Raw genomic sequence first — 57671 nt, forward strand, 5'->3', positions numbered from 1 at the left:
ATCCGGGCATCAGGAATCGCTACACCATCTACAAAGTTTTTATTATCTGAATGAAACAAGCCTCCATCCATCAAGATTCGTCCTGTAGGACGTATTTTCAAAACTGATTGTTCCTGTGCATTTACCTGTACGGAGAGCAATATCAGGAGAAAAACTCCTAATGATATAAGATTTTTCATAATATACAGTTTTAATGGTAACCATCCAAGTATCCTGTCAGTCTGTCTCTGATTTTTATCATACTGAGGGCAGTGAAGAATCTGTAAGACCACACAATGAAAGCAATCAGTCAGACTCCTCCTCCCATCAGCATCCGATCAATAGTCATGCTTTTAGGCTCAGCAAATACTCTTGTCCGGTTCATCTAAGAAAAACATTACATTAAATAGTTACGGTTTATGGTTAAGTTATAGGGAATTATTTTTTGGAAACAGACTGAATGAGTCCTGCTTTTTGCAGCTTGGAGAACTCATCTTTCGCCTTATTAAGCTGTTTCACAAAAGCATCGTTGGCATGGAGACGGGCAACAACAGCACTAGCCACAATTCGGGCAGCATCTACATCACTTTGGAAATGATACCCACAAATAACACGACTCTGTCCCATTTCAAATCCTCTTTTCAGAATCTCATTCTGCCTGTCAGGATTGATTTCTGCCAAAACAAGGGCAGTAGCCCATCCTATGGCTGTATGTCCCGAAGGATAGGAACCGTTCGTTGAAAGTTCTTCCTGCTGTTCGGGATTACAAGTCATTTCATTGAAAAAACTAAAAGGACGTACACGCATATAATACTCTTTAGCATGACGGGTAGCCAAATCTCCGGCATCCTCTCTCATATTAATAATGAGCCTATACAGTTCCGGCGTTTTATCCCTCGTTATTTCAATACCAAAAGCCTCCGAAAAGGCAAAGGGAACGCCATCACCATTTACACGGGCATCACTGACAGCTTGTTCACCCCTAGGAGTATCCCTTTGCAATTTCCCCCAGTCGTAACGGGCTTTGTCATACAAGAACAAAATACTTCCTGCTTCAGGAGGAGGAGGCAGTAACTCCAGACTATTGGCAACCTCCGATTCTTCCAAATAATAAAGTTCGGGATTGGTTCTTCTATCCTTTATTTTTTTCTCTTGTGCAAAGATGTTTAATGAAATGGCACAAAACACTAGAAGTAAGGCAAACTTTGTTTTCATGATAAAAGTTTAGTTTAAACGGTTAATTAATAAAATTCAATTGGTTTTTCGAAAAACATTTTAATCATCTACGGAACGTACGACAAACAATCAGAGTGTCCGCATCTGACGGAAACAAAAGTAGTGTTTGAAATTATCCCGAAAATACCTTTTTAATCCCGTTTCCTCCTTTTATATGACCAAAACATCCTAGAAGAGAAAAGGAGGAAAAAAGGAGAGCCGGAAGTGTTTCAGCACTTCCGGCAAAAAAGCCATTCCTCATAATAAAACAGATACACGAAGCCGGCTCTACGAAATACAGTAAATTGAGATAACTCTAAAGATGGACCTATTTTCTTCTTGAATTGATACGGTCATAAAGCAGATTGATGACTTTACAATCAAACTCCCCATCAGGATAAAGTTGTTCTATTTCTTTCCTTACATTATACTTATGTCTTGTTACCGTTGCCTGATCCACATCCAGCACTCTTGAAATAATAGCAGCATCAATATCTTCTATCATCAGAAGTATCGTTATAAAATACCTTTCTTTTCCCCTTCGTTTCATAAAGGATAATTTACCCAATTCAGGATATTTGTCAGCAAAATCCAAACACACCTGTTTCAGTTCCTGACGCATATCATCCTCTCCCTCTGTTTTTCTGTATCCCAAGGCATCAAACAGGGTCTTGACTTTTTTGTCAACCTTATGAACGTCCATTTCCAGTTCCTCCCAATTCATCCCGACATTATCCGGATTTATCCCTTTTTTATCCATCAGCGCTTTCCGAGTTCCTTTTTTCCGTCTTTTCAAAAGGAAAAGAGCAAGAAAAGCCGATAGCAGCACCGCTATTGACAGGATGATATACAGCGCATAGGACATCTCTTCTTTTTCTATCGAGATAGGAAGCAAGCCTGATTTACCATCAAAAAGGAATAATCCTGACTTACATCCCAAAACCGCTTTCCGTCCATTGACGGCAATACAAGGCTTGCTAAAAGCCAAATCGCAGAATAATGGTTCTGGAACACCGGCATCATCCAATCCCTTAAAACTCATACCATAATAATAGAGTATGAAAAAGCCCTCATTAGGATTCTTTTCAAGAGCTCCCGATATTGATTTCACATGTTTCACTGGCAACAAGGTCGCATTTTCTTCATTAACGATTCCCAACGAGGTATTCAAGTATTTATTTCTACCATTCATTATCACACCATAAACACTCTCATACCCTGATAAATCACATATCTGCCAGAAAGATTCCTGCGGTCTGTTTAAAGGTCTTCCATACAATCCTTTGTTCAAGGTCGTTACATAAATACTATCCTCATTCTCACAAATTCCGGTAATATAAGCGTCGATAGTATCTTTCACCCCTTTATCTGACACAACCGGAATAGGAGTTACAATATGGTCCTGCTGTTCATCTATAATACCTAAATATTCCCTAGTACCCACATAAAGACAATGTTCCACGGTGGAATAATAAAGAGAAGTGATATTATTCTGCCCTTTCGTGTTACTGAACTGCAAAAGACACTCCGCTCTATTGCCTTTAATCTTATAAAGTTTCTTACGCGTAGCAAGAAAGAAAGTATTAGGACTGGTTTCCAAAAATTTTATAATATCATTACCCACAATATCCAAGCCTTCAATCTTTCCTAAAGACTTTGATTTGAATTCCGGATGATTATAGACAAACTTATACAGATGTAAACGAAGATCATCGGTAATAAAGAAAATGGAGTCTCCCATCCTTTTATCACTAACCGCCAATACATTATTGTCTAAATCTGCCGAGTTCTGTCGCAAGGCAAAAGAAAGCATAGCCTCTCTGCATGCCAGATGCAGAAAATCTTTCCCCATAAAGCCTATCTGCCTGGCGATAGTACTGATACCATTCGGCAAATCATATTCTAAAGTGCAACCGTCTTTGACATAAAGTATAGAATTAGCACTGATAAACCATTCATCCTTGTCGGGTCCTTGAGCATACAAGTAGCACCGTCCTTTGCGTACAAGCGTCTTTTTTCCATCGGGAGATATCTTAAAAACCGAATTTTCCAACAAAGCATATACTGTATCATTATAAACACTGACATTGGTAACCAGAGAATCTATAACAGGTCGTTTAAAGTCCTTTTCAAGATTACGGACAACAAACAACCCCTGTTCACTAGCCACATATAGTTTTTTTTCCTTTATCACAACCTTATTCACCCCACAGTTTTTACTACATTTCCCTAGTTGAATGGGAGTGAGTTCATGAGATGTGGAACCATCTTTCAAATTCAATCTAAACAGTCCATTACTAGTCCCCACATACAAATACTGTTTGTCATCATCCAAAGCCATACTATATACCGAATAATTCATCCTCTTATTTTTTATGTAGTAAGTCTGGGTCTGCCGAGAGGATTTAGCCAATAGTTTCAAACCGGCATCTCTTGTTCCCACAAACAGAGAATCTTCACTATATTCCAATATATCATATATACGCCGGTTGCTATTAATGGAATAGGTCTGGCAATTATTGTTCACTTTTTCTATGATACAACCGTCTTCCTGACCAATATAAAGTTTATCCGCATCTGCTGTCGAACGGCTGATACATGATATAGGAGCGTCAAATGTATTGATATTGCAAGTGAGCTTTATAGGTTTCGGAACAAGTGCATCCTTGCAGCCTGTCAAACAGAACAAGGCTAATATAAAAAGAAAGTACAAGCTTTTTTTCATATTTTACTCATTTAAGTGATATCGATTAAACAAAGGCTTTCTACAATTAATCAAAAAGTTGAATATCTGTTATGCTTATGCAAATATAATACGTTTTCTCAAAATCCGGAAAGCTCTTAACAGATTATTAGCTAATTCCTTAATATGCCTTCCATATACAAAAGAAGTTACGTCAAAACCCAGATGATTCTCTCACCCGACTTTTGACATAACTTCTCCTAAAATAAAAAAATATATTAACCTGATTTATTTCAACAATACTCCTATCTCACCGACAGCAGTTACTGCTTTGTTATTTATTTCGGTAACAGGCTCCAGTTTAAAATAACGGGCCGGATAAGTCTTTCCGAAACGTACAAAATAAGGAACAGGATTATGCATGATATTACTGAATTCACCTGTAGCGTCACACTTCATCCAATCCTTACCATCCCGACTGACATAAAAGTTGTATTTATAGATAGTGCCAGTCAGATCCTCCTCCTGTGCAGGAGCATAACTGAAACCGGCTATTTCCACTTCTTTACCCATATCAACCACCAAGGGAGTTAAAGTTTCGGTTTTCCAAACAGTTTCCTGTTTTCCATCGATGGCTGCGGCTGCATCCATGCCCACTGTTTTCCAACCATCCACCGGGACATCACTCAAAGTTACTTTCATCGTTTTATCAACCAATGGTTCAGCATAATACAAGCCTATGTTACTGATATTGACGGTTCCACGAGCACCCGTAATTGTCACTCTAACCTTTTCGGCATGACTATCCGAGAAAGGCAACAACCGTTTATATCCCACCGTAGTTCCCTCACCCACATGATGCCATGCGCCATTGGCGAACACTTCTACTGTAAAACCTTCCACACGCTGGCCTTTTGTAATATCCTCCTGAATTAAGAAAGTATTAACAAGTGTATTCTTCCTCACCTTATATTCTTTCGTATCTCCTACTTTGGCTGTCCATATCCTATTTCCCTTCTCAACTTTATTATCGGCAAAGGTCTTTTTTATATATTCCGTCAACTCCTTGATACGTTTCACATCATTCTCGTGCATCAAACCACGTTTATCGGGTGGAATATTCAGCAACAAAACAGAGTTACAACCCACAGAACGATAATAAATATTCACCAAGTTGGCAAGTGAACGAACTTGATTATCCTGTTCGGCATGATAGAACCATCCCGGACGGATAGAAACATCAACTTCAGAAGGATACCAGAACAAATCCGATGCTTTAGATACCAATTCACGGCTTCCCAAATCCTTGGACATAGCATTTATGCCCAATCTCTTATAGACTTCATCAGAACCCGGATAAGAATTAGGCATCAAAGCCGTTGCACTCCATTCCGTGGTACGTCCCAATCCACCTTCATTACCTACCCAACGCACATCATCGCCCATGATAGCGGTAACTGCCTTAGGTTGAAGACGACGGATAGTCTTCAAAATAGCGTCCCAATCATATTCCTGCTTCTTTCCGTTAGGTCCTTCGCCGTTAGCTCCATCAAACCATACCTCATGCACTTCTCCGTAATTGGTAAGCAGTTCAGTCAGCTGTTCGATGAAAAACTTATTATAAGCTTCTCCTTGTCCGTAACATTCCGCATTACGATCCCAAGGAGAAAGATAGACTCCGAATTTCAATCCATACTTGTCACAAGCTTTGCGGAGTTCCTGTACCACATCCCCTTTTCCGTTTTTCCATGGAGAAGAAGCAACAGAATGCTTGGTTGTCCGGGTAGGCCACAAACAGAAACCATCATGATGCTTGGCAGTAATGATAGCCATTTTGAAGCCACCTTCCTTCAGAGCTCTTACCCATTGTTCACAATCCAATTCGGTAGGATTGAAAATGGCCGGATCTTCTTTACCATCTCCCCATTCACGGCCTGTAAAGGTATTAATACCAAAATGAAGGAAACAAGTGAATTCCATTTGTTGCCATGCCAACTGTTGCGGTGTAGGCACCAAACGGGAAGCCATATCTATCTTCTGTTCCGTAGTCGCTCCTGCCGGAAAAGCTACGTGTTTCTCATAATACTCCTGTGCCTGAGTTCCCAGAAAAGCACAAAGTAAGGCTGCGGTTAGAATCGTTTTTCTCATTTTTCTTTATTACTAGGTTATTTTAATGGACGAATCATAAACTCAAACGTATGCTTCTCCACCGGAACACGATATGGCGGCAATACCCCCGGACCACAAGTCGCAGTACCTACCCCCGACTGTTCCGCATCTAAGTGAACATTTATAATCCCTGTTCTCTCAAGTTTATTAATATGAGTAGCTTGATCTACATTAGAATCCGTAAATGGAATAACACTGAACTGAAACACTTTATCCGAACGGAAAGACAAACCTTCTCTTGCCTCATCCGCCAATTCCATCCAACGCACATCCGTACGGTTTCCTGTAGCCTGGGGCTTCACATAATAATGGAACATACGTTCTGCATCTGTATGGTAAATTCCAATACATCCAGACTGATTACGGTCTATATAAGTTTCATGTTCACCACGTCCCAAATAAGAAACCTTGTTATAGGCATACGGCATTTCAAATGCCAGGCCCACTCTAGCCAATGAAGTAACAGCAGAAGTATCCGGCAGGAAAGTTGTCTTTACTTTTAATGCACCATTGCTCTGCAAAGTATATACAAAGGTAGCCATTCCCAACTTTACGCCTTTAGCATTCCATAATTCTACTTCCGATTTACCACCTGTTTCAGATGCTTTGACAAAAGTAGCTTTTTGAATCATATTATCCAAACCTTCTTTCCTCCAAACTTTGGCTCCTCCTGTTTTTTCCCTGCTGTCATTGTCCGTAACAGGACGATAAAGGCTGAGAACTACAGGAGATGAAAGCATCTCTTTACCTTTATATATATAAGAGCGTAAAGCGCCGGTTGCAGGATCAATATCTATCTTCACCTTATCAGCCAATTTGATTTCCGGCGCACGATACCCTTTGTTGGCAGACAGCACAAACTGGTCATAGGCCACTTCGTCATGAGTTCCAATAAAGGGAGTTGCCTTATCAGGCGTCCAAGACAGATTCAAATAAGCCTCACGAATCGTAGAAGGCAACTTTACAGCACCCAAAGAGAATGTTACAGTCTCATGAGGGGCACAGTCTGCTTTTCGAGTTCCTTCTGCTATCACTTTCCCATCATCCCCCATGACCTGCCAGTGCAACGTATAGGCATTCAAATTGGTAAAGTCATACCAGTTCTTGACTTCCACTGTCAGCTTCTTAGGATCGGTCAGTGCCGATTTGATATATTGATACTCCTTCTTCACTTCAATGAGATGCGGATGCGGTTCGCGGGCTGCATTGACCAACCCGTTACAACAGAAATTGCCAAAGCTGGGCACATCCTTCGGACCATAATCCCCACCATAACTCCAATACCATTTACCATCCTTATCTATCTCGCGGAAAGATTGATCCACCCAATCCCAGATACAACCTCCCTGAACAATCGGTTCGGTTTCGAATACATGCATATATTCCTTTAATCCTCCGCCACTATTACCCATAGTATGCAGATACTCTGTCATGATGAAAGGACGATAGACTTTAGGTTCTGTCTGGCGGGCATAGGCCATGAGTTCTTCTACGCTGCGATACATACGGCAATAGATATCGGTATTATAATTCTGTTCGGCCCGTTCATATTGTACAGGACGACTTTTCTCCACTGACTTCATCCAGTCATATGTACGTTCGAAGTTAATACCGTTTCCGGCTTCATTCCCCAATGACCAGATGACGATAGCCGGATGATTCTTGGAACGCTCATACATACGTTGGGTACGATCCATGTGGGCAGGCAACCAAGTGGAATCTTTGGCCAATGAAGCAGGTCCATACCCCATGCCATGTGATTCAATATTAGCTTCATCTATCATATAAAGTCCATAACGATCACAAAGCTGATACCAATAAGGATGGGTAGGATAGTGCGAATTGCGGACCGTATTGATATTATGCTGTTTCATCAATTTGATATCTTTTTCCATCAGTTCCTTGCTTACAGTCCGTCCTAATTGAGAATGTTCATGACGGTTCGTTCCCTTTACCAAGACCGGCACACCATTGATGCAAAAACGTCCGTCCTTAATTTCCGAAGTGCGGAAACCTACTTCACATCCGGTAAGTTCCGTTACTTTACCTGTTACATCTTTCAATTCCAGGATCAGCGTATAAAGATTCGGATGCTCAGCACTCCAGACTTCCACATCCGGCAAACTTTGTTCATCCAACTTCAAGAAATGGCTCAATCCCTTCGATTTGATAGGATATTCACCTTGCAGAACCGCCTTACCGGTTTTATCTTCCAGTCGGTAAGCAAAGGTAGTCATGGAAGTAGAAGGTCCTTCAATGGTAGCTTCCAAACCGAAAATACCTTCTTTATATTGTTGTTTGTCTAAAGAAGAGGTTACTTTGTAATCGGCTATATACTGTTTAGGAGTGCTGTAAAGATACACATCACGTTCAATACCACTCAACCGCCACATATCCTGGCACTCCAAATACGAACCGGCACTCCAACGGTAAACCTCCAATGCCACCGTATTCTCACCTTTCTTCAATTTATCAGTGATATCCCATTCGGCCGGTGTCTTTGAACCTTGATTATAGCCCAACAGATGTCCGTTCACCCAAATATAGTAAAAAGAAATCACTCCTTCACAACAGATAACCACACGGCGGTCTTCCCAATCGGCAGGAATTGTAAAGGTACGTCTGTAGGAACCGACTTCATTCTCTTTATATGGAACTAAAGGCGGATTCTTTTTAAAATGGAACAGTTTGTCATCGAACTCATAGGTTTCGTTTACATAAATAGCTGTTCCATATCCTTGACGTTCCCAATTGCCAGGAACCTGAATATCCGCCCATCCTCCTGTATAAAACTCCGGTTTATAAAAATCCTTCGGACGGTTATCGGGATTCTTTACCCAATGGAATTTCCAACTACCGTTCAGACTCATGTAATAAGGAGAAGATTCATAATCTCCGTTACGGATATCAGATACGGTTTGATAAGGCCACACATAAGTATGAGGGGCCAGTTTGTTCAGTCCGACAGCATATTGGCTCTGCCATTCGGGTTGTTGTTGCGCCATTACTGGAAATATAACCAGAGCAGCCAAAAAATATAATAATGTATTTCTCATATATCTATTTATTCTATCATTACCTCATCAAAATAAATCCTTGCCTCTTGTCCGGGGCGTACATGGGTTGCAGGACACTCTCCGGCTCCTTTAGCAATAATCCGCACATAACGGCCAATTTTCTTATTCAAATCAAGTACCACATCCTCTTTGAAAGTCCCTTCACGGAAAATCTCTCCATCCGTGAACTGTTTACCGGATACTTTACGATAATCCCGATTATCATTTGAAACCCACACTTCAATATCTGCCGGTTTATGGGCTGCCATGCCATAATTCGTTATGCATCCCACTGATACAGAACGAAGCGACTCCTTCTTTTGCAAATCTATAGTAAAAGCGACAGAATCACTGCTTTCCCATGAATGCCATTCGAAATCCGACTGGCGCAAGCTGCCACGTATACCATTTACTAAAATCTTCCCAGCCTGTGTATTTCCTAAAACAGGTTTGGCGGTAGCCTTATTCCAAACCAAAGGCAATGTCAATGTTTTTCCCATCTGCCGACCTGCTCTATAAGTCGTACACTTTATAGTTTGTGTACCGGTCACCATCAACGGGCTCTTATATAGCAGAGACCGGTCTGTCGGCTCCTTACCATCCATTGTGTAACGGATTTCCACATCAGGACGTTCACATTCCAGTTTCACCTGTAGCTTTCCATTTACAGGGGTTACCGTATGTTGTATATTATACATGGAACAGGCAAACACAATCCCTTTAGCAGACAGATGCTCGTTGAATTTATCCATTGCCACCAAAAAACTTCTCCAATTTTTATGCCAAGGCTGTGTCCAAGCCACTTCGGCTAAAGCAGCCAGACGAGGGAACAGCTGATATTCCACATCTTCCGGTTTATTGCAAAACTCAGTCCACATAGAAGCCTGTACTCCCATCAGCAAGGAACGTACCTCCGGACTCCATTCTTTCTGTATCGGTTCATACCTATATACATCCTTCAATGTATTATTCCCAAAATAGGTCAAAGGTTCAAACCATTGCGGTCCCTGATAACGAATCAAATACATGATACGTGCAGGAGTCATGACAAACCTATGCCCTTGCTCCGCTGCCTTGACGGCAGCCTGACCGTAGCCTCTCCAACCATAAATAATTGCTCCGTCGGGAATCCGGGTATTGGTCAGTTCATCCCAGCCCATGGCTTCTTTCCCTTTGCTTTGTACATATTTACTCATTCTCGCCATAAAATAACCTTGCAACGCTTCTTCGTCCTCCAAGCCTTCCTGTCGCATACGCTCCTGACAAAGCGGACACTCCTTCCAATGCGTTTTCCGAGCCTCATCCCCACCCAAATGAATATACCTGGAGGGAAACAGCTCCACCACCTCGTCAATCACCCCTTGCAAGAAAGTGAATACACTATCGTTTCCTGCACAGAAGATCACATCCGCATGATTTCCTCCCAATCCTGGAAGGACACCGATAAATTTATCGACCACAGGACAAGCCAACAACGGATAAGAAGCCAACGCAGCATTACTATGAGCCGGCATTTCAATTTCAGGAATCACTTCAACCTGATGTCGGGCGGCATACGCCACTATCTCACAGATATCCTCCTGTGTGTAAAATCCTTTTTCTACAGTCGGTTCACCCTGCCGGGGATTACGACGCTCCGGAAAAGATTTTCCAGGACGATCTACACGCCGTGAACCGATTTCCGTAAGTAAAGGATATCTCTTTATTTCAATACGCCAACCATTATCATCCACCAAATGCAGATGCAGGGTATTGATTTTCAACATTCCCATACAATCGATAATACGAAGCAGATTCTCTTTCGGAATAAAAAAGCGGGCCACATCCACCATCAATCCACGATATCCGAAACGAGGTTCATCCTTGATTGTCATAGCCGGCACGCTCCAATCCGCAGTTTCCACCACCGCTGTGCCCTCAATGGAAGCAGGCAATAACTGACGAATAGTCTGCAAGGCATAAAAAAAACCTTTTGTATCTGAAGCTTTAACTATTATCTGCCTGGGAGTTATTTCCAGATGATACGCCTCACTCTTTAATGCGTCATCGGTGAGGAAACTGATTTTCCCCTTCTTTTCTCCAACCTTCACACAAGGAGTAAAACCGGCCGCCTGGGTAAAAAGAGCAGAGAAACAGCGTGCAACCTCTGCCTGCTCCTCATTTTCTACCGTAAAGTCTGTTTTTCCGGAGAAAGTAAAATAACCTGTACCCGGAGTAATACTCTCCGGGCAGGGAACAATAGATATAGATTGGATTAGGTTGTCAGCAGGTAAGGCCATAGTCGCAAATAACGACCATAGCAAAATCAAACAGGTGTATTTCATGATATATGCTATTTTTCTTATTCTTTGTCTCTATCGGGTGAAAAGCGTACCGGATCATTATACTGCTCCTGCAATCTTGCCAATTCAGTCTTCAGCTCCGTCACAACCGGTTCATATTCTTTCTGACCATAAAGATTATGCATTTCCGTAGGGTCTGCCTGTAAATCATACAATTCCCACACATCAATATCATTATAAAAATGAATTAATTTATAACGCTCTGTACGTACACCATAATGACGTTTCACCATATGTTCTGCCGGATATTCATAAAAATGATAATACAATGATTTGCGCCAATCAGCAGGTTTTTCTCCTTTCAACAGTGGAAGCAACGAAACACCTTGGATATCTTCGGGAACAGGAGCACCTGCCAATTCCAGAAAGGTAGGTGCATAATCTATGTTTTGCACCAGTTCTGTAATATCACCTTTCCTGTCAAAACCTTTGGGCAACCGCATTATAAGCGGAGTATGCATGGATTCTTCGTACATAAAGCGTTTGTCAAACCAACCATGTTCTCCCATATAGAAGCCTTGGTCTGAAGTATAAACCACCAAGGTATTGTCCAGCATATTCTTTTCTTTCAGATAATCCAGTACACGACCTACATTATCATCCAACGATTTCACTGTTTTCATATAGTCACGCATATAGCGCTGGAACTTCCAATCGGCCAATTCTTTACCTTGAGGATTCTTTTTATAGAAGTCATCGATAATGGGACCATAAAACTTATCCCATGCCGCACGCTGCCCCTCATCCATACGTCCGATATAATTTTCATAAAGAGCCTTCAAACGGGTTTGTTTATCGGGGCGAAGCATCTTAAGGTCATAAATCATATCCATATCCTTCACGATGCTCATTTCCTGAGCCGCTGCCGCAGGACGTCCTTCATAATCATCAAAGAAATTATCGGGCAACGGAAAAGTTTTATCTTCATACAAAGACAAGTTACAAGTATCTGCCAGCCAGTTGCGATGAATAGCCTTGTGATGAATCAAAATACAAAAAGGTTTGTCTTTATCCCGTTTGTTCTCCATCCAGTCTATGGCATCATCAGTAATGATATTGGTTATATACCCATGTTTTTGAATGGTGTCATTGTCTTGCGTAATAAAATCCGGATTATAGTAATCACCTTGTCCGGGTACAATCTCCCAATAATTGAAACCTGTGGGCAGACTCTCTAAGTGCCATTTTCCGATAAGGGCGGTCTGGTATCCGGCCTGTTGCAGCAGCTTCGGAAAAGTCTGTTGCGAACCATCAAATATACAAGTGGTATTATCATAGAATTTATTAGTACAACTATGCTTGCCGGTAATCATGCAGGCACGGCTGGGACCACTTAATGAATTGGCCACAAAACTGTTAGTAAAACGCACTCCGTCATTAGCAATGCGGTCAAGGTTAGGCGTTTCCATATAACGCTTGTCATAGCAGCTCATCATCTGGGCAGTATGGTCATCGGTCATTATATACACGATGTTGTAAGGTTTCTGCTCCTCAGTTTTCTTTTGTGAAGCGCATGATGACAAAGATGCCACAGCAGTGATGCCGGTCAAAGAAAAAAGTAATCCTGATTGTAGGTTGTTCATATTCATAAATTTAAATAAGCAAAGAATTAACATCCGCAAAGATACAAGTTATGTTATTGTTTCTTGTCTGGAAATGACTATTTTATATCTGAGAATGTCCAGAAACAGGTTACAGACAAGAAAAAAACGGATGCAAAGCGCAGGTGCGCCCTGCATCCGGAAAAATCCAATAAAGACCTATTGAATAAAGCGTTCTATCATGTTTTCTTAATTAGTATAACCATAATTATTATCACTATAATCAAGAGCAGAATTGGTATCTATCTCATCTTTCGGAACCGGGAGCAATAAATTTTTCTTCAGGAAGTTTTCATCATTCAAATTTCCATCATTAAAAATACGTTCTCCCCAGTTCCCGTTCCCTTTAGGATTATTGGCCACTGATTCTTGAATAATTCCATGCCCATTGTTGACCTCGAAAGCTTTTTTCAAAAGCTCTGTGCCACGTAAACGCATTTTCTGATACATTTCCGGTTCACCGGCACCTTCGAAAATACGTTCAAAATAAATTTTCTCACGCACTTGTTCCTTAGACAAGCCACTCTTCCAGTCAGCCGGCTGAGACGCGTTTCCTGATTGACGCGCTCTCTTCAGCACCTCATTGGCCAATGTTATCGCCTTGTCAGTCTGCCCCAATTCATTATATACATCCGCTGCCATCAGCAACATATCTGCATAACGATACAAAATTAAATTCTTATGACTGTTATTACCACTCTGCTCAGGATCCCACGGTTTCTTGAAATAGGGCCATGACTTTGTATTGGTAGATGGCTTTTTTGTCGCATTTTCCAACAAAGACAACAAGCCTTTCAAATACCCTTTTTCAGCGGGAGTCGCAGTAGCCGTATCGGCAATCATAGCATAAAGTTCTTCAGCTTTCGGACTAGCCGGATCAGCTAATTTCTCGTAAGGAATCCGTCCTACATACAACTTGGGTTTCTTCCATCCGGCAGGTTTTTCTTCTCCTTTAATGGTATATGTAAAATAAGGATATGCATATACAGTATCGCGCGCCGAAGCTATAGGCTCCTCTTTAGGTTTCTCACCTTTTCCTACTCCGGCATAAGACTTCCAATAAGTCAGGAATGTGCTTTCAATACGTGGATCACCGGGATAAGTAGCCCAAAAATAATCATACAAAGCTTTTGAAGCACGTATGCGGTCCCAAGCCTGCCCATTACAAGAGCCATTAGGAGCGACCAGCCAGCTACCCCGATTACGGGTGGTAGAACCTGCAAGTGCAAAATTCAATTGAAAAATAGATTCCGGAGAACCTTGTACGTAATCAACAAACAAATCACTGAATTTATCCGCCAGCCGGTATTTAGGCATTACCTCATCAAAACACGCTTTCGCCTTCTCCCAAGCCGTATTATCACCCTGACAGCCCAAAGTATGATAGAGTTTTCCTAGATACGCTTTCGCCGCCCACTTCGTTGCAAAACCGTCATCATCTTTTTCCGGTAAATTCTCATAAGCGAACTCCCAGTCAGTACGTACCAATTCAAAGACCTCATTTTTAGGAGAACGAGGAACAGCTACTCCGTCATGAGCAGAGGGAGTGGTCTTTAAAGGTACATCTCCATAGGTAACTGCCAAATTATAATAAGCCAATGCACGCAAAAAACGAGCAGCCGCTTCCATTGGCAATTTATCAGCCGATTCTAACGGACTATCGGCAATATTGGCAATGAATGCATTTGTTTCACCAATCACTTTATACATCCCTCTCCACGCCATTGTGTTTATGGTTTCATCAATTCCTCCGTCCATAGAAACCAATAAATCTGTAGAACTGCCATTCGTTTGTGACCATCCAAAACCACAATATCCAAATGTAACTTCCTGCCATGCCTGGCCATAAGCATTATCAGCCGACATATATCCGTAACATCCCATCAAAGCCTGTTTGGCATTTTCCACAGTACTAAACTGAGTTTTTGTATTTATCGTATATTGCGGGTCTTCATCCAGCCACGATTCGCAGGATGCCAATGACAAAGCACCTGCTAATAAAAATATATATTTTAGTTTTTTCATTTTACAAAAAAAATTATCGGTTAAACTATTTAAAAGGCCACATTTAATCCAAAGACATAAGAACGTTGGCTTGGAAATGCATTCATATCAATGCCCGGGCGTAATCCATCAAAAGCAAACGAATTGATTTCCGGATCGTATCCACTGTAATTAGTGATGACAAATGCATTTTTAACCGAAGCAAATACACCTATATTCTGAAAGCCGATTTTCTTCATCCAAGATTTTGGCAATGTATAATTCAAAGTGATATCCGAACAACGCAAGTAACTTCCATCCTCAATATAACGGTCATAAACCACGTTCTTTACATTCGCCGTAGCCGACGGATAAAGATTTGAATGATTCTCTTCCGTCCAGATATTCCGGAATGCTTCTTGTGTCAAATTACCAGCTTGCCGAGAGGGCGTATAATAACGGATATTCGTATTCAATATCTGATTGCCATGCACACCATTAAAAGAAGCCGAAACAGACAGGTCTTTCCAGGCAATACGAGTTTGGAAACCATAAGTAAAGTCCGGATTCGGATTGCCTAAAATGGTTTTATCCTTTTCATCCACAACACCATCCTCATTCATATCCACCGCTTTTATATTACCGGCTCCCAAGTCATTGGCCACAGAACTGGAATAATATTTGGTTGATCCGTCGGCAGCCGTATAAGCAACTTTTCCATCTACAATATCTTCCGGCTGAATAATACCTTGAGTCTTATATCCGAAGAACAATCCCGGTGCCTCACCTGCAATGAAAAGATTAGCAATACCAAAATGATCTCCTATAGAAGTTCCCTGATATCCACGCACATTCTTCAAGGTTCCAAAATCTGTCGGTGCAAAACCCAGGTCACCAATTTTTGATTTATTGAAACCAATGTTTCCGCCCAAACTCCAACTCCAACCGTTAAAGTTACGGAGAATATCTCCATTCAAACTAATTTCAACACCTTTGTTTTTCAACGAACCTTGATTCAACATCACACTTGCAAAACCACTGGAAGCAGGCAATGAACGCGAAATAAGCAAATCATTGGTTTTTTTCTGATATACATCTACTGATCCTGACAGACGGCTGTTGAAAAAAGCAAAATCAAAACCCACATTCCAAGAAGATGTACGTTCCCACTTCAATCCGTCATTCTGCAAATTGCTTACCGCCATTGCCAAAATCTGATCCCCTGTGGCTTTTGCATAATCTATTATTTGTGAATAATCAGAGAAAGTAGCATAAGGATTAATGCCCTGATTGCCTGTAACACCAAAACCTAAACGTATTTTCATTTGATTCAACCAGTTAACATTCTTCATAAACTCTTCCTGCTCCATACGCCAGGCCAAAGAGAAGGAAGGGAAGTAAGACCATCGATTACCCTTTTTGAATTTACTTGATCCGTCCGCACGTACAGATGCAGTAAGCAAATATTTATCATAAGCAGAAAGATTGATACGACCTAGATAAGACAGTAACTGATAATCCTTTTGGGTAGGTTGTTCATGAGTCTTCACAGAAGCAAGGTGTAACCCTTTTGTACGTAAGTCAAAATTAGAGAAACGAGTACCCTTCACATTCTTATTCAAGAATGTATGTCCGTCATAAGTTACACCAGCAGTCGCTCCCAGATGAATACCTTTCGCCAAGTCAATATTTAAATTCAATAAGTTCTCTATATTATAATTGGTCTTGTTCAAATTAGCCATGGCTAGCACACCTTGATCATTAGCACCGATAGTGAGCTGCATGCCATACCAACGAGCACGTTCGTTTATATTCACATTTCCTCCGGCACGAAGATTATACGAAAGGTATTTGCAAATATTCCATTTCAAATCCAGACTACCGCCAAAGCTTTTATCATCCGTTATATCATCATAGTCATCCCGCCAGCTATAAACAGTAGTTTTTGCGTCCATGTCCGTTTGTAATGTCGGGTCGTCTGCCGGAATTTCATAAGGAGCTGTATCCAATACTGTACGTGCCAATGAACCGGCAATACCACCTGTCGTATTACCCCCGGTCATCATATCATTTTGTTTGATAGATCCATTCAAAGCAAGCGCCATAGTAACGGACTTTGAAAGGTTAGCCGTAAGGTTTGCACGCAAATCACCTTGTTTAATACCTGTATTGCTCACAATACCTTTTATATCCTTAAAACCACCCGAAACATAATAAGTCATTGCATCCGATCCTCCGCTGACCGATGCAGAATAGACTTGAGAGAAAGCAGATGAATAGGCTTCTTTCTGCCAGTTCTTATAACTCAAGACACGATAGTATTCAGGGTTGGTAGGATCTTTTTTATATTTATCCAAGTTTTCACCATACACATAATGCATCTCGCCATTTGCTTGCGGATAGTACTTTTCCTCGCCGGCATTAGCCTTCATATTGGCATAAGCAGCATACTGTTCCAGATTCAACATATTATGCAGGTTACGGGCATCCGCAATGGTAAAGTTTGCAGTCACGTTTACTTTAGCCTTACCTGCTTTCCCTTTTTTAGTCGTAATGATAATAACACCATTCGCACCGCGGGAACCATAAATTGCCGTAGCCGAGGCATCTTTTAATACAGTGATATCTTCAATATCCGCAGGATTCAAAGCACTTAAAGGATCCTGCGCAATCTGGAAATCACCGCCACCCATAGCCGACTCTGCAAATTCCCCGGTGGAAGATTGCGGGACATTATCAATAACATACAGAGGCTGGTTATCTCCACGCAATGAGTTAGCGCCACGAATTGTCACAGAACTGGCAGCTCCCGGAGCAGCCATAGATGAAGTTACATTCAGCCCCGCCACCTTACCTTGCAACAGATTATTAAAAGAAGCTGTTTTAGAAGCATCGTTAGCATCCGGACGCAAGCTGGCGGTAGCACCGGTCAAATCACTCTTTCTTGCCGTACCATAAGCCACTACCACCACTTCATCCAATGTCTGGGTATCATCTTTCAACTGAACATTCAATACTTTTTTTCCACCGACCGGCACTTGCTGGGTCACATAGCCAATAAAAGAAAACACTAATGTAGATTTGGAGTCAGGAACATCAATAGAATAATTGCCATCAAAATCTGTAATGGTTCCCGTGGCTGTACCTTTCACTTGTACATTCACACCGGGCATCCCCTCGTTCGTACTGTCAGTAACTTTACCTGTTACTTTTATCTGCTGGGCAAACATATCTGGAATTGCTGCCACACAGAAGACACACACTAGAAAAACGTTAAAGAGGTTCTTCTTCATAGAATTAAATTTAAATTAGTAATTTATGATAGTTAACATTATTTTAATCTGTGGCAAATGTAGAGGAAAACAGAAGTATAAGGGGTACAATAATCACTATTTTTAAGTCCAAAATTAGCTAAAAAGGTCCATTTCACCGAGAAATAGTCAATTTTAGAGGAGTAATAAACAAAGTCGGAAACCCGGCCATTGTTTTTTTAAGGACAATGACAACCAACCCAAATATAAAAACAAGTATCTTTGTATCTCCAAATATGTTTTTATCCATTAATCAATATATTATGAAACTAAAACTTTCTATTTTAACGATCCTGCTGTTCTTCTTATCAGCATCTTTTCCCTTGGCCGCCCAAAAGGCTCCCCAACCGTTTGATATTGACACCCCTTCGCTCCGCGTCTTCCTTCCGGCTCCCGAACTGGCGACAGGCCGTGCCATAGTAGCCTGTCCGGGTGGCGGATATGGCGGACTGGCTGTCAACCACGAAGGCTATGACTGGGCACCTTACTTCAACAAACAAGGCATCGCACTGATTGTACTGAAATATCGGATGCCTCATGGTGACCGCACTCTCCCCATCTCGGACGCCGAAGCTGCCATGAAAATGGCGCGCGACAGTGCCGATGTATGGAATCTGAATCCATATGATATAGGTATAATGGGCTCCTCTGCCGGAGGGCATCTAGCTTCAACCATCGCCACACATACCCGCCCCGAACTCCGCCCTAACTTTCAAATCCTGTTCTATCCTGTCATCACCATGGATAAATCCTATACTCACATAGGATCTCACGATAATCTTTTAGGTAAGGACGCTTTCGCCGAACTGGAAACCGAATTTTCCAATGAGAAACAAGTAACCAAAGAAACTCCCCGCGCCTTTATCGCCTACAGTGACGATGACAAGACAGTCCCTCCTGCCAATGGGGTAAATTATTACCTGGGGCTGCACAAGAATCATGTACCAGCCGTACTCCATATTTATGCCAGTGGCGGACATGGCTGGGGTATCCGCGAAAACTTCATTTACAAGAATGAGATGTTAAACGATTTATCCGCCTGGTTGCGCAGTTTCAAAGCTCCCCGTAAAGATGCTGTCCGGGTAGCCTGTGTAGGCAACAGCATTACTTACGGAGCAGGAATCAAAAACCGGAGCCACGACAGCTATCCCTCCGTTCTAGGCCGTTTGCTAGGAGATAAATACTGGGTGAAAAACTTTGGAGTCAGCGCACGTACCATGCTGAATAAAGGTGATCGCCCTTATATGAAAGAACAAGCTTATCAACAAGCATTGGCGTTCAACCCCAATATCGTTGTTATCAAACTGGGAACCAATGACAGCAAGTCATTCAACTGGGTACATAAAGCAGATTTCATAAAAGATACACAAACCATGATTGACGCCTTTAAAGCCCTTCCCTCACAACCTGAAATCTATCTATGCTATCCTTCAAAGGCATATCTTACCGGAGAAAGCATTAATGATGATATCATCTCAAAAGAGATTATACCTATGATTAAGAAGGTTGCCAAGAAAAACAAACTGCCTGTCATTGACCTTCACAGCGCAATGGATGGAATGCCGGAATTATTCCCCGACCATATCCATCCCAATGAAGAAGGAGCGAAAGTGATGGCAAAAGCTGTTTACGATGCTATAGCAAAATAAAAGGAAACGAAGGAGCAGACAGGAATTAATCAGCCAAAAAGAGACTTTTTATCGGTTGTCCGCATTATTCATACGTCATTTTGTTGTGTTATTCAAGACAATCAACTATTTTTGTTCCCAAACCTTGAGTAAGCAATGAAAACATCTGCCCACAACATACGAATCCTGTCCTTGCTCCTTCTATTCACTCTACTGCATTCTATATCAGAAGCCAAACAGTACTTTTTCCAACAAATCCCCTCTCAAAACGGACTTTCCTCCATGGTACGCTGTATGGAAGTCAGTCAGGAAAAAGGATATGTCTGGATAGGGACACGCTCAGGAATCGGACGATTCGACGGTTACGAACAGCGAAGATATCTGCGCGGTAATGTCACACATATTTTGGAAGATGAAGAACATACCATTTGGGCCATCACAGAAAAGGGAGTATTCCGCTACAATGAAAAAGAAGACAAGTTTACCCTTGTGCGGGATAAAGACAACAATCCGGTAATAGCCAGTTCTCTTTGCCTATGGGAGGACGGAGTAATCTTCGGGGGAAGAGGCAGTCTATACAAATACAACTATGAAGACCATATTATCAACCTGTTCCATACGTTGAAGCCGAACGGCAAGTATCATATTTCCAATCTTTACCAATGGGATTCCCGCACTCTCCTGGCCACCAACCGATGGGCAAAAGCTCTGTTTATTGATATCGCTACGGGCAACACCCGTCCTGTTCCCTTCAACAGTGAACAGATTATCTCACTGTTGATTGATAAAAAAGGGAATGTATGGGTAGCTCATTACAATCAGGGAGTAAGCTGTTATGACCGCAATGGAAAACAATTACAGACCTATCATACACAAAACTCTCCCCTCAAAACCAATGTAGTGCTATCATTAGAAGAGCATAACGGACAAATATGGATGGGTACAGACGGAGGAGGAATCCATATTCTCAATCCGCAGACCGGCAAGATATCGACATTGAGGTACATTCCGGGAGATCGTTACTCCTTGCCTGCCAACTCTATTCTTTGTCTATATAACGACAAAAGCGACAATATGTGGGCGGGAAGTGTACGTAACGGATTAATCAATATTAAAGAGGTAGGAATGAAAACCTATCAAGACGTACTGCCGGGACAGAATTACGGACTGAGTGAGAAAACAATCCTATCCATTTATCAGGACCATGACAATCAAATATGGATCGGAACAGACGGAGGGGGCATCAACCTCTTCGACCCGGCCACCGGAAAGTTTCATCACATACTTTCTACCTGGGAAGAAAAGGTGGCTTCCATCACCGGCATGGACAAAGACCATCTGCTGGTTTCGCTATTCAGCCAAGGCCTGTTTATCTTTCATAAAGAAACCCACCGATATCAGCCGCTTGTCATTATCAACGACAGCATTAATGATATTTTATGCCATCGGGGAAAAACAGTCAATGTATATCAAAATACTCCTGAAACCATTTTGATGTTATCCGAAACGCCTTATAAATACCATATTGGTAAAAAGCAATTCATTCCCATCACCAAGGGAAAAGGCATCACTGATATTGTCGGTACATTGTTACCCATAAACAGCACAGGAGAGGATTGCTATCTGCACGATTTGGAACATATCTATCAAATCAACTCCAGCCTCAACGAACTGGAACTTATATTTACCTGTCAAACAGACACCGTGTTCAATTCTGTTTCACAAGACGAGAACGGATTGCTATGGATAGGCAGTAACCATGGTTTAAGTTATTATAATCCGGGTACAAAGCAATATACCCTTGTCCCCAATACCCTGATTAATGAAATAAGCTCGCTCATTTGTGACCGGCAAGGACGTGTATGGATAGGAACGGAAGAAAAATTATTCGCATATCTGATTAAAGAAAAGAAGTTCATCTTATTCGGTGAACCGGACGGAGTGGTACAAAACGAATATCTGGAGAAACCCCGATTGCTATCTTCATCCGGAGATGTCTATATGGGAGGTGTAAACGGCTTACTACATATCAACCGGCACTTACCTGACGACCCCGCACTTCTCCCCACTCTCCAACTGGCCGACATCCTAGTGGGCGGAGAACGTGTCTACGACCGGATATCAAACGACCACCAACTTAGTGTCAATGAAAAAAGCAAACCGATCATCATCAAAATCATCACCCGTGATAAGGATATTTTCCGCAAACCCATGTATAGATACACCATTACAGGACTGAACGGACAAAACATCTATTCTTATTTACCGGAAATAAACTTAAGCAGTCTGCCAACAGGCAGTTATCACATAAAAGCCGCCTGTAGTACCCGCAACGGTGACTGGACAGCAGACTATGATATTCTTACCCTGACAGTACTGCCTCCCTGGTATAAATCCGGCTGGTTCATCCTAAGTTGCACCCTTTTTATCTTCATCAGTGTCATTCTCACTTTCATCCTGATATTGCGCAACAAAGAAACCAAGCTAAAGTGGGCAATGAAAGAACATGAACAGCAGGTATACGAAGAAAAAGTACGCTTTCTCATCAACATCAGCCATGAGCTTCGGACTCCACTGACCTTGATACATGCACCCTTGAAACAACTAATGGACAAACTTACCGCCGACAACGAAAATTATCCGTTGATCCAAAGCATCTGTAAACAATCTGAACGGATGAAGAACATTCTGAATACTGTTCTGAATGTTCGCAAAATGGAAGTAGGACAAAGCACACTCCATATCCAGAGCATACAATTGGATGAATGGGCGGAGCAACTGATTTCCGATTTTAAACCGGAAGCCTCCGTCAGAGGCATCACACTCGTCTATCAACCTGAGCCGGAGATTCAAACCTTGTGCTTCGACAAAGAAAAATGTACCACTATCCTGACCAACCTATTAATTAACGCATTGAAATATACTCCCGATGAGAGTACAATCAGCATTTCAACCCGTTTGTCGGAAGACAGGACAAGAGTACGCATATCCATTTCCGACCAAGGTCCGGGACTGAAAGATGTGGATACCAACAATCTCTTTGTCCGCTTTTACCAAGGCAACAACAGTCGTCCCGGCACAGGAATCGGATTGTCCTATTCTAAAATACTGGTCGAACAACACGGAGGCAACATTGGAGCCTACGACAACAAGAATTTCGGAAGTCCGGGAGCCACTTTCTGGTTCGAACTTCCATTAAATACCGAACCGGGAAATATCACACTGCACCCACAAGAATATCTGAATACACTTTTGGCACCCACGCAAGAAACAGAAAGCATTCCCGAACAACAGGAAGAAAATAAAACAGCCCCAAGCCATACCTTATTAATAGTAGATGACAACAAAGACCTGACCGATTATCTGGCAACAGCCCTGAAAGACCGGTTTAAGACAATATGGGTAGCAGCCGATGGAGAGGAAGCATTGCGTCTTTGCCGGGAAAAACGTCCTCATATAGTTGTAAGCGATATCCAAATGCCCCATATGAACGGCTATGAGCTATGTAAACAAATAAAAGAAGATTTGGAAATAAGCCATATCCCGGTTATCCTGCTCACTGCACGTAATGACGAAGAAAGCCAACTATATGGTTATAAAAACGGAGCAGACGCCTACATCACAAAACCTTTTGAAGTAAGTATGCTGTATGCAATTGTCTGTAGCCAACTGCATAACCGGGAACGGATGCGTACCCGCTATACAGACATCGGTCCTCTGCCGCCACCCGAAGAAGGAACCTTCAGTTCGGCCGATGAAGAATTTTTAAATCGCCTGAATCAGATAATCACAGAACATCTGGATAACGAACAGTTGGGTATTCCATTCATTTGCAACAAAATAGGAATCAGCAGAGCTTCTTTATACAATAAGCTGAAAGCATTGACAGATATGGGAGCCAACGACTATATAACCAAAATACGTATGGAGAGAGCTATCTGGCTTATTCTCCATACAGAACTCAGTGTCAATGACATAGCAGATAAGACAGGATTCTCGACCGCCAGATATTTCAGCACTGTATTCAAACAGCATACAGGTTGCTCCCCTACCCAATACAGAGAGAAACCGCCTGTCAACACTCAATAACCCTATAAAACCCTGTTTTCATTCCATGTTATGTTAATTTCCGACCATTTATAATAATAAATGATATATAATATGGAATAAAAGCAGAGATATAGTGCATTATCCAAATGAAAGAGTTTACTTTGTCCAACAAACAATTAGAGATTTATTCTAGTTTTATTCTCATCATGTATCTTCTCAGTTATCCACATTGAGTATATTCATTCCTGATTTAGAGCTTCTTGAAATTTCGTTGTTAGATTATTAATTTTTTATATTGACAGTTATGAATATGTATGTTGGAAACCTTAGCTACAACGTTAAGGAAGTAGATTTGAGAGAAGTTATGGAAGAGTATGGAACAGTAGGCTCAGTCAAGTTAATCATTGACCGTGATACAAGAAGATCAAAAGGTTTCGCCTTTGTCGAAATGCCGGAAACTTCAGAAGCTTCAAACGCTATCAAACAGTTGAACGGCGTAGAATATGCCGGCCGTCCAATGGTAGTAAAAGAAGCCTTACCCAGAAATTAATAGAGTAAACTTGATAGACAAAGAAAAAGGATTTTCCTGCATGGAAAATCCTTTTTCTTTGTCTATCAAGTTTTAATGAATACTGCTTACATACACCAGCTACCACTCTATAAATTTACCACGAGCTCTGCGTTCCGCCAACATCTGTGTAAGAAAACGCTGGCGGTCCTTGGCTATGTAACGCCGGGCAAAAATATTAGGAACAGCTACCCCCAAGGCTATACAGAAAATGATAAGCGCCGAGTTAATACCATTGGAAAAAGCAAGCGTCACTTCTCCTACCACTCCACGCATATTGATAAGCGCCAGCAACGAACGATACATCAAGACACCGGGAACCATCGGAATGACAGAAGGAATAGTCAGCACATGATTAGGAACATGAAACCAATGAACGGCTTTGACAGCTATCAAACTCACAACAAAGCTTCCCATAAACGAACCGATCACCGGACCATATCCTAATTCAAAGTTTACAAAGTTACGGGTACATACTGCAATTATTCCACCTACAGCCACCACCCACAACAAACGTCTCTGCACATTAAATATAGTGGCGAATCCCATAGCCGCAATAGCAGCCGCAACAGCATATACCCAATAAGCATCGTGCGGCACCATGCTCAGTTCACTGAACTTCTGGTCGATAGTCACATCACTCATCACCAACAGCCTCAAGGCAAAAGCGATACCAAACGCCATGCCTCCTACCATCATTACCGTGTTGGCTGCACGCGTAATACCTACCAACAAGTGATTGTCAATCATATCGTCCACAAAATTTATCAGCGGCACACCGGGAACGATATATAAGGTACAGGCCAGCAACGGATGATACGGAGTGGAAGATAAACCTGAAAAAGAAAACGCATAAGCCAGACAAGTACATAAAAATGCAGAGATCGCAATACTCATATATACATTGATACCGAACTCAATGCAACGGGCACGGGTACGGAACCCCACAAAAGTACAAATAGCCGTAATCAGAAAAGCAATCCAGTCACCACCAAACAGCTTACAGAACCCTCCACAGGCAAACCCGGTACAGATTGCCACGACATAGGGGGTATAATTACGCTCCTGACGAGCAATCTTCTCCAGTTCTTCCTCGTATTTATCCAATGAATAATCCTGCTCAATGGCACGCCACGAAAGTTTACTGATTTTTGAAATGGCTTCCATATTGATGCCATGTTTCTCGCATTTCTGAAACTTGGAAAAAGAGTGCTTCTCGTCACTCACATTGACCATCAGCATCGTCCACCGGATATCAATATGCAGTTTCTCTTCCGGAATGCCCAGATAAGCGGCCACGCGCTTCATGTTTCTTTCAATCCGGTTAGTGTCTGCCGCACTCTCCATCAGCAGCTTGCCGGTACGTAATAAAAGGTCTAGTTTACGGCGCAATAGCAGCACCTCTTGTTCATTTGTTGTCTCGTTCATCTTCTTTTTACCTCAATTTTGTTTACTCTGACAGGAAACAGGTTGTTTTTTCGGGGTGCAAAGGTACAAAAAGTATATGATATTCATAACTAAATGTAGGAACAGAAATGAAATTGTCGTATCTTTGACCCGAAATAATTAAGTTAGATATGGTAACATTCAAAGAATTCTTTTCATTCAAGAATAACCGCTTCTTCTGGCTCAATCTGATAGCGATGGTAGTGGTCATTGTGGCAGCAGCCTGGGGAACCCTTCAATGGCTGGACAGCTATACACGCCACGGCGAAGCAGTGGTAGTGCCCGATGTAAAAGGAATGAATCTGCGGATCGCAGAAAATGAACTCGACAAGCAGTCACTAAAATCAATCGTCATAGACTCCAGCTATGTAAAAGGAATAGCCCCCGGTGCTATTCTGGAACAGAATCCCGCCGGTGGCTCCAAGGTGAAGTCGGGCAGAACCGTCTATCTGACCGTCAATGCAGACAGCGCCCCCAAGGTAGCCATTCCCGATGTCATGGATAATAGTTCTCTCCGCCAGGCCGAAGCCAAATTACGTGCATTAGGTTTTAAAATAACCGAACCCGAATATATCAGCGGCGAAAAAGACTGGGTATACAGCATAAAATACCGAGGACGCGACTTGAAAGCCGGAGAAAAGGTTCCTCACGAAGCCGTACTGACACTCACGGTAGGCAACGGCAATGAAACCATGCCCGAAGATTCTGCATTGGTAAATGAATCCGGAACTGCGAACGATGACAAACCGGTGGTAGACGAATCCTGGTTTTAAACTTAACACACAGTGATGATGAAAGAAGAATATGTGGATGAACTGGACGACACACTGGATGATGTGGAACCGGTAGTGGACAACCCTGCCGAACTGTATGAACATTTCCGTGTAGTAGTAGACAAAGGACAGTCACAGGTGCGCGTGGACAAATATTTGTTCGAACGGCTTGTCAACTCTTCGCGCAACCGTATTCAGAAGGCTGCCGACGCCGGTCTTATCATGGCGAACGGCAAACCGGTGAAAAGCAGTTATAAAGTAAAGCCTTGCGACGTGCTGACGGTGATGATGGACCGTCCACGTTATGATAATGATATCATTCCCGAAGATATTCCATTGGATATAGTCTATGAGGACAACGATTTGATGGTAGTCAACAAACCGGCCGGACTGGTAGTGCATCCGGGATGCGGAAACTACCACGGCACGCTGGTCAACGCCATAGCATGGCATCTGAAAGACAATCCCAAATACGACCCTAACGATCCGCAAGTGGGATTAGTCCACCGTATAGACAAAGATACCTCAGGCCTGCTCGTGGTAGCCAAGACCCCCGATGCCAAGACTCATTTGGGACTTCAGTTCTACAACAAGACCACCAAACGTAAATACAATGCTCTGGTATGGGGTGTCGTAGAAAATAACGAAGGAACCATAGAAGGGAATATAGGGCGAAACCCCAAAGACCGCATGCAAATGGCCGTACTGAGTGACCCCGCCCAAGGAAAGCACGCCGTCACCCACTATCGGGTACTGGAACGTCTGGGCTATGTCACGCTGGTAGAGTGTGTACTTGAAACGGGACGCACCCACCAGATACGTGTCCACATGAAGCACATCGGACACACGCTGTTCAACGATGAGCGTTATGGCGGAAACGAAATTTTAAAAGGAACTCATTTTAGTAAATACAAACAATTCGTAAACAACTGTTTCGAGACCTGCCCCCGCCAGGCATTACACGCCATGACGCTGGGCTTTGTCCATCCCCGTACAGGCGAAGAGATGTTCTTCACCTCTCCGCTGCCCGAGGATATGACAAACCTGATAGACAAGTGGAGAAACTATATCAGTAACAGAGAAGAACTATGAAACGTACTATTGCCATAGTAGCCGGAGGAGATTCCAGCGAACTTGTCGTTTCCTTGCGCAGTGCACAGGGACTTTACTCTTTCATTGACAAAGAGCGTTATAACCTATATATAGTAGAGATGGAAGGGCATCGGTGGGAAGTAGTCCTTCCGGACGGCTCCAAAACCCCGATAGACCGTAATGACTTCAGTTTCATGGAGAACGGCGAAAAGAAACAATTCGACTTCGCCTACATCACCATCCACGGAACTCCGGGGGAAAACGGTATCCTGCAAGGTTACTTCGACCTGTTAGGAATCCCCTACTCCAGTTGTAACGTACTGGTATCGGCCATGACTTTCAATAAATTCACCTGCAACCAATACCTGAAAGGCTTCGGTATCCGCGTAGCCGAATCACTGATCCTGCGTAAAGGATTTGAAATTACAGACGAAGAAGTAATCAACAAAATCGGTCTGCCTTGTTTCATCAAGCCCAACGCCGGCGGTTCCAGCTTCGGTGTCACCAAAGTAAAGACTAAGGAAGATATACAACCCGCCATCGAAAAAGCTTTCGAGGAAAGTGACGAAGTAATGATTGAAGCCTTTATGAAAGGAACGGAAATCACCTGCGGCTGTTACAAGACCTCGGACAAGGAAGTGGTATTCCCCATCACCGAGGTGGTAAGTGCCAACGAATTCTTTGACTATGGAGCCAAATACAACGGCGAGTCACAGGAAATCACACCTGCCCGCCTGCCCGAAGATACAGCCGAGCGTGTACGTCTGCTCACCTCGGCCATTTATGACATTCTGGGGTGCTCCGGCCTTATCCGCATTGACTATATCATTACCGAAGGCGAAAAAGTAAACTTGCTCGAAATCAATACCACTCCGGGCATGACAGCTACCAGCTTCATTCCCCAACAGGTGCGTGCAGCAGGATTGGATATAAAAGATGTGATGACTGACATTATAGAAAATAAATTTTAGTGATATCACTGACTAACCTTTATAAATTATGAACATACCAGCTGAATTTAACGAGATTCGTCCGTACACTCCCGAAGAGTTGCCGCAAATCTATGAAGAATTAATCGCTGATCCCGCTTTCCGGACAGTGGTAGAGTCTGTTATGCCGGGCGTACCTTTCGAAGGTCTTGCCATGAAGATGCGTCAATGCAAAACAAACCTGGAATTCCAAAAAGCGTTCTTTTACGGACTATTATGGGATTTAGTGAAAAAAACAGCCAACGGACTGACATTCGACTGTTCCGCCTTGTCCGACTTAACCCGGAACTACACTTTCATCTCCAATCATCGTGATATTATTCTGGACTCGGCTTTTCTATCTATCCTACTGATAGACAACGGAATGACAACCGTAGAGATCGCCATCGGCGACAACCTGCTCATCTACCCATGGATTCATAAGCTGGTACGTGTCAATAAATCATTCATCGTGAAACGCGGCCTCAACATGCGGCAGAAACTGGAAGCATCTGCCTTGATGTCGCGCTACATGCATTTCGCCATGAAGGAAAAACATGAGAATTTATGGATAGCGCAACGTCAGGGACGTGCCAAAGATTCCAATGACCGTACCCAGGACAGTGTATTGAAAATGATGGCCATGGCAGGTGAAGGCGATGTTACCGAAAGACTGAAAGAACTGAACATCGTTCCGCTAGCCATTTCTTACGAATACGACCCGTGTGACTTCCTGAAAGCAAAAGAGTTGCAGCAAAAACGCGACGACGAACATTTCCAGAAAAGTCCCGAAGACGACCTGATCAATATGCAGACCGGCCTTTACGGATACAAGGGACGCATCCATTTCCAGACTTCCGCCTGTCTGAATCATGAACTGGACGAACTGAAAGAACTCAATTTGCCGAAATGTGATTTGTTTACCGCCATATCGGAAACCATAGACCGGCATATACACAGCAGTTACCGCCTGTTTGCAGGTAATTATGTGGCGTGTGACCTCTTGATGGGAGACAACCGTTTCACGGCCGAGTACACAGAAGAAGAAAAAGAGCACTTTGAAAAATATCTGGAACAGCAGATTGCCAAAGTCGATCTTCCCAACAAAGACACCGCCTTCCTGCGTCATGCTTTGCTGACTATGTATGCCAATCCGCTCATCAATTACCTGAAAGCGGCAAAAGGATAAGAACGTTTACCGTAAAGGGTGGATGTTACAGTCCACCCTGAAAAAGAAAATAATAAACATGAGGAAAGTCGTTATTTTATCTTTTCTAACCTCTTTGCTTCTCGGCGCGTGCGGTGAAGACGACTATGTATATCCTAATGTTCTGACAGATATGATCGACTTGAAAACCGACCATACAGGAACCGGACGGTATCTGATAACGGATGAAGGGACAGAGTGGCGCATCCAGTCACGTACCGGTCTTGACGGACTGGCACCAGACACCACGTACCGCACGGTTACCATGTACGCTCCATTGACAGACTCGGAAGAAGCAGAAAAAGAAGCCATGCTTTACAATACCCAACTGGTTATTTCTCCTGTTCCCTTGTCCGAATCTAAATTCAAGGAGATAAAGACAGACCCGGTAGCCATTCAAAGCATTTGGCGGGGTGGGAATTACCTGAACCTGATTTTACAAGTCAAAGTCAAAGACCAGAAACACGGTTATCACTTTATTGAGAACAAACTGGAGAACAAAGACGGAGAACAAACATTATACTTGACACTCTATCATGACAGGAATAATGACATCGAAGGTTTCAACCGTAAAGTCTATCTGTCTGTTCCCTTGTGGGCATACGCAGGCAAACTGCATAAAGGCGATAAGATTGTATTCAACATCCGTACTTACAAAGAAGGTATGACCAGTCGTATCTTTTATTTTTAGCAAACAAAAACATCAAAACATTCCATTTTATGATAAAGACTATCTATTTTGTATTCTTCATCTGCGCATTCTCATTAGGATTATGGGCATGTACCGGCAAAGACAGTGACAAATTCAAGAATCTATCCTCCGACCAGTTTGAGGAAATGATACAGGACAAGACCATCCAACTGGTTGATGTACGCACGGTAGCCGAATATTCCGAAGGCCATATACCGGGCAGCATCAATATCAATGTATTGGACAATGAGTTTGGCACAAACATCGAGGAGCTTCTTCAAAAAGACCGCCCTGTAGCCGTTTACTGCAAAAGTGGAAGACGCAGCCGCAATGCCGCCAACATTCTGGTAAAAAAAGGATTCAAGGTGTATAATCTGGATAAGGGTATCCTGGACTGGAAGGAATTAGGGAAGGAAATAAGTTTTTAACCGTTTTTTCCTTCAAATCCTTCATTATGGCTTAGCAAGTTGATTTACTGCCACTTATTATGAAGGATTTTTTTTCAATCCTTCATAAATTCTTCATCTCTGTAAGTTTGTCCCAGACTCCCCCCGCCCGGTCTTCTATTTCCGAATCGAGACCTTTTCCTCTTGAATGGCAATCTTGCCACGCGCTATCTTATATAGTCAAGCCAAGGATACACACAGTTTTTCGTCCGATAGAAATCGTTGCGCTGCCCTTTTCTGTTTACCGTTTCACCTTAGTGATGAAGTTTTATCACTAAGGTGATCAATTTTCATCACTAAGGTGATACGGTTTCATCACTAAGGTGAAACGATAAATTGAAAAGGAAGAATACGTCATTCCGACCGTCGGTTATTCCAACCCTTCCAGCATTCTTTTTAAAACAACTGTAGCAGAAATTTCCCGGTTAGCCGCTTCAGGAATAACCAACGAAGTAGGCGCTTCAATCACCTCATCGGTCACAATCATGTTTCTTCTCACCGGCAGACAATGCATAAAGAAAGCATCGTTTGTCACTGCCATGTGCGCCGCATCTACCGTCCAGTTCATATCCTTGCTCAGGACCTTTCCATAGTCGGCAGGACGGGTGACACCGGGACATGCCCAGTTCTTGGCATAGATAAAGTCAGCCCCTTCAAAGGCTTTCATCTGGTTGTATTCCACCTTCGCGCCACGGACAAACTTCGGGTCCAGCTCATAGCCTTCGGGATGAGTGATGACAAAATCCACATCGGCCTCGTTCATCCAGTCGGCAAACGAGTTGGGAACGGCCTGAGGCAATGCACGCGGATGCGGCGCCCAAGTCAAGACCACCTTGGGACGGTCTTTCTTCTTATACTCCTCGATGGTAATCAGGTCGGCGAAAGCCTGCAACGGATGGCCGGTAGCGGCTTCCATGGAGAATACAGGCTTGCCGGAATACTTGATGAACTGATTCAGAATCTTTTCGGTATAATCATCCTCGCGGTTCTCAAAATGAGCGAACGAACGCACACCGATGATATCACAATAAGAAGCCATCACCGGAATAGCCTCCAGTAAATGTTCACTCTTGTCGCCATCCATAATGACACCGCGCTCGGTCTCCAGCTTCCATGCACCTTGATTCACATCGAGCACAATCACATCCATGCCCAAGTTACGGGCTGCCTTCTGGGTACTCAAACGGGTACGCAGACTGTTGTTGAAGAAAATCAGCAGGCAAGTCTTATGCTTTCCCAGGGTTTCATATTTGTAGCGGTCTTTCTTGATTTCGAAAGCTTCGGCAAGGGCACTCTTCAAGTCGCCCAAATCGTGTACGTTTGTAAAGTATCTCATAATTTTTTCATTTATAGTATTATTGTCTTATTTGTCCATCCCCCTGAATAATCCACTTGTATGTGTTCAGTTCCTCCAGTCCCATCGGACCACGGGCGTGAAGCTTCTGCGTGCTGATACCTATTTCCGCTCCCAGTCCGAACTCACCTCCATCGGTGAACGAAGTAGGCACATTCACATAGACACAAGCCGCATCCACCATCTTCATAAAATAATCGGCCGCCCGGTCATTCTCCGTCACAATACATTCACTATGTCCCGAACCATAGATAGAAATGTGGGCCACAGCCGCCTGTATGGTCATAGTCGCCGTCACTGCCATTTTGTAGTCCAGAAACTCTGTTCCGAAAGTATCCGTAGAAGCATGTTTCAGCAAGTGGGAAGGGTAAGAAGTCTTCAGATAATTGTAACACAAGTCATCGGCATAGATTTCCACGTTGTCCTGCTGCAAGCCGCTACAAAGAGTGGAAAGGTCGGTCAGCCGGTTCACATCTATAATCAGACAGTCCAAGGCATTGCACACGCTGACACGGCGTGTCTTGGCGTTGCGGATAATGGCGGCTCCTTTCGCCACATCACCCTCCTTGTCAAAATAAACGTGACACACACCGGCTCCTGTCTCGATAACGGGAATCGTGGCGTTCTGCCGCACATAGTCTATCAGCCCCTTACCGCCCCGGGGGATAATCAGATCCACATAGCCGCGGGCATGGAGCAGCGCGTCGGCCGAATCATGTCCTGCCGGCAACAATGCCACCAGATAAGGAGACAAGTGGGCTACATCCAGCAAGGTATTCCGGATAATCTCCACCAGGATACGGTTGGAGAAATCGGCATCGCTCCCCCCCTTTAATATACAGGCGTTGCCGGATTTGAAACAAAGTGCAAACACATCCAAAGTCACATTAGGACGAGCTTCATAAATAATGCCTATCACCCCGAAAGGCACACTTACCTTGGTCAGCTTCATGCCATTGGGACGCACGGCCTCACTCAGTATTCTCCCCGACGGAGAAGGCAGCGTGGCTACCTGCCGTATGCCTTGGGCTATGGCGTGAATGCGTTCCGCTGTCAGTTTGAGACGGTCATATTTGGGATTCGACGGATCCATCGCCGCCAAATCCTTGGCGTTCTCTTCCAGAATCCGGTCCGTAGCAGCCTCCACCCTGTCGGCCAATGCATACAAGGTGTCATTGATGATCTCCTCCTTGCAGAAAGCAAGAGATCCTTTTGCCTGCCGCACCTGTTTAAAAATATCTTTTATCTGTTCCATAGTCACTTCATTTTATCTAAATCATTACCACACCGCATCAGTCCAAATACAAATAATCATAGTGTACCATAGGTTTCTGTCCATGTTTCCCCTGCAATGCACGCGCTTCTGCCGAATCAAATCCGATGCGTCCCACTCCTATCTGCCTGCCCCGGTGGTCTATGATTTTCACTATATCATCTTTTTCAAATTCCCCTTCTATGCGGACCACTCCCACAGGAAGCAGGCTTACCGCCTTCTGTCCTTTCAACACTTTCACGGCCTGTTCGTTCAAATGCAACTCGCCTTTGGCAAAGCCTTCGCTATGGGCAATCCACTTTTTCACGCTGGATACTCCGCCTTCTGCCGGAATAAAGCGTGTACAAACCGTCTCTGCCGGATGTTGCAGCAAATCGACCAGGATATGGTCTTTCTTGCCATTGGCTATAATGACGGTAATGCCCTCATCGGCCACCTTACGGGCAATGGTAGTCTTTGTCAGCATACCGCCCCGGCCGAATCCCGATTTCTCCGTCTGTATATAGTCCGAAAGATCCTTTCCCTGCTCCACCTCGCGTATCACCTGCGTACCGGGGGTAGAAGGAGAGCCATTGTATATGCCGTCAATATTGCTCAGTATGATTAATGCCTGCATATCCATCATGGAAGCGATCATTCCCGAAAGCTCGTCATTGTCTGTAAACATCAGTTCGGTGACCGAAATGGTATCATTCTCATTTACGATAGGTATGACACCGTTCTCCAGCATCACCATCATGCAGTTGCGCTGGTTCAGGTAATGACGGCGCGTGCCGAAACTTTCTTTCGTAGTCAGCACCTGCCCGACGGGAATACCGTGTTCGCGAAACAGCTCATAGTACCGGTTGATCAGTTTTGCCTGGCCCACCGCCGAGAAAAGCTGCCTTTGCTCCACGCTATCCAATTTCTTGGAAGGCTTGATCTCGCTGCGTCCCGAAGCTACCGCCCCGGATGAAATCAGAATGACTTCCACCCCGGCTTTGCGCAATTCCGCCACCTGGTCTACCAATGCCGACATACGCGTCACATCCAGCGTACCGTCTTTACGCGCCAACACATTACTACCGATCTTTACTGCTATTCTTGTAAACTGAACTGCCATTTCTCTTGTTATTTTAGAAACACAAATATAGATATTAAAATCAATCTGTAAAGTCAAATAAGCCAAAAATTAACCTTTATCGTATTTGTGTGCATGTATTTTAATTCTCATCTTTGCAAAATGAAAATATATAACGATAATATTCAATAGGCAAACGTATGGTTAAAGCTATTTTTTTCGATATTGACGGTACACTGGTTTCTTTTGAAACACATAAGATTCCTGCTTCGACCCAAGAAGCATTAAAGGCACTCCGTGATAAAGGCATTAAAATATTTATTGCTACCGGACGCCCACAATGTTTAATAAACAACCTGGGTGACTTAGAGTTTGACGGGTATATCACCGTAAACGGAAGCTATTGTTTTACCGCCGGCCACCAGCCCATTTATAAAGGTTGCATCCCGCAAGAAGACATTGAACGGCTAATAACTTTTCAACAGAAATATCCGGTACCTTTCGTTTTTGCATACGGCAATGAAATGTTCGTCACTGAAGTGAATGACAGAGTACAGGCTGTTTCCGATCTGATTGAAATTCCTGTTCCCCCTGTCGCCTCCATAGAAGAAGCCCGTGGAAAAGACATCCTGCAAATAATGGGGTACTTTACGGACGAAGAGGAAAAAGAAACAGATATATTCGGCAAAGTGCTGACCCATTGCGAACCGATGCGCTGGTATCCATTGTTTGCCGACATCATTGCACGGGGCAACAGTAAAAGTACGGGAATAGACAAAGTGCTGGCATATTTTGACATTGACCTGAAAGACACCATGGCTTTCGGTGACGGCGGCAATGATATTCCCATGCTGAAACACGTAGCCACAGGGATAGCTATGGGAAACGCCGAACCTCATGTCAAAGCTGTGGCCGACTATGTGACCACCTCCGTAGATGAAGACGGAATAGCCAATGCGTTGAAACATTTCGGATTAATCTAAAGAAGGTTCGATAAAAGGAAAATGAATGCAGAGAGTATCCTCATGAGAGATCCCAAACTAAGGTTTTTCATGTCGTTTATTAATTTAAGAGATGCAAAGATATTCATTTACTTCTTATTAATTCGTTTCTTGTTTTGATTTCTTGACCCATTTTTCCAGAAAACTCTTTATCTTTACGCAAAATATTTATTAATTGCGAATCTATGAAGAAAACCAATTCTATCCTTTGCGCATTTGTATTGGCAGGCTCGCTCTTCGGCTGTTCCACAACACAGCAGAAGACAGGCGAAACTGACTACACGCAGTATGTTAACACGTTCATCGGAGCAGCAGACAACGGACATACCTTTCCCGGTGCCTGCCGTCCTTTCGGCATGATCCAGACAAGCCCCGTAACCGGAGCTGTCGGCTGGAGATATTGTTCGGAATATGTGTACACCGACTCCCTGATATGGGGATTTACCCAGACACACCTTAATGGAACAGGGTGTATGGACCTGGGAGACATCCTGGTGATGCCGGTTACCGGAACACGCGCCCGTGCCTGGGACGCTTATCGCAGCCACTTCCCCAAAGACAAGGAAGCAGCGACTCCCGGATACTACACCGTAGAGCTGGCCGACCCCGGCGTGAAGGCCGAACTGACCGCCTCTCCCCATGCCGCCCTGCACCGTTATACCTATCATAACGCCGACTCGGCATCTGTATTGATTGACCTTCAGCACGGACCTGCGTGGAACGAAAACCAATACCATTCGCAAGTACAAAGTTGCGAAACCAATTGGGAAGATGCACAAACCTTGACCGGACATGTACGCAACAGCGTATGGGTGAACCAAGATTACTTTTTTGTTATGAAGTTCAATCGTCCCGTCATAGATACCCTGTATCTGCCCATGGCCGAAACTGAAAAAGGGAAACGCATCATCGCTACTTTTGACATGAAGCCGGGAGAGGAACTGCTGATGAAAGTAGCCATGTCCACCACCGGCGTGGATGGAGCCAAGAAGAATATGGAAGCGGAAATAGCCGACTGGAATTTTGAAGGAGTGAAGCAAGCAGCCCACAACGAATGGAACAATTATCTGAGCCGCATTGAAGTAACCGGTACGGATGACGAGAAGACCAACTTCTATACCAGCTTCTACCATGCCCTGATACAGCCCAACCAAATCTCGGACGTAGACGGATGGTACCGTAATGCAGCCGATTCCATCGTTAAAGCCGGTAACGGAGCTTTTTATTCCACTTTCTCTTTATGGGACACTTATCGTGCCGCCCATCCGTTTTACACCTTAATGGTTCCTGAAAAAGTAGACGGATTCGTCAATTCATTGGTAGAACAGGCTGAAGTACAGGGCTTCCTGCCTATCTGGGGACTTTGGGGAAAAGAAAATTATTGCATGGTGGGCAACCATGGAGTATCCGTAGTAGCCGAAGCCTATCGCAAAGGTTTCCGCGGTTTTGACGCCGAACGAGCTTTCAATGCTATTAAAAAGACCCAGACAACATCTCACAAGTTGAAATCCGACTGGGAAACTTATATGAAATATGGCTATCTGCCCACCGACTTGATTCAGACAGAATCCGTATCTTCCACATTGGAGTCGGTTTATGACGACTATGCCGCCGCCGACATGGCCAAACGAATGGGCAAAGAAGAAGACGCAGCTTATTTTGCCAAACGTGCCGACTTCTATAAGAATCTGTTTGATACGAAAACCCAGTTCATGCGTCCGCGAAAAGCAGACGGAACTTGGAAATCTCCGTTCAATCCCAGTCAGGTAGGACACTCGGAAAGCGTGGGAGGTGACTATACCGAAGGAAACGCATGGCAGTACACTTGGCACGTACAACACGATGTACCGGGATTGATCGGGTTATTTGGCGGGGAACAACCATTCCTGACCAAACTGGATTCATTATTCACCCTGAAACTGGAAACCACCCAAGCGGATGTGACCGGTCTGATCGGTCAATATGCACATGGCAATGAACCAAGCCATCACATTACCTATTTATATACGCTGGCAGGCCGTCCCGAACGTACCCAGGAACTGATCCGCGAAATCTTTAATACTCAATATCGCCCCGAACCCGATGGACTGTGCGGCAATGATGATTGCGGACAGATGTCAGCATGGTATATGTTCTCGGCTATGGGATTCTATCCGGTGGATCCGGTAAGCGGCAATTATGTATTCGGTGCTCCGCAGATGCCAGAATTCGTATTGCACCTGGCAGACGGAAAGACTTTCACCATTATTGCCGAAGGATTATCAAAGGAACACAAGTATATTGACAGCATCACCCTGAATGGAGAACCTTATGCAAAGAATTATATTTCTCATGAAGATATCCTGAAAGGAGGAACGCTGATTTATAAGATGAAATAAGATACCTTTTCATATAGATGACGCAGATGACACGGATTTACCTTTAGTTTATCCTTGTTATCTGCGTCATTCGCATGAAAATACATCACAAAGCATCCGGATGGGTTCATCCGATTCTATCTCTATAACACAAACTCTCCTTCCAGCCGGATATCATTGGAAGCCGCACCTACCATCACTTTAAACTCTCCCGGCTCCACCACATAATTCATCTCCGAATCATAGATGCCCAAATCATCTTTCTTCAAATGGAAAATCACTTGCCGGCTCTCTCCTTTCTTCAAGAAAATACGCTGAAAGGCCTTCAGCAACAAAGGAGGTTGTGAAACAGAAGCCACCTTGTCGCCAATATAAAGTTGCACCACTTCCTCGCCATCACGATTACCCGTATTGGTCACCGTACAAGCAACTGTCTGCAAAGTTTCCATCTCCGTGCCTTTTTGGAGTTCCAAACCACTATAAGTGAACCGGGTGTAACTCAAACCATACCCAAAAGCATAAAGCGGTGTACCTTTGCTTTCCACATAATCGCGCTGCGTACCTTGTGAATAGAAAACAGGCAATTGTCCTTCACTGCGCGGAACAGACACCGGCAGACGTCCCGCCGGACTGTAATCGCCAAACAAAATGTCGGCAATTCCCATTCCTCCCTGTTCACCTGGATACCAAGCAGTCAGCAAAGCCTGTGCTTTCTCCGCCGCCAGATTCATATTCATGGTACGCCCCTGAATATACACAACCACCAAAGGCTTTCCCGTAGACGCCACGGCACTAATCAGCTTCTCCTGATCACCCAGCAAACGTAAAGAACTACGGTCGAACCCTTCTCCGCAATCCATATCGGGCAATGTCTTTGCATCTTCGGAAACGGTAGCAGCACCGGTACTGATGTATTTCGTCTTAAAATCACGGGCACTGGAACCGCCCACTACCAGCACTACCGCATCTGCTTTCTGTGCGGCTGCCACAGCAGCGGGAATATCAGTAGCAGTCGTATCGCGCACCGCACATCCCTTTACATAAGTTACCCGAGTGCTTTCCGATACAGCTGCACGTATGCCGTCCAGCACAGTAGCCACCTCTTCACGAACTTGGGGAGCGGTATAATCGCCCAACTGGTTGTACATTTCATCCGCATTAGGGCCGATGACCGCCAAATGTCCGATATGCTTGCTCAATGGCAACACTCCCTCATTCTTCAACAGCACTACCCCTTCACGAGCTACTTGCCGTGCCAGTTCCTTGTGTTCTTTAGAGTGAACCAGCTTCTTTGCCAATTCGGGCGACACATACGGATTCTCGAACAAGCCCATCTGAAACTTCAAACGAAGTACATTACCGACCGCCCTGTCCAGATCGGCCATGGTAATCAAGCCTTCTTCGTATGCCTTCTTCAAATTTTTTCCAAAAGCATTTCCACCCAAATCCATATCCAGACCGGCTTTCAGTGCTTTCACTGCCGCCTCCTTGTTGTCCTTGGCGGCACGCATACCCACAATACCTTCTATACTGATCAAGTCCGAATAGACAAACCCTTTGAATCCCCATTGATTGCGCAACACATCAGTCAGCAATTCCTTGTTGGCAGTGCAAGGCACTCCGTCTATCGCATTGTAAGAAGTCATAAGGGTACCTGCTCCCTCCTTCACCGCTTTCCTGAAAGGAGGCAAGTATTCAGAAAGCAACTGGCGCATACCACAATTGGCACGAGATCCGTTATGTCCGGATTCGGGTACACCGTATGCCGCAAAATGCTTCAATGTGGCATACAGATGCTTCCCGTCATTCTGCACTTTACCTTGCATTCCCTTCATCATAGCCACTCCCATGATGGTAGTCAGCACTGGGTCTTCCCCAAAGGTTTCCTCCATGCGTGACCAACGCGGCTCGCGAGCAACATCCAGCACCGGACCATAACCAATGTTCGCCCCTTGCAAACGGGCTTCCAGGGCAATAGCTTCCCCCATTTTCAACATCAGCCCCTCGTTCCAGGTACTGGCAGCCGACAAAGCTGTGGGAAATACGGTAGTTCCGATAGCCATGTGTCCATGTGGGCACTCCTCGGCAAACAAAACCGGAATACCCAGCCTCGTTTCTTCCACAGCATATTTTTGAAGTGCATTCAATGCTTTTGCCGACAACTCAGGACTTAGTCCGGTTTCCAATGTCTTTTGTGTCCACGGATCCGCGCGAAGTACAGCCCAAAATGAGCCTACAGGTGCCTCTGCCATCTTCTTTTTATACAATTCGGATACCGTCACTTCATTCTTTCCCGTTTTGGTGTACATTTCCCAACCCAACGGACAACATAACTGCCCCACCTTCTCTTCAATGGTCATCCGCCCCAACAAGTCCTTCACTCTATATTCTATAGGAACAGCTGCCTGTTTATAGAGCCATTGCTGTGCCATAACCCGTCCGGTGCATAACATACCGGACAGGAGAAGCACTCCCGACAATAACTTCTTCCTTCTTACCATAATCATTATTTCTTTAAAACAAACGATAACGCTATCGGTTCATTCTCTATTCCCTTAGGCAAGGTAACCTCCACTTTATCGCCTTTCAAAACATATTTCACACGCTTATTCCCCTTCAACAACTTCATGTTCCCTTTGGGCAAATTGCCCTTCCATTCAATGACCTCCGGCAACTTCTCGCCTTCGGGCAACGCATAAATAGCATATAAGGTCTTTCCATCCTTATCAGCAGTAAACCATACATTACCATCCCGATACACCGGAGTTATACGGGTATTATAAATAGCTTTTCCATTGAAACGCAGCCACTTTCCTACTTCATGCAGACGTTTTGTCACTTCTTCCTCAATAACTCCATCCGCTGTAGGTCCTACTCCCAACAATAAGCATCCACCTTTAGCCGTAATCTCGCTTAAGATATTAATCACCTTTTGAGGTGACTTAAACGGTGCATTGGGAACCCATCCCCAGTCATTGCTCAGCGTGATGCAACTTTCCCACGGATAGTCCAGCTGTGTTTCAGGAATGCCGCGTTCTGGGGTCTGATAGTTCTCATTCTTGCCACGAATGCTACGGTCTACCGAAATCAAACCGGGATGTTGTTTGCGAGCCTTCTCTAAAATGCCATCCAGATTGATATCATCACCAGTTACCCAACCTCCGTCCAACCACAAAATATCAAAACTGCCATAACGAGTCATCAACTCATCCAGTTGGTTTTGTGTGAAGGTCTGATAATTCTTCCACCAATCCGGATGGTTCTCTTTTTTGTAGTTAATACGACGGTTGGCAGTAGCAAAATAAGGATTCCAGAACCATTCACAATGCCAGTCTGGCTTGGAAAAATAACATCCCATCATAAAACCCTTCTTGCGGCAACCATCTCACCCATGAAACGCCACATCCTTACGCGGGTTATTTTTGAACGGACCATTAGCTATAGAAAAATCAGTGTATTTAGAATCGAAAGTGCAAAAACCATCGTGATGCTTAGTTGTGAAAATCATGTATTTAATACCTGCATCCTGCATCACTTCCGCCCACTGTTCCGGATTAAAATTCACAGGATTCAATGAATCTTTCAAGCCCCAATACCATTTTTTATATTCATCATAAGGCAAATTTCCCTTACGGCTTATCCAATCCACATCTTCCGAACAAATGGACCATGACTCTACAATGCCCGGCACAGAGTACAAGCCCCAGTGAAACAACACTCCAAATTTTTGATCTTGCCATTTAGCCAGTTTATCCAATACTTGTTGATCAGTAGGCCACACATAATCCGTAGCCTTGGATTGTTGGTGCACAAATCCCTGCACCTGTTCCTGAGCACTCAAGCTCATTGAGAAAGTGACCAAAGCCACACATCCTAGTAGTTTCTTCAGGTTTTTCATAAATAATTTGTTCAAATACAATATTTTATAAAATAAATCATTTTGCTACCCCGGCAGGTTTCAACAATACAAACATGTAATAATGGATACTAAATCCGCTTTAAAATTAAAACAAAAGATTAACTAAACAATATTCATTTTAGCTTTATTCAAATAATTCACCAACTTACAAACCGGTGATTTACAGAAAAGATACATTCTCCTATCACAATTTCATTGTTCCAATTCCATACAATAATCTAAAATGGAAAATACATCCAGAATGTCTTTCATATCTATTTTATGGTCTTTGGCAAATTTTCTGATCTCGTCTTTATGCCCAATAAATATCTTTTCCAAATGTTTCAAAGATTTCACTTTTTCCAATTTCCCTTCTACCTTTATATAATACGTATTATCATTTTTCCGGCGATATACTTCCGTACTTCCTATCTTCTGACGTTCATAAGGGGTATACATCTCAGTTCCATTCAATCCCAGATCACTCATCTGCAAGTTCTTAACACTTCCTTGTGTCACTGTTCCCAGTGCTCCTTTGGAACCTATATTCACATCTTTCAACAACCAGTCAATGTAAACAACTCCCTCTTTCCTACATACGACTTCATAAAATCCTCTGCCCACCGGAACAAATTTACGTTTTCCTATTATGACCGTATCAACTTGAGCAGGATTTGTCATCTCCATCATTTCCTCTCCCTGTCGAAAAAGCATTGTTTTGTTTGAAGCATCATAGTTAAGTGAAACGACAGAAACAGAATGATTACGAAATTTAATCTGGGCCTGAACAAAATCATTAAAGAGAAATATCCGTTTAAACTGCTGCGCAGAAACAGACAAAGAAAAAAAATATAAGATGAAAAAAGTTAGAAACGCTTTCATTGGAGTTTACCTTAATTAATATAAGAAATAAAGGGGGAGACAGAGAGAAATCTCTCTGTCTCCCCTTTATTCAAAAAAACAGTGAAGATCCGCCCATGTTACCGACCTGCGCCCCATACCGGAGCATTCCTGTCAGCCCACAAACGTTCTGTAGCAAGCACAGAATTATACATACCAGAAGATGTAATAGTCAACCCTTGTTCTGCATAAGCCGCCTTCTTTATATCACCAGCAATATCATCATCAGTAACTGCTCCTGTCGGGAAACGACGCGGTATGCTGGTTGCCGGCACTTCTGCATAGTCTATACGCGGCAAGATAGTTGAATGATAGCTCGGATATCCGGAGCGACGAGCTGTAATATACACTTCATTAGGATACAATGTAAAATGAAGCATTTCCTGCAGATAGATTTTCTCCAGTTTCTCAGCTGCCGTACCGGTGAAAGCATATTTTTCACTACTCATCATAGCCTCAATTTCTCCATCTTTCAAGTCAATGGCTCCTTCATTGGGATCATAACCAAAACAACCTTGCACATTACTATAATAAGCCACTTGATTATCTTTTGCCAATGCGTCATACGATTGAACAGAAAGAGCAAGAGCCTTGTCATAATACGTCTTGGCCTGTGCTTCCTGATTGTTCAGCATAGCAAACTCAGCCAGATAAAGATTAACTTCCGCCGCACTCATATGCATACCATACCAAGGACGATCAGTAGTAGTGAATGTATAGGTATCATCCGGCAAAGTAGCTCCCGAAACCTGATCGGCAGCATTGTAATAACGACCAATAATCATCATCTGATTTAAAGTGGAATAAACGGTATAACTAGTCGGATTATTTCCTTCACTATTATGCAAGTACAATTCCTTGTCAGCATTTGTATAGGATGAAGGGAAGAACCATTTATACTTACCTGTATTATCATTACTTGCCATCCATGCTTCGGTCATGCCATAATAGCGCACCCACGGTTCACCCGGACCACCCCATTTTACAAACTTCTTTTTACCGTCAGCACCTACTTCCGAAACAACATTCTTCTCTATAAATTCCGGTATTTCCAGACCTGCATCATAATATCCCTGTACAATCTTGGAATTCCATGAATTCTTTTTATAAAAGAAACGAACACGCGGATCCCGATTCTCTACCATAAAGTTAATAACAGTCTCACGACCGGCACATCCGGTAAAGCCATTACTCCAATGATAAATACAATCGTTTACATACCCTTCATTACCGGTCAAACGTACTTTACCTTTATTAAATCTTACATCTTCATCCAAAGCATCGATATAACCACAAGAAGCACTTGCCACATCAGCTGCAATTTGCTTGGCCTTACTTTCATTCTGTGCCAATAAGCGAACAGCAATACGCAATTTCAAGGAATTAGCAAACTTGGCCCATTTAGCAGTATTACCACCATAGACAACATCCTCTTCCGATTTCATAACCACCTCACCCGAAGTAAAAGAAGCAATTGCAGTATTCAGTTCATTCAGCCATAAGTCATAAAGGCTTTCCACACTATCAAAATTTGGAGTAAGTGTTCCACCATATGCCGCTTGGCAAGCCTCAACATAAGGAATGGAACCATACATGTCTGTCGCATAGATTCCCAGATAAATGCTCAAGACATGAGCCGCAGCCACATATCCCTGATTCTGAGCACGCATGTCTTCATCCAATGACTCCATTTCTTTATCCATAGCACGAAGTACACGCAATACATTCAGATATTGTCTGCTTTGGTCACCGTCAATGCTCAAAGTCAAAATACCTTCAGAGGCACCACCAGTAGAAATTCCCATACCAGACCAAGAATATTTCATTGGGGCATTATAAAAATACTCCAAATAGGCTTGAGGATCGAATCGATTAACGGCTTCAGCAAACAAGAAAGAAACATTTCCTGTTGTTACCGCAGACGGATCCTGATTGATTTCCGAGAAATCATCACGGCATCCAGTAGTCATCAAAGCAGACCCGAAAGCAAGAGCTGCCAAAAGTAATTTATATGATTTCATATTGATCTATTTTTCTAATTATTAGAATGTTGCATTAATAGTAAATGTATAACTTGCCGTATATGGACTTACCGAACGAATCATGAACTGCCCGGCCTGAGTACCACGCAGGGATTCAGGATTGAAATTGTTCGGCAAAGAATTCAACAAATAACCCAAGTTACGTCCGGTCAGTGTCAGGTTAATACCCGATGCTCCTATTTTATCGGCAATTTTACCTGGCATACGGTAACTCAAAGAAACTTCACGCAATGCAATGTAATTCAATTCATGGAACCAATCATTATTTTTCCATACAGCAGCACGTCCCCATGAGTTGTTCCAGTAGTTCCACGAAGAAGCATGTTGAGGGTCAACAATACCACGATTTACCAAATCAGCATAAAGTTCCCCCCCCTCAGCTATGGTATATGTACCGGACGGAGTATTGATAGTCTGTCCACCAGGCATGATAGCTTCCGGAATAATACCGTCATCGTATGTCAGGCCATCCCAAATGGAAGTATAAGTAATACCTCCGTTTTCAGCGTCCACACCATTCATTGAACTCTTCAGATAACCGTATGCTGTACCATAGTGAGAACCATAAATAGCCACCATACCACCAAAACGCATATCCATTGACGCACGCAATGTCCAATTCTTATATCTCAAAGAAGAATTTACAGAACCCAGAAAGTCCGGTTGGATAGAACCTACAGTTTCCACTTTTCCTGAACGCGTATAATATACAGAATGACGGCTATTGTAAGAAGCCAGTTCCAAAATAGGCAGACCGGTTTTGGGGTCGTAATTTGGAGTAGCATCAGATTTCAGCAAACCATATTCGCCACCCACTTCGGCCACAGAGGCGATACGATAATTACCATAAGCCGCGTCACCAACCAAAGTGATATAATTAGCTACGTTCTCATGCAGTTCCACTATTTTCGAAGTATTCTTGGTATAAGTAAAATTCAAATCCCAAGTCCAGTCCTTCGTTTCAATCGGAGTCGTATTGATTGCCAATTCAATACCTTGGTTCTGAATGTTACCAGCATTGATCAACTGATTGGATAGCCCCGATTCTGATGGAACCTTAATAGTCATGATCTGGTCTTTAGTATTTTCTTTATAATAAGTAAAGTCCACACCAATACGATTTCTCAAGAAACGCCAGTCAAGACCTATTTCCCAAGCATTCTTACGTTCCGGCTTCAAATTAGCGGCGTAATAAGTGTCCGGTACTTGCAAACCATAAGAATTATCAATACCATACAAGCTATAAGCTGTATTGATCTTATACGCATCCGTATCATTACCAACCTGAGCCCAAGAACCGCGAATCTTAGCAAACGAGATCCATTCCGGCATCTTTCCACGGAAAGTTTCATGGATCAACCAAGAAGCTGATACAGAAGGGTAGAAATAAGAATAGTTACCATGCTTATCAGCATACACCAATGAAGACGACCAGTCGTTACGTCCGGTCACATCAAGGAACACTTGGTCCTTCCAACTCATCGCCACCTGACCGGCCAATGACAAGATAGTCTTTTCACCCGAAATATTTCCGGAAGTTCCTACAGGATTCTTTGAGTTGCCGATAAAGAACTGACCGGGGATAACCAAACCACCATTGGTGTTGAGTTGCAATTCCTGTTGGAAATTATGATAATATTCTCCACGAATGAAACCACTGATATTAAAATCCTTCACCTCTTTATTCCATGAGAAACTGGCATTCAAGTTTGTCTGTTCCTTTGTGTACTGACCTAACTTATAATATCCTCCCTCATTGGCATAGCCACTACCCAATTCTTTAGATTCATTGCGTTTGTAATAGTAGTTATAATTTCCTTCGGCTGTAAATTTCAACCAACTGTTCAAATCTGCAGTCAATTTAAGGCTTGGACGTACAGAAGTTTCCTTTTGAATGTATTCATTTTCATACACACTCCACCAGACCTCTTTACCTGGAGCATTTCCGTATTCATCATTATAAGCATTATCCGCCAATCCGCCATGTGCACCTTTGTAACGGGTTCTCCAATAACGAGTGTCATACATACGGCTAAAAGTACCATCTATAAATTTTTCACCAAAATTGGTTTCTCCACCCTGTCTCGGAGTAGAATTAGCAAAAGAAATAGCAGCTTCAATTTCCACATCCTTTGATATCTTATGACTAGCCTTACCTAAGAAAGAAATACGTTCAAATGAATTGTTCGGCGTATTACCATCAGCATACTTATAAGATAAAGAGGTATAGAAGGAAGAGGTATCATTGGCACCTTGAACCGAAACGTTCGTATTGGAATTGAAACCATTATCATATGCATCAACAAAATTATCCTCATAAGGAGAATAGTTCACTGTAGTATAATCATAAAATTCAATAGGCTTACCATCAAATCTCGGTCCCCAGGAAACACCACCTCCCCATGCGACAGAACGGTCGCCATTACCATTCAGATAAAACGAATTAGTGTCCTGCATATTACCGGACGACTTATAATCTGCATAACCTGACATGTAACCATCACCACGATGGTTCTGAAAATCAGGACCTCCATATACATGGTCTATACCGAATGTTTGAGAAAAGCTAACACCAAAACCTTTTTTTCCCTTACCACTTTTAGTTGTGATCACAACAGCACCATTTAAACCACGGGAACCATAAAGAGCTGTTGCCGCAGCCCCTTTCAGAACCGATACCGATTCAAAATCATCCGGATTTAGGTTCTTCAATTCATTACCCCAGTCGGTATCATTAGCAGCCCAGTCGGCATCACCATTTTTAATTGCATTGTCTAAAATGACGCCATCCACTACATAAATCGGCTGGTTGTTACTTCCCAATGTAGAAGCACCACGAATCAAGATCTTGGAAGACCCGAAAAGTCCCCCATCACCTGCCGAGATTTCAACACCGGCTACTTTACCTTGCAAAGCAGAAACTGGATTTACCACATTAGAATTCAGCTCATCGCTCTTAATTTCGGTTACAGCATACCCCAAAGCCTTAGTAGCACGTTTCATACCCAAAGCGGTCACCACCACTTCCTGCAAGGTTTGTGTGTCATCTTGTAATGTTACATTCATGGGTTGTCCATCCCAAGGAATCTCTACTGTTTGATAACCGACAAAAGAAATCTGAATGATATCCCCCTTTTTCACATTGGACAAAGAAAAGTCACCATCAATACCTGTTATAGTACCATTAGTCGTACCTTTCACTACTACAGATGCACCAATGACAGTTTCACCCGTAGCATCCTTGACAATTCCTGTACATGTACCACTTTGTTGTGTGATTTTCACATCGGTAACGCCGGGATTGGCGACCGCGTATGCTGCTCCGGTAGAGGCACCCATTAGGAACAGCAACATACTGACTGATTTTAGTCGTTTTAACATAGCTGTGATTTTTTTTAAGTTTATTGAAAATCAAGTAATTCCGTTTCCTTAGTTCCTTCAGAACTACTCTTGCAGCTATTGTGTTGATATTCAATGTAGTTGAATATGATAACGACAAAAAGAAATTTCCATTTAAAGCCGTTAAAACAAACTTTAAATGGAAATTTTCTACTTCATTTCTACCCAAATCACTACTTTGCACAAAGAAATAAGGGAGTATTACATTCCGTAAAAGAATGAGAACTTTCAATAATTGGTGGGAAAGTTTTTCATCTTACAAATGAAAACAGCATCGGCTCATTGTTTTAGAAAGTCCTTATCTTTTTCAAGAAGAATCAACTCTTTACTTACATATAAATAATATTTGCAAAATAATTCTATGTATAGTCCTGAAGGTCAAAATAAAACAATCCCCTTGTTTTTACAGGAAAAACAAGGGGAACTGTTATTCTTTAATTTTATTTTCAGTTCTTCGGTCCTTTGCCAAAATCAGGATTTTCTTTATCCATCCATACACGTTCGTCATGCAAAACTTGTGGATTTTTTGCATTTGTACCTTGATATGTATAACCTTGTGCTTTATATGCAGCGATAGTTATGTCATGTAACTGATCTGATTCCAAAGGCTCCATAACAGCAAATCTTCTAGGGATAGGATAAGAGTCACCCAATTGTTCGTCAAATTCCTTACGCGGTAAAATGGAACTATTCTTCATAGGAACACCAGAACGCATAATGTTAACATATTGATCAATCGGTGCATTAAAATAATGGAGATATTCTTGGATATACACTTTTTCCAAATCAGAAGCTTTATCTCCACTTAAATTATAAGCCTCTTTCTTAAGCAGTTCTGTCAGCCATTCCTCTTGCAGCTTAATGGAAACATCATGAGGGTCATTTACATAAGGACTGTCATAATAAGGTATATGATTCTGACCGGCAACATAATCATATCCTTTTACTGAAGCAGTGATACCGTCTGTAAAATACTCTTGGGCACTTTTTTGTCCATTCCAAGTAGCTCCCAACAGGGTGAATTCAGCCAAGAAGAAATTGGTTTCCGCTGCCGAAAAATACAGACCATACCAGCCATATTGTTGAGTGTCCTGAACCGGAGTAACATCCGGAGCATCCGGATAAGTATATGTCAACAAACCTTTTACCATTTCTTGATTCCGGTAAGTACACGGATAATAGCTTTTCTTGGCACCAGCTGCCGAGTACAAAACAAACAATTGTCCTTTGGGGTCAAAATAATCCTCGTATTTGTCCATCTGTCCTGCACCTATTTCTACAGGAAGACCATAATAACGTACCCAAGGTTCACCTGGACCACCCCATTCTTTAAAGACTTTCTTTCCATTTTTAACCTCAGAAATTACATTCTTTTCTACAAAATCCGGCATTTCTCTTTTTTGATCAAAATAAGCCTGCACAACATTAGAATTGTAGTCATTCTTTTGGAAGAAATAAAGCAAACGCGGATCTTTGTTGTTTACCAAAAAGTCTATAAGATGTTGCGTACCTACTCCTACAGAAAAATCATTATTCCAATTGTTATCGAACTTACCCTTGTTATATACAAAGTCATCATCCGTAGTAGCAATTAAGCCAACAGGACTTTCTGCTACCTGTTTTACTATTTCAAAAGCACGGTTCCGGTCTTTGTTTATCAAACGGGCTGCAATTTTCAATTTCAAAGAATTGGCCAGTTTGCCCCATTTTTTCAAATCACCTTTATAAATAAAGTCCTGATTATTCAAAACATCTTTGATTTCGTTACTGCTCAGATAATTAATAGTCTGGTCCAGTTCTTTCAGCCATACTTCCAAAAGTTCCTCTTGAGTGTCATACTTAGGCAATAACAAAGGAGGATTGGTATATCTGGCTTGTTCTGCTTCTGTATATTGACGTGAGCCATATAGGTCGGCATCTTGGATACTTAAATAAACCAACAAAGGATTACAAAGATATTGGATATATTCATAAGTCGCTTTTTCCTCTTCAGGCAACTGGCTGATTTGATATCGAATCTCATTAGCATAACGAAGAACTTCGTTTACTTCATAACCACAACCATTGGCTTCATCAGTCGGACGATTTGAACGAGTTGTATTACCTCCTGATGAAACTGTTGTTTGCGACCAGGTAGAAAGATCATTAAATCCTCCAAACCACTGTGCATAATCTCCCGGTTGGAAAGAAGCCTCACATTTAGTGAACAGGAAACGAATATCAGGCTTTGTAATAGTAGACGGATCTGAATTTAATTCAGAGAATTCATCTACACAGGAAGTAAACATTACACTTCCTAAAAGCAGTGCGGCTGCTAAAGTTCTATATTTCATTGTTGATAATTCTTTTAAAGTTAACAATTAGAAATTGGCATTAATTGTAAATATGTAACTTGCCGTATAAGGCTCGAAACCACGAATACGGAACTCTGAAGCTGAATTAGAACGTACAGATTCCGGATTCAGGTTATTAGGTAATGAATTATACAGATATCCCAAATTACGTGCACTGAATGACAGGTTCAATCCTTTTGCACCCAGTTTGTGACTGATGCTATTAGGCAAACGATAATTTATAGTAATATTACGCAAAGCGATATAACTCAACTTGTGTACCCAAATGTCATCAATTGTCTGTGCTCCCCATGCATAATTATTTCCATACCATGAACCGGCATGAGTGGGTTCCAGTTTTCCTTCCTGTACTAACTGTGCGTAAGACAGTCCGCTGACATCCATTTTTGTTCCATCCACCAAGGTCGCAATTGTTCCTTCTTTAAAAACACCTTCCGGAATCATACCATCAGTATATTGAATACCTTTGGAATCGGCGTATTGACTAGTCCAAGTCATACCTCCATGTTCCGGGTCACGGTATTGCAAAGAACTTTCTGTCCAACCGGCCTGAGTTCCGTATAAGTTACAGTAAGATGCCACCAAACCTCCAAAACGCATATCCAGTCCGACATTCAAACTTAAATCTTTCCAAGTTAACGTTGTTGCTACAGATCCCAGAAAATCCGGTGTCATGTTGCCCACTACTTCCGCTGTTTTGCTTTGTGCTCTATATGCGCCTCTCCAGCTGTCATCCCACTCCAACAAAGGTACACCGTTTTCATTACGTGCCTGAGTGACATCTGACATCAACACACCATAAGACTCACCGACTTTTGCTACGGAGCCGATATGATAGTCGTATGCGTTTACATAACCGGACAATTCAATATAGTTGGCAACATTAGGATGCAAGGATACAATTTTACTTCTGTTTCGTGTATAAGTGAAGTCCAGATCCCACTGCCAGTCTTTAGTTTTGATAGGAGTAGTATTTAATGCGATTTCAATACCTGAGTTTTGGATATTACCAGCATTTACCAACTGTTGGGTAACACCGGAAATAGCAGGAACATTGATTTTCATAATCTGGTCTGTGGTATTTTCCTTATAATAAGTGAAATCCAAGTTCAAACGATTATTAAAAGTACGGAAATCCAAACCTATTTCCCATGAATTCTTACGTTCCGGTTTAAGGTCGGCAATCTTCATCAGTTTGTCCAGTTCATTGGTATAGATATTGCCGTCATACATTTCCATTGTGGCAAAAGAATACGTCTGATTGACAGCGTATGGGTCTGTATCATTACCTACTTGTGCCCATGATGCACGAAGTTTTGCCAAGTTAATCCATGAAGGCATACTTTCGCGGAAAGTTTCATTAATCAACCATGAACCTGATACAGAAGGATAGAAGTATGAGTGATTACCTGTACGATTGGCATATACCAATGCAGAAGACCAGTCATTACGTCCTGTAACATCCAAATAGAATTGATTCTTCCATCCTAAATTTAAAGCAAAAATGGCAGAAATAATTCTTTTGCTGCCCGATATGGTCGATTCGCTCTTTTTAGTCTTTTTTGAGTTTTCCACGAACCATTCTCCAGGCACCACCATTCCTCCGTCAGTTGATACTTTTGAATGTTGGGAAGAGGTGTTGTAATACTCAAATCGTGCGAATCCACCGAGTGAAAAATCTTTTATCTGCTTGCTGGCAGTAAAAGTTCCCCCTACGGTAAATTGTTCTTTTATATCTTGCGTAATACCATAATATCCTCCTTCGTTTGCATAACCGGAACCTAATTGCTTATCTTCTATAGAAGTATAATAACGGTTCATATTAGCGTCTGCTTTAAACTTCAGCCAATCTGTCATCTTTACATTTACTTCAAATGTAGGACGAATAACAGTTTCCTTCCGTACATAATCGTAATTATCTACTTTGAAGAAATAATTTTTAGCGCTGGAAGGAACCGAACCATATTGGTCACCATAGCTGGTACTGGCAATACCACCATGCTCACCTAAATATTTGTTCCGGAAATAATCTACGTCAAATAGCGGGTTAATCACATTGGTATTTGCATTGACAAACAATTCACCCGCATTCAGTTGTGCATTACGCGGTTTTGAGTTGGCAAAGCTAAAAGAAGCAGCAACATCCACCCAATCGTTCAACTTATGGCTAGCTTTCAACAACATGGAGTAACGTTCAAAAGTATTGTTTTCTGTTGTTGATTTGGCATTTTTATAAGATAAAGATGTATAAAATGATGTTTTTTCATTACCACCGCGAATAGAAACATTCGTGTTTGTATTGAACCCTAATTTATATAAATCCAGCATATTATTTTTACGTGGAGAATAGGTAGTCCATGTACCATCATAATTGCGGATTTGAGAGCCATCATATCTAGGACCAAAACCAAAGTTGGGTACTCCTACTAATGTATGTTCCCCATTCTGATTTACTGTAAACTGATGTTCATCCCACATACTTCCATTTTGGTCGGCATCAGATTGTCCCGGCATGTATCCTGGACCATATAAAGTTTGAATATCCGGAGTCTTGAAAGCATGGTCAATACCAAATGTTTGAGAAACGCTGATACCCAGCCCTTGTGTACCCTTACCGGATTTGGTGGTGATTACAACCGCACCATTCAAACCGCGGGAACCATACAATGCTGTTGCCGCAGCACCTTTCAATACTGATACAGTTTCAAAATCATCAGGATTTAAGTTTTTCAACTCATTACCATAGTCGCTGGCGTTGTTGGCACCTGCGTCCCAGTCTGCTGTCGTATTACCAGATACACCGTTATCCAGAATCACTCCATCCACCACATAGATAGGCTGGTTGTTGGAACTTAAGGTTGAAGCTCCACGAATCTGTATCTTGGTACCACCAAATAAACCACCATCTGATCCTGAGATTTCAACACCGGCTACTTTACCTTGCAATGCGGCTACCGGAGAAATGGTATTGGCAGCTTTTAATTCATCTCCCTTCACTTCAGTAACTGCATATCCCAAAGCTTTTTCTTCACGCTTCAATCCCAAAGCTGTAACCACAACTTCACCTAACTGTTGCGTATCATCTTTTAAAGTTACATCAATAGGCTGTCCGGTCCATTTTACTTCCTGTGTCTGATATCCTACAAAAGAAATAACAATGATATCTCCTTTTTTTACATTTGACAAAGAAAAATCACCGTCAAGTCCGGTAATAGTACCATTAGTCGTACCTTTTACTACTACAGATGCACCAATGACAGTTTCACCCGTAGCATCCTTGACAATTCCTGTACATGTACCACTTTGTTGTGTGATTTTCACATCGGTAACGCCGGGATTGGCGACCGCGTATGCTGCTCCGGTAGAGGCACCCATTAGGAACAGCAACATACTGACTGATTTTAGTCGTTTTAACATAGCTGTGATTTTTTAAGTTTATTGAAAATCAAGTAATTACATTTTCTTAGTTCCTTCAGAACTATGTTTTTCAATTTAATTTAGATTAACGGTGCAAATATATAACAATTTTAATATATATAAAGAATCTATTGAAAAATATTTTTAATATGCTCTGATTTTTAACGTTTGAGATATCAGGAGCCCCCTATTTAAAGAGAGAACCGATAACTTTCACAGAACTTTCTTGAAATGATTTATATTGTTTTTTCATCGAATATTTACCGTTTGTTTGGTAGTCGGTAGAAAACAGGTAACGCATATTGGGATAAGAACCAAAGGAAAAAAGGTAATGCCAGTCCATGCCGTTGGTGTATTGCCAGAGAAAATATTCCTTTTTTATATAGGCAGTATTGCAGACAACAATCAAAAGATGAAAGGAAAGAAGGAATATGAAAGGAAGAACGGAAGAGGGAAAGAAGTCCAAACAAACTGTAGGCTGTAATTTTAAGTCCTTGAACTTGCCCATGTGCCAACTTGCCCAAGGACAAGATTGTCCTTTGAGGAGATAGAAAAGTTGGAACATTCCTTGTCCTGCGGTGACAGAAACATTTCTGTTATCGCAGGACAAAGGAATTTACATTAATAAATAAGCGTACCTGAGATACACCAATAACTATTGCTTCCCCCTTCGGGAGCACCCTGTGGTATTTTTACGGTGATGCTGTGTTCACCCGCTTCCAGATCACCCAAATAGATGTATTCGGGATTGGTCACCGTACCCGGACACCAGTTGGAACGGCTCAAGTCGGAAGAGCTCAGTCCATTGGAGAAATTACCCGAACAAGGATTCCAGTTACGATAAGTTCCACAATCATCCCGCCAAGGTACGAAAGAGATCACCTTTTCACCGTCCAAATAGAGAGTGTTCGGTTTCTGGTTGAACTCATCACCGCCTCCCCAACCGCCATGTCCCGTGGTGAGGTAGTACAGACGGGCGTTCTTGGCAGGCTCCTTCAAGGTGAACTTTACGGTCAGAGAATCCTGACGCATGAAAATCGGATAAGGCTGTCCTGCCTGCTCCAGATAATTCACTGTATTGAACAGCGGAAGAGTATTATAAACCCGATGTTCTTCATCAGGATAATACTTCAGTTTCAACGACAGACGATGTCCTTTGGCATCCCAGTTGCCGATGTAAGCGCCAATCCAAGCTTCCCCTTCCAATTTTTCGGCCAGTGGGGTTACCTCCATTTTGTAAAGTACGGAGTCCACCCAGTCCTGTCCCTTCACCTTATTATAATTGAACTTGCGTACACCGAAACCGGTGAAGAAACGCATCAACTCTAAAGGCACATCATACTCCGCTGTGGAAATCAGCCCGTGGTAGTCCGTATTTTCCGAGCGGAAAGAGGGAACTTTCTTCAAATCACGTATGGCATCAAGAAAAGACAGCTGCTTGCCTTCCGGTATCAGAAAGACAGAACCGGTGCGGTCGTAAGCATCACCGTCCGAGTATTGGACAACTTCCGCAAAGACGGTACGATTCTTCACATAGTCGGGCAGCTTCACTTTCTTCAACAGGATGGTGCCGCCTCCGGCACTGTATTGTACGCCATCCTCCAGTACTTCGGGCAATTTAGCGTTGTTGAAGCAGATGCTCTGCTGGTCGAAGACCGGAATTGTGATAACTCCGCTTTGGTTGATGGTATATTGGTAGTCGGCCGCATCCATGCTTTCCCCCCACGACTGTGGCAACACATCCTTTCCTTTCTTCAGCGGGGTAATATGGGTGGCTTCCTGAATCATGTCACCGTTTCGCACGACTCTCAGTACCAATCCGTCAGGTACACCCACATTGGCTTGCGGAGTACCACGAAAAGGGATGTCGTTGGTATACCACACCTCGATGGTGTTGGAATTGATGGATGTGCGCAAAATTTTGCAGTTCATCCCTAAGTGTTTTCCTTCGCCCGTTTGCGTGAAACCTTTGCCGAATTCGAAGGGAGTGACCGCAGATATCACTTGTCCGTTAGGTAGTTCAGCCCTGCGGTATGCCTGCCGGGTGGTGTAGTCGATGTAACTGCCGGTTACAGGTGTCTTGTCTTCCGGGCGGGGATTGGGACGGTCGTTTTGCTCCGGCCATACGTTGGTCAATGATACGCGGTCACCGGACACGGTCATCAACAGATGTCCCGGCCGGGCTTTCCCTTTGTAATTCGATTGATAGGTCACCTCGATACCTTGTGCATTCTTCACTTTTCCAGGGTAGTTCTGCGCGCAGACCGTCCCGGTGCTAAGCAGGAAGCACAAGCCGATTCCTACGTTTTTCAAGATGGTTCTTTTCATTTTTTCTTATTTTAAAGTATGATATAACAATTCATTTTACATGAAACACAAAATTCTCCCTTCACCCTATCCGGCTCGTTACCAGCGATCTGCCGTGTAGGAACGTCCGTAATGCCCTTTAACCGGTATGTAGGCAGTGGCATTTTTGTAGCCCTCGCGTTGTAATGACGGATGGACTCCTTGGGTCAGTGCCTGTAGGCGGCGGTATGCGGTAGAACGGGTCATTCCGCAGACCTGCTGCATCCGGGCGCAGGTGATACTGCGATGATCTTTAAAATATTCACTCAGCAGCCCGTCTACTTCGATAGGCGACAAGTCCACCGTGTGCACCTTGTATCGTTCTCTTACAAAATGTGCCCGGCTTATAATACTCTTCTTGAAACTTTTCTCAGGCTGGAAGTTGACTCCTGTTATCTGTACTGTGCCACGGGTCATCTTCTTAGGATTTTCACTTTCTGTGGAGCCGATACTGACAGAGAAATACCCTAATCCGTTGATATGGATTCGTTTGCCGTCACCTAATTTCTCGGACAGAATATCTATCAGTCCCTCTACCACTGCCGCCCAGTCCGAACGGCTTACTGAAGTATAAAGCGTAGCCTCGTGTATCAAGTCCTTCGAGTGGATGGTCTGCTTGTTGGTGTTTCTCACATGGTATTTTTTCTTTTCCCCGTCATTTGCCGGAGATTCATAGATATCAAATTTAATGTCTGACATAATGTACTATGTATTTGTTTTATTTATAGGATGTTATCGTGCAAACTTACAGAACATTCTGTTGCTTCACCTTAGTGAAGCAGCAGTTTCACCCGTGTGGCAATGGCTCTTCACTAAAGTGAGTAGGCAACTTCACGTCAGTGAGAACCCAGATTCTTCCGGACGAAGGTACGGATTCTTTCGTCCTCTTGCAAAGATTCTGCCATAAATGTTTCACACGTTGGATTTATTTTAATTTGTCGGGCAAAGTTCTTGCAAAACCCTGTTTTGCAGAACTATCTTCACACCTCAAATCAATAAAAAAACAGATTTAATGGAAAAAGAAAAAGACTCAAAACTGAAACAAGCCATGAAAGGGCTTGA

Annotated in this window: 33 protein-coding genes and 1 pseudogene (2 of these 34 only partly in view); 12 read left to right on the plus strand and 22 right to left on the minus strand. The window is 42.9% G+C overall.

The window, feature by feature from the left end:
- From BVU_RS02710 to BVU_RS02750, 9 genes are all read right to left on the minus strand, one after another.
- Positions 1 to 179, minus strand: the 5' portion of a protein-coding gene (locus BVU_RS02710; RefSeq protein WP_011964787.1) for an OprO/OprP family phosphate-selective porin. It extends 967 nt beyond the left edge of the window; 179 of the gene's 1146 nt are visible here — the first part of the coding sequence; its start codon is at positions 177 to 179; the stop codon falls past the left edge of the window.
- Between the two features lie 238 nt (positions 180 to 417).
- A complete protein-coding gene (locus tag BVU_RS02715) occupies positions 418 to 1194 on the minus strand; it encodes an acid phosphatase (RefSeq protein WP_005840261.1) in 777 nt (258 codons plus the stop codon).
- Between the two features lie 328 nt (positions 1195 to 1522).
- Positions 1523 to 3919, minus strand: coding sequence for a hypothetical protein (locus tag BVU_RS02720; RefSeq protein ID WP_011964788.1), 2397 nt, complete (start codon positions 3917 to 3919; stop codon positions 1523 to 1525).
- A gap of 246 nt (positions 3920 to 4165) precedes the next feature.
- Positions 4166 to 6025 carry an alpha-L-fucosidase gene (locus BVU_RS02725; protein WP_005840273.1) on the minus strand — a complete coding sequence of 620 codons (1860 nt, stop codon included), beginning with the start codon at positions 6023 to 6025 and terminating at the stop codon, positions 4166 to 4168.
- Positions 6026 to 6042: 17 nt separating this feature from the next.
- The gene (locus tag BVU_RS02730) at positions 6043 to 9102 is read right to left on the minus strand and encodes a glycoside hydrolase family 2 TIM barrel-domain containing protein (RefSeq protein WP_011964789.1); all 3060 of its coding nucleotides are present in this window, start codon (positions 9100 to 9102) and stop codon (positions 6043 to 6045) included.
- 8 nt (positions 9103 to 9110) lie between these two features.
- Positions 9111 to 11426: a glycoside hydrolase family 20 protein gene (locus tag BVU_RS02735; RefSeq protein WP_011964790.1), complete on the minus strand. Its 2316-nt coding sequence runs from the start codon at positions 11424 to 11426 to the stop codon at positions 9111 to 9113.
- A gap of 17 nt (positions 11427 to 11443) precedes the next feature.
- Complete coding sequence (locus BVU_RS02740; protein ID WP_011964791.1) at positions 11444 to 13027, minus strand: sulfatase family protein; 1584 nt, start codon at positions 13025 to 13027, stop codon at positions 11444 to 11446.
- 207 nt (positions 13028 to 13234) lie between these two features.
- Positions 13235 to 15070, minus strand: a complete 1836-nt coding sequence (locus BVU_RS02745) for a RagB/SusD family nutrient uptake outer membrane protein (RefSeq protein ID WP_011964792.1) — start codon at positions 15068 to 15070, stop codon at positions 13235 to 13237.
- A gap of 29 nt (positions 15071 to 15099) precedes the next feature.
- Positions 15100 to 18321 carry a SusC/RagA family TonB-linked outer membrane protein gene (locus BVU_RS02750; protein WP_011964793.1) on the minus strand — a complete coding sequence of 1074 codons (3222 nt, stop codon included), beginning with the start codon at positions 18319 to 18321 and terminating at the stop codon, positions 15100 to 15102.
- A gap of 281 nt (positions 18322 to 18602) precedes the next feature.
- On the opposite strand from BVU_RS02750, the gene BVU_RS02755 reads away from it, so the two are divergent.
- The 3 genes from BVU_RS02755 (at position 18603) to BVU_RS02765 (ending at position 24567) form a co-directional block, all read left to right on the plus strand.
- Positions 18603 to 19988, plus strand: a complete 1386-nt coding sequence (locus tag BVU_RS02755) for a GDSL-type esterase/lipase family protein (RefSeq protein WP_011964794.1) — start codon at positions 18603 to 18605, stop codon at positions 19986 to 19988.
- Positions 19989 to 20123: 135 nt separating this feature from the next.
- Positions 20124 to 24056, plus strand: coding sequence for a hybrid sensor histidine kinase/response regulator transcription factor (locus tag BVU_RS02760; protein ID WP_011964795.1), 3933 nt, complete (start codon positions 20124 to 20126; stop codon positions 24054 to 24056).
- A gap of 265 nt (positions 24057 to 24321) precedes the next feature.
- Complete coding sequence (locus BVU_RS02765) at positions 24322 to 24567, plus strand: RNA recognition motif domain-containing protein (protein WP_005850829.1); 246 nt, start codon at positions 24322 to 24324, stop codon at positions 24565 to 24567.
- A gap of 99 nt (positions 24568 to 24666) precedes the next feature.
- On the opposite strand, the gene BVU_RS02770 is transcribed toward BVU_RS02765, so the two are convergent.
- Positions 24667 to 26013, minus strand: a complete 1347-nt coding sequence (locus BVU_RS02770) for a threonine/serine ThrE exporter family protein (protein ID WP_005845982.1) — start codon at positions 26011 to 26013, stop codon at positions 24667 to 24669.
- Positions 26014 to 26162: 149 nt separating this feature from the next.
- On the opposite strand from BVU_RS02770, the gene BVU_RS02775 reads away from it, so the two are divergent.
- From BVU_RS02775 to BVU_RS02800, 6 genes are read left to right on the plus strand one after another with little or no spacing between them, the layout of a single operon-like run.
- Complete coding sequence (locus tag BVU_RS02775) at positions 26163 to 26804, plus strand: PASTA domain-containing protein (RefSeq protein ID WP_005845984.1); 642 nt, start codon at positions 26163 to 26165, stop codon at positions 26802 to 26804.
- A gap of 18 nt (positions 26805 to 26822) precedes the next feature.
- Positions 26823 to 27896, plus strand: a complete 1074-nt coding sequence (locus BVU_RS02780) for an RluA family pseudouridine synthase (protein WP_005850827.1) — start codon at positions 26823 to 26825, stop codon at positions 27894 to 27896.
- On the plus strand, positions 27893 to 28867 hold the full coding sequence (locus tag BVU_RS02785) for a D-alanine--D-alanine ligase (protein WP_005845987.1): 975 nt from the start codon (positions 27893 to 27895) through the stop codon (positions 28865 to 28867). The genes BVU_RS02780 and BVU_RS02785 overlap by 4 nt, the downstream gene beginning before the upstream one ends.
- 28 nt (positions 28868 to 28895) lie before the next feature.
- On the plus strand, positions 28896 to 30053 hold the full coding sequence (locus BVU_RS02790; protein ID WP_005845989.1) for a 1-acyl-sn-glycerol-3-phosphate acyltransferase: 1158 nt from the start codon (positions 28896 to 28898) through the stop codon (positions 30051 to 30053).
- 58 nt (positions 30054 to 30111) lie between these two features.
- A complete protein-coding gene (locus BVU_RS02795; RefSeq protein WP_005850825.1) occupies positions 30112 to 30762 on the plus strand; it encodes a NigD-like protein in 651 nt (216 codons plus the stop codon).
- Between the two features lie 29 nt (positions 30763 to 30791).
- A complete protein-coding gene (locus BVU_RS02800; RefSeq protein ID WP_005845993.1) occupies positions 30792 to 31190 on the plus strand; it encodes a rhodanese-like domain-containing protein in 399 nt (132 codons plus the stop codon).
- A gap of 388 nt (positions 31191 to 31578) precedes the next feature.
- Here BVU_RS02800 and BVU_RS02805 read toward each other — a convergent pair whose 3' ends face one another.
- Genes BVU_RS02805 through proB form a run of 3 tightly spaced genes read right to left on the minus strand, consistent with a single transcriptional unit; the run spans position 31579 to position 34937 of the window.
- Positions 31579 to 32544, minus strand: a complete 966-nt coding sequence (locus BVU_RS02805) for an acetylornithine carbamoyltransferase (protein WP_011964796.1) — start codon at positions 32542 to 32544, stop codon at positions 31579 to 31581.
- A gap of 19 nt (positions 32545 to 32563) precedes the next feature.
- Complete coding sequence (locus BVU_RS02810; RefSeq protein WP_011964797.1) at positions 32564 to 33817, minus strand: glutamate-5-semialdehyde dehydrogenase; 1254 nt, start codon at positions 33815 to 33817, stop codon at positions 32564 to 32566.
- Between the two features lie 37 nt (positions 33818 to 33854).
- Entirely contained in the window at positions 33855 to 34937 is a 1083-nt protein-coding gene (gene proB, locus BVU_RS02815; RefSeq protein ID WP_005850817.1) for a glutamate 5-kinase, read from the minus strand.
- Between the two features lie 158 nt (positions 34938 to 35095).
- Between proB and BVU_RS02820 the strand changes: the two genes are divergently transcribed.
- Together BVU_RS02820 and BVU_RS02825 are read left to right on the plus strand one after the other, a co-directional pair.
- Positions 35096 to 35878, plus strand: coding sequence for a Cof-type HAD-IIB family hydrolase (locus BVU_RS02820; RefSeq protein ID WP_011964798.1), 783 nt, complete (start codon positions 35096 to 35098; stop codon positions 35876 to 35878).
- Positions 35879 to 36081: 203 nt separating this feature from the next.
- Positions 36082 to 38274 (plus strand): GH92 family glycosyl hydrolase, encoded by a 2193-nt coding sequence (locus tag BVU_RS02825; protein ID WP_011964799.1) that lies wholly within the window; start codon positions 36082 to 36084, stop codon positions 38272 to 38274.
- A gap of 122 nt (positions 38275 to 38396) precedes the next feature.
- Here BVU_RS02825 and BVU_RS02830 read toward each other — a convergent pair whose 3' ends face one another.
- The 9 genes and pseudogenes from BVU_RS02830 to BVU_RS02875 all read right to left on the minus strand — a co-directional run bounded on the left by BVU_RS02830 (position 38397) and on the right by BVU_RS02875 (position 57308).
- Positions 38397 to 40754 (minus strand): glycoside hydrolase family 3 N-terminal domain-containing protein, encoded by a 2358-nt coding sequence (locus BVU_RS02830; protein WP_011964800.1) that lies wholly within the window; start codon positions 40752 to 40754, stop codon positions 38397 to 38399.
- A 5-nt stretch (positions 40755 to 40759) separates the two neighbouring features.
- A pseudogene (locus BVU_RS02835) lies at positions 40760 to 42151 on the minus strand (alpha-L-fucosidase).
- Positions 42152 to 42364: 213 nt separating this feature from the next.
- The gene (locus BVU_RS21020) at positions 42365 to 42841 is read right to left on the minus strand and encodes a hypothetical protein (RefSeq protein ID WP_237471095.1); all 477 of its coding nucleotides are present in this window, start codon (positions 42839 to 42841) and stop codon (positions 42365 to 42367) included.
- Positions 42842 to 43131: 290 nt separating this feature from the next.
- Positions 43132 to 45072: a SusD/RagB family nutrient-binding outer membrane lipoprotein gene (locus BVU_RS02845; RefSeq protein WP_011964802.1), complete on the minus strand. Its 1941-nt coding sequence runs from the start codon at positions 45070 to 45072 to the stop codon at positions 43132 to 43134.
- Between the two features lie 21 nt (positions 45073 to 45093).
- A complete protein-coding gene (locus BVU_RS02850) occupies positions 45094 to 48474 on the minus strand; it encodes a SusC/RagA family TonB-linked outer membrane protein (protein WP_011964803.1) in 3381 nt (1126 codons plus the stop codon).
- 464 nt (positions 48475 to 48938) lie between these two features.
- On the minus strand, positions 48939 to 50825 hold the full coding sequence (locus BVU_RS02855) for a SusD/RagB family nutrient-binding outer membrane lipoprotein (RefSeq protein ID WP_005850780.1): 1887 nt from the start codon (positions 50823 to 50825) through the stop codon (positions 48939 to 48941).
- Positions 50826 to 50852: 27 nt separating this feature from the next.
- Positions 50853 to 54263, minus strand: a complete 3411-nt coding sequence (locus BVU_RS02860; protein ID WP_008667530.1) for a SusC/RagA family TonB-linked outer membrane protein — start codon at positions 54261 to 54263, stop codon at positions 50853 to 50855.
- Positions 54264 to 54884: 621 nt separating this feature from the next.
- Positions 54885 to 56591, minus strand: a complete 1707-nt coding sequence (locus tag BVU_RS02870; protein ID WP_005841962.1) for a PNGase F N-terminal domain-containing protein — start codon at positions 56589 to 56591, stop codon at positions 54885 to 54887.
- Positions 56592 to 56669: 78 nt separating this feature from the next.
- Positions 56670 to 57308: an HU family DNA-binding protein gene (locus BVU_RS02875; protein ID WP_005850792.1), complete on the minus strand. Its 639-nt coding sequence runs from the start codon at positions 57306 to 57308 to the stop codon at positions 56670 to 56672.
- A 313-nt stretch (positions 57309 to 57621) separates the two neighbouring features.
- Here BVU_RS02875 and BVU_RS02880 point away from each other — a divergent pair, with 313 nt between their 5' ends.
- On the plus strand, positions 57622 to 57671 hold the 5' portion of the coding sequence (locus tag BVU_RS02880; RefSeq protein WP_011964805.1) for a VapE domain-containing protein. The gene runs 1102 nt beyond the window's last position; only the first 50 of its 1152 coding nucleotides appear in the window; its start codon is at positions 57622 to 57624; its stop codon lies off the right edge, out of view.

It is taken from the genome of Phocaeicola vulgatus ATCC 8482, from assembly GCF_000012825.1.
Classification (GTDB): Bacteria; Bacteroidota; Bacteroidia; order Bacteroidales; family Bacteroidaceae; genus Phocaeicola; species Phocaeicola vulgatus.

Excerpts from the sequence above, each read along its gene's own strand:
- BVU_RS02725 (WP_005840273.1), bottom strand. The coding sequence starts at position 6,025 with ATGAGAAAAACGATTCTAACCGCAGCCTTACTTTGTGCTTTTCTGGGA.
- BVU_RS02730 (WP_011964789.1), bottom strand. The coding sequence starts at position 9,102 with ATGAGAAATACATTATTATATTTTTTGGCTGCTCTGGTTATATTTCCA.
- BVU_RS02770 (WP_005845982.1), bottom strand. The coding sequence starts at position 26,013 with ATGAACGAGACAACAAATGAACAAGAGGTGCTGCTATTGCGCCGTAAA.
- BVU_RS02780 (WP_005850827.1), top strand. The coding sequence starts at position 26,823 with ATGAAAGAAGAATATGTGGATGAACTGGACGACACACTGGATGATGTG.
- BVU_RS02875 (WP_005850792.1), bottom strand. The coding sequence starts at position 57,308 with ATGTCAGACATTAAATTTGATATCTATGAATCTCCGGCAAATGACGGG.
- BVU_RS02765 (WP_005850829.1), top strand. The coding sequence starts at position 24,322 with ATGAATATGTATGTTGGAAACCTTAGCTACAACGTTAAGGAAGTAGAT.
- BVU_RS02735 (WP_011964790.1), bottom strand. The coding sequence starts at position 11,426 with ATGAAATACACCTGTTTGATTTTGCTATGGTCGTTATTTGCGACTATG.
- BVU_RS02740 (WP_011964791.1), bottom strand. The coding sequence starts at position 13,027 with ATGAACAACCTACAATCAGGATTACTTTTTTCTTTGACCGGCATCACT.
- BVU_RS02845 (WP_011964802.1), bottom strand. The coding sequence starts at position 45,072 with ATGAAATCATATAAATTACTTTTGGCAGCTCTTGCTTTCGGGTCTGCT.
- BVU_RS02750 (WP_011964793.1), bottom strand. The coding sequence starts at position 18,321 with ATGAAGAAGAACCTCTTTAACGTTTTTCTAGTGTGTGTCTTCTGTGTG.
- proB (WP_005850817.1), bottom strand. The coding sequence starts at position 34,937 with ATGGCAGTTCAGTTTACAAGAATAGCAGTAAAGATCGGTAGTAATGTG.
- BVU_RS02795 (WP_005850825.1), top strand. The coding sequence starts at position 30,112 with ATGAGGAAAGTCGTTATTTTATCTTTTCTAACCTCTTTGCTTCTCGGC.
- BVU_RS02760 (WP_011964795.1), top strand. The coding sequence starts at position 20,124 with ATGAAAACATCTGCCCACAACATACGAATCCTGTCCTTGCTCCTTCTA.
- BVU_RS02720 (WP_011964788.1), bottom strand. The coding sequence starts at position 3,919 with ATGAAAAAAAGCTTGTACTTTCTTTTTATATTAGCCTTGTTCTGTTTG.
- BVU_RS02820 (WP_011964798.1), top strand. The coding sequence starts at position 35,096 with ATGGTTAAAGCTATTTTTTTCGATATTGACGGTACACTGGTTTCTTTT.
- BVU_RS02785 (WP_005845987.1), top strand. The coding sequence starts at position 27,893 with ATGAAACGTACTATTGCCATAGTAGCCGGAGGAGATTCCAGCGAACTT.
- BVU_RS02850 (WP_011964803.1), bottom strand. The coding sequence starts at position 48,474 with ATGTTAAAACGACTAAAATCAGTCAGTATGTTGCTGTTCCTAATGGGT.
- BVU_RS02855 (WP_005850780.1), bottom strand. The coding sequence starts at position 50,825 with ATGAAATATAGAACTTTAGCAGCCGCACTGCTTTTAGGAAGTGTAATG.
- BVU_RS02860 (WP_008667530.1), bottom strand. The coding sequence starts at position 54,263 with ATGTTAAAACGACTAAAATCAGTCAGTATGTTGCTGTTCCTAATGGGT.
- BVU_RS21020 (WP_237471095.1), bottom strand. The coding sequence starts at position 42,841 with ATGATGGAGATGACAAATCCTGCTCAAGTTGATACGGTCATAATAGGA.
- BVU_RS02715 (WP_005840261.1), bottom strand. The coding sequence starts at position 1,194 with ATGAAAACAAAGTTTGCCTTACTTCTAGTGTTTTGTGCCATTTCATTA.
- BVU_RS02805 (WP_011964796.1), bottom strand. The coding sequence starts at position 32,544 with ATGAGATACTTTACAAACGTACACGATTTGGGCGACTTGAAGAGTGCC.
- BVU_RS02825 (WP_011964799.1), top strand. The coding sequence starts at position 36,082 with ATGAAGAAAACCAATTCTATCCTTTGCGCATTTGTATTGGCAGGCTCG.
- BVU_RS02870 (WP_005841962.1), bottom strand. The coding sequence starts at position 56,591 with ATGAAAAGAACCATCTTGAAAAACGTAGGAATCGGCTTGTGCTTCCTG.
- BVU_RS02745 (WP_011964792.1), bottom strand. The coding sequence starts at position 15,070 with ATGAAAAAACTAAAATATATATTTTTATTAGCAGGTGCTTTGTCATTG.
- BVU_RS02790 (WP_005845989.1), top strand. The coding sequence starts at position 28,896 with ATGAACATACCAGCTGAATTTAACGAGATTCGTCCGTACACTCCCGAA.
- BVU_RS02775 (WP_005845984.1), top strand. The coding sequence starts at position 26,163 with ATGGTAACATTCAAAGAATTCTTTTCATTCAAGAATAACCGCTTCTTC.
- BVU_RS02810 (WP_011964797.1), bottom strand. The coding sequence starts at position 33,817 with ATGGAACAGATAAAAGATATTTTTAAACAGGTGCGGCAGGCAAAAGGA.
- BVU_RS02830 (WP_011964800.1), bottom strand. The coding sequence starts at position 40,754 with ATGGTAAGAAGGAAGAAGTTATTGTCGGGAGTGCTTCTCCTGTCCGGT.
- BVU_RS02755 (WP_011964794.1), top strand. The coding sequence starts at position 18,603 with ATGAAACTAAAACTTTCTATTTTAACGATCCTGCTGTTCTTCTTATCA.
- BVU_RS02800 (WP_005845993.1), top strand. The coding sequence starts at position 30,792 with ATGATAAAGACTATCTATTTTGTATTCTTCATCTGCGCATTCTCATTA.